Source organism: Streptomyces sp. CBMA123, assembly GCF_014596465.1.
GTDB lineage: Bacteria > Actinomycetota > Actinomycetes > Streptomycetales > Streptomycetaceae > Kitasatospora.
In genome coordinates this window covers 1-48789 of record NZ_MECK01000346.1, presented here as the reverse complement: position 1 = coordinate 48789, position 48789 = coordinate 1, and the positions used below count along the sequence as shown (strand labels likewise).

Sequence of the window (48789 nt, the reverse complement as noted above, 5' to 3'; positions counted from 1 at the left end):
CACCGACCGCCGCATCGTCCTGCACTGCGCCGGCGGCAGCCGCTCCTCCATCGCCGCCAGCCTCCTGCGCCACCACGGCCACCCGCACGCCTACGACCTCATCGGCGGCTACGGCGCGTGGGAGGCCACCCCGACGGCGTGACCGCACCCGGCTGGTCGTCGCTGTTGGCAAGCCCCTGCCGGGCAACCGGAACGACTGCAAGGCATGGGAGGAGCCCGGCGCGAAGGCCGCAGTTGGCCGGACGACGACGATCGCCGACGGCGGCTTTCCGGCACTGGTCTCGTGATCCCGCACCGCCGACCGCGCGGCGGCGAGCTCACCGACTGGCAGGCCGAGCACACGCCAGCCGTGCGGGCGCTGCGGGAGCGCACGGAGCGCGTCGCCGGCATCGCCCGGCGGGAAGCCCCCGGGACGATGCCCCGGTTCATCGAGAGCAGGATCGAGGCGACGGCGGGCGGCCTCCAGGGCGTCATCCCGTCCAACCACTCGGCGACGGGCTTCGTCCTCGACGGGACCCGCCCCCACGTCATCCGGCCCCGGTGGGCGAAGGCCCTGCGGTTCGAGATCGGCGCCCGCGTCGTCTTCGCCCGCCTCGTGCACCACCCGGGCACCCACGCGAACAACTTCCTCGGTCGGGCGCTACGCGAAGGCCGGTGACCTCCCCTCGGTGGTCAGGGAGATGGCGGAGAGAAGCCACGCGCGGTGAGCACGCCCGCGCCTGCTCTGGAACGGGACACGGAATGCTGCATTCCGGCCATGTGAAACCGAAGCGGCTCGGCGCCCGGTAGCCGTACGGGAGGCTGCCTGTGTCACGGCCCGTAACGTGCGGGCGTTGGTGACGTTTCGAGGGGAGACTGAAATGGCTGGTTGGCAGGATTACGTTGACGGCAGCCCGCTGGGAGCGGGCTCCCTGACAAGCTCGGCCATCATCGGCAGCTCCGACGGCGCGACCTTGGCGATCAGCAACGGCTGGAGCCTCAAGCCCGGAGAGGGCGCCGCTATTGTCAACCTCTACAAGGACCCCTCTCAGGTGTTCGCCAAGGGCGTCACCGTCAACGGCGTGAAGTACACGGGCGTCAAGGCTGACTCACGCTCGATCTACGCCACGAGTCGCGAGTTCGGCGTGGTCATCGTCCGGACCAACAAGACCATCATCATCGGCTACTACAACGGCAATAAGCAGCCCGGCCCCGCGGCGAAGGTCGTGGAGGACTTCGCCGACTACGTGATCAAAAACGGCTACTAGAGCAGCTGCGGGTGGGGCCGGCCGGTGCGCAGGTGGCCCCACCCGCGCCGGGTGGCCGTACCGGCGTACCCGGCCGACTCCGGATACTGCCAGGCCGCGTGAAGGTAGGCGGCTCACCGCCGCGTCGATGGCGTTCCGGCTACCCTTGCGCGCACGCGCTGACTGGTTGTGGGCCGGGTGCCGGTGCGGAGCCAGACCGGAGCCAGCCACGCGCCGAAGTTTCACGATCAACACCGAGCCCCACGTCGCCGAGATCGGCGACGTGGAACTCGCCTTCCTGCCCGAAGTCGAGACGCCTACCTGGCAGTTGGTGACCTTGCCGGTGGTGCCGGTGTACTGCCTCGACACACACGCGGAAGCGTCGCCGTCCTTGAGGAATCCGGTGTCGTCGATGATCAACGTCGTCGGCTTCAACTCGGTCTGCATCCTCCACGCCAGCCGGGCCCGCACATGCGCCGGATCCCACGGACTACTGGTCACGAGATGCGCGAGCGCCCTGCCGGTTGCCGTCCTCGCCCAGCCGGGCCGCCATCGGCTCCACCGACCTGCGCCCGCCGTCCAACAGCAGCCCACGCACATAGACCTGTCCCCAACGGCGCTGATCGTTGCGGGTAGACGCCTCGAACAGCTCCGCCGTGAACGCCTCCAGGTCCTCCCGGACCGGCCCGAAGGAGATTGCCTCATCGGCCTGACCGGCCCGGACTTGTCGGACGACCGGTCACGCGGCAGTGGGGCGTCCGCCCTTGTCCCCTGAATCAATCAGCCCCGAGCGAGCCGTCTCGGCTAGGGCCTGTTGCGAAGTCGATCTAGTTCGCTTGACGTCCTGGCGGTACCTAAGGTGGTCGGGAGATGGCCGCGGGGCTGGTTACGGGAGAGGGATCGTCATCGACCGGGTGGAAGTCAACGGTGCCGAAGCTGACAGCGAGGATCTGAAGGTGCTCGCGCGGGCCAGCTACTCGCACTTCTCGTCCATGCAGGTGCGGAGCCGAGCGGTTCGAGGACTGGATCTGCATCTGAAGCGGCTGGACGACAGTACGCGGGAGCTGTTCGGAACGGGCCTGGACGCCGATCGGGTGCGGTCCTGTGTGTGGCACGCGCTCCTTGATGCCCCGGAGGTGGTGACGGTTCGGGACCACTGGAAGTGTCGAACGAGCCAGGTCGTTCGACACGTCGATAGCCGGGCCCGGTTCACCTGACACGGGCGATCAGTTCGTCGATGACGTTGGCCAGCCAGTCGCGGCTGGGTGTGGCCGCAAGGCCGGTGAGGGCCTCGCGAGCTTCTGCGGCATGCCGGTGTGCCATGGCGCGTGCGGTGGACACCGCACCGGATCGGTCCACCACCTGGCTGATCTGATCCTGGGTACTGCCGGGGGGAAGCCGGCCGGTGAGCATCTGCTCGATCAGGGCACGATCGTCGTCGCGCACGGACTGGTGGGCGAGCAGGATCGGGAGCGTGGGGCGGCGGTTGCGCAGATCGCTGTCGGCGGGCTTGCCCATGGTGTCCCGGTGCCGTCCGTACGGCAGCAGGTCGTCCTGGATCTGGAAGGCGATGCCGAGTTCCTCGCCGTAGCGGGACAGCGCGTGGATCTCCCGGAGATCGCCTCCGCCGAGGATGGCGCCGACCTGGCAGGCTCCGCGGATCAACGCCGCCGTCTTGAGCCGGATCATGGTGAGGTACGCCTCCAGGGTGGCGGCGGCGTTCCCGGCCAGCGTCAGCTCGGCCGTGGCTCCGCGGGTCAGGTCGGCCCCCATGCCAGCGATGACCCGCAGGGCGGCCACGACCCGGCCGGCGGCGACACCTCGTTCCTCACATTCGGCCAGGGCCTGGAAGGCGGTGAAGATCAGCATGTCCCCGGTGAGGATCGCGTGGTCGATCCCGAACAGGTGCTGGACCGAAGGCGAACCGCGCCGCAGGTCGTCGCCGTCGATGATGTCGTCGTGCACCAGGCTGGCCACGTGGCTGTATTCCATGCCGAGGGCGGCCGGCATCACCTGTTCGGCCCGTCCGCCCACGGCGACCGCCGATTCCAGGCACAGCAGCGGGCGCACGAGCTTTCCCGCGGGAAGCAGTGCGTAGCGGCAGATCGCCTCCAGCGCCTCCCCACGGTTCTCCCAACGCCGTTCCAGCTCGGCCCGCAGCGCGTCAGGGTCGACCCGACAGCCCCGCAGGCCCTGGGCCGGCCGCCGCCGAGGAATCTCATCTTGGGCTAAGCGCTCCATCTGGTGTGGAAATACCATTCTACTTACGCCTCTGTCTCTCCTGATCCCGAGATGATGATCCCGGAAAAAGTCCGAAATGCAAGAAGGGGTGTTCGCGGCAAATAGTATGATCGTGGTTTTTCCGTGTGGCGTTCGCTGGTTTGGGCCGCTTAGAATCCTGTGGCGAATCGCTGAGTCCATGCCCAGTTATCCTGCTGCAGACGCGGAGGTCGGAAATGTCCGATCGTTCATCAATCGAAGTTCCGATTCCTGTGCTGTCTCGCCTGCTTCCTGCGCCGCGACCGTTTCCGGATGCCGAAGCCGTACGGTCGGCAGCGGACGGGTTCTGGTCCACTCCGGCGGCACGCCGCCTGCTGCCGGAGCCCGCGGCCTACGCCGACTACCGGGCGCAGCGGGCCCACGAGTTCACCTACTGGTCCTACCCCGCGCTCAAGCCGGACAGGCTGCCGCTGATCGTCGCGCTCAACGAGTTCGGGTTCTCCGTGGACAGCGTGTTCGATGACTCTGGCGCGGCAGGGTCGATCATCGGTGGTTCTGCCGACGGAGAGGCGCCAAATCTGGGCCTGTCGCGCTTTGTCGAGGTTTTCGAGGAGCTCATCCGGCAGGCCCGGCCGCTGCTGTCGGCGCGGCAGCAGGAACGGCTGGACGCGGCGGTGGTCACGACGTTTGAGTTTCTCATTCATGACCATGCCGACCTGAGTCAGCGGTCCAGCCGGGACATCTACCTGGAGCACCTCAATTCCGGCTGGATCTGGGTCGCCGAAATGGTCATCGAACTCGCGATCGGCGTCGATCTGTCGGACCATTTCGACGAGGACAGCCTGCTGACGCAGTATTACCACGCAGGTAGCTCGGCGGAGATCCTCGTCAACGAGATCTTCTCGCTCCGCAAGGAGCTCCACTGCGAGGGAGGGGTTCCCAACGTGGTTCCGGCCCTGGCCGCCGAACGCGGCATCAGCCTCGCCGACGCCGTTGCCGAGGTGGCCGAATGGGCGCTGGCCGAGGAGCAGCGCTGCTTCGAGCTCCGTGACCGGATTCTGGCGACTCCGGCCGGGGCCGATGACCAGGTGCGCGCGTTCATCACGGCGTTCGAATACTTCCTGGCCGGCAACCTGCACTGGAGCAGGCTCACTCCCCGCTATCACGGAAAAGGTTTCGAATACGACGGCACCACGGCGGGGACGATGGTGCTGCATCCCGACCGGACGGTCTACGTTCCCGCCGCGACGGCCGACGCCGTTGCGGAGCCGACGGCCGGGATGCCCGACCTGCCGCGTGACCGGGTCCCGGTACATGTCGCCGTGGTGATGGACGGCAACGGGCGGTGGGCCGAGCAGCGGGGGTTGGCCCGTTCCGAGGGCCACTGGACCTCCCAGGCCAGGATCTTCGAGACGGTGGACGGCGCCCTGGCGATGGGTGTGCGGTGGCTGACGCTCTTCGCCTTCTCCTCCGAGAACTGGCAGCGCTCCGAGGAGGAGGTCAGGCAGTTGCTCGACTGCTGCAGGGGCGGCGCCAACGGCATGCTCGGGGAGGTGCTCGAACGCGGCATCCGGTTCCGCTGGTGCGGCCTGCCGGACGGCATGCCCGACGACCTGATCGAATCCCTCCGCGAACTGGAGGCGGCGACCGCCTCCGGGACGGCGATCACCTGCACCCTGTGCTTCAACTACGGGGGCCGTGCCGACATCGTCCGAGCCGCGAGAAGCGCCATGCGCGAAGCCCAAGCCCGCCGGCTGGAGCCGGCGGACCTCGATGAAGCCACGCTGAGCCGGTACATGCTCGTCCCCGACATGCCGGATGTCGATCTGCTCATCCGCACCGGCGGCGAGCAGCGGCTGTCCAACTTCATGCTCTGGCAGAACGCCTACGCGGAGATCGTCTTCCTGCCCGACCTCTGGCCGGACGTCACCCGTCAACACCTCTGGGACGCCATCGCCACCTACGGACACCGCAAGCGCCGATTCGGAACAGCATCATGAAGTAGCTGTCATCGCGACAGCGCTGCTCGCGGGGCGATGCGAACACCACATTCCAGCTCAACGCCCCTCGCACCATTGACGACCCCTACCCCCACCACGCCGAGCTGCGCGAGACATCGCCGGTCCACCACGATCCCGAACTGGACCTGTGGGTCCTCAGCCGCTACGAGGACGTTGCCCTCGCCCTGCGCGACGTCCGCCGGTTCTCCTCCGCCCTCGGAACATGGTCCGACCTGACGGCCAACCCGTTCGCCTGATCCCGTACGACTCGGTCCGCCGTGTGTCGGCCGAGCCGGAGCGCAGCCGCAGTCGCCTCCTGTGCATCGAGGTCTCCCCCGAGAACTCCGACCAGGTAGAGGTCCTGGCCGTGCGCTGCGGGCGCAACGACGCGCTCGGCTTCGCGGAGGTGGTCAACCGCTCGCTCTCGGGCGCGGAGCCGCACGATGCGACACCACACAGTGCGACATCGTCCAGCGAGCTGAGTACGAAGGGCAAGGTGGTGTTCTGGTGCACGGTGGCCGTGCTGGCGGCGGCGTGGCTCGCCCAGTTCCTCAACCTGCTGTCCGCGCATCGCCTCGGCGCGGCCGTGGGCACCGTCATCGGTGTCGTCCTCTGGGTGGCGACCCTCCTCATGCTTGTCGCGGCAGATCCCTTCCTGGGCAGGGCCTGGCGGGTCTGGCGGCACGGCGTCCATTTCGAGGCCAGATTCGCGGGCATCCGGACCCAGCACAGCCGCCACTACAACAGCGCCAGCCATTTGTCCAGGTCCGTGACCACGACGGTGTACGCCTACGAGTTCACAGATCTGTACGGCCGAATCCGGCGACACGAGAGCTCCAGCACTCACGGGATGACCCATACGATGCTGGCGGTGTCGGGCAGGGAGGACGACGTCGACAGTGCACGGGGTACGTACCTGGGGCGGTGGGCGTGTTCGTGGTGTGCCTTCGCCGCGGGCTGGTTCGCCGTGCTGTGCATACCGTCAGAGCTTTTCCGCCGTACCCGCGATGGCCCGGGTGAGCCACTCGACCCAGAAGGTCTCCAGCTGGATGCTCGCCTGCAGCACGAGGTGCTGCAGGCGGTTCTCCGAGGCCGCCTGCTCCGCCGGGAAGTTCCGCTGCTCGACGGCCAGATGTGGTCGGCGGCGGTGTTGGCCGAGGCGTTGCCTGGCCGGAGCAGGCCGGCCAGGGCTTCGCCGGTGTTGTCGAGGAACACAGCAGCGGGTGGAAGCCGAAGCCGTGTTTGTAGGTCGGTGCGGCGTGTTCCTTCTCGGAGTGGCAGGTGGCGACGGTGGCCTCGATGTCGAGGACCAGGCCCGGTAGTTGATACCCGTCCGCGTGTGGGCGGGGATGCCGTTCAGAAGGCACTTTCGCGTTCCTGATCATGGTTCGGACACCGGCGCAAGTGAAACGCGCAGGCTGAAGACCCTGTCGCACGTGGTGATTCGTCAGCCGCTTGTGGCAGGTGATGACGGCAGCGCGGTCGCAGGCGGCCAGGTGGAGCAGATGGCCGCGCTCGTAGCGGCAGGCGATTCGGCGGTAGCCGGTGAGCCAGGCCACGGTGCCAGCCGAGGGTCTGGATGAACTCGATGCCCGGGCGGGCGACCCTGGGCAGGATCTGCTGTCGACGGAGCTACTTCCGCAGGCCAGGGTTGCTCTGCGTCACTGCCACCTCATGGGTGACGGCGTCCAGCACGTTGTACTCGGCATCGCCCGCCTCCACAGCCCGCTTCAGGCCGCATAGGCCGCGCTGCTGCTCTGCCTCACACTTTGTGCGCTGGGCAGGGTCCCCCCATGCTCAGCTCGGGGCAGCCGGGGACAGTGAGGGGCATGGCCTACCTCAGAATGCTCCAGCCCGTCGAGAAGGCGAACAATATTCCCTCGATTGGGTGACCTGCGCATAGTGAAGCCCGGACTTGGGCAGGACTGACGCGCCCAACTCCGGATCGCATGAAGGGAAATAGCTATGTTCGATCAGGTGCCCACTGGAATTCTTCCAATGTGTTTCGTATGCGGCGACAGCGACGAAGACGGACGGATCAGCAGGCTCGAATGGCTTGAGTTCTTCCAAATGGTAAGCGGCGGCCCCCTGGAGGCCGCAGAACGTCTGTTCGATTTTTACGATTCCGACAGGTCGGGCTTTCTCGAAGAGGCGGAAGTTCTTCCCCGACTGGGCAGCCAAGCAACGGCGTACGAGACTGTCACCCGCACGGTTTCCAGCCTCAAGGCCCCGTACCCCACCGAGCAAGTGAGGATCGTCAACACGCGCGGCGGCTACGGAGGCGGCTTCGAGTACACCGACGGGATCGTCCGCAAGGCATGGGCTGGCGACGATGGCTCCGATGTCTGGGGAGTCACGGTGTACCAGCCCATCTACAGGAAAGAGGTGATCGTCTACCCCAAGGGCTCGGACGTGGTCACCGAGCCCACCCGAACAGACTTCTCTGACGCCTCCTACAATAAGCGGCGCGAATGGGAACGCAGTCTTTGGACAAGCGCGAGCTAGTAGCCTCCCGTCCTGGTGCTGGGCTTGATTCGCTTTGACGGACCCCCCTGATCAGGGGGGTCCGTCAAAGCGAATCAAGCCCAGTGTGCCGAACGCGCTACCTTGCCGAGCCTGGTTCGGCGAAAACCGTTGGTGCAGCCGCGGCTGCGGTATCCCGGTCGAGCCAGCCTGAGATGGCGCGACGACAGTCGGACTGCTAGGCCATGGCCCAGATGTCCTCGAGCTGGTTGAGGATGTGGGTGAGGGTGTTGGCGAGGGCTTCTTCGAGTGTGTCGGGGGTGGGTGCGGCCGGGGTGCCGAGGGAGGTGGGGAAGGGGGCGGTGTTGTTGAAGGCGAGCATGAACTTCGCTGCTTGCTGGACGAGGCTGGGGGTGCCGGGACGGGTGCGGTCGATGACAGCGGTGAGGACGCGCTCGCACACAGCCGGGTCGAGCAGGCGGGTGCGGAAGATGCTCGGGTCGACCTTGAGGGCTGCGGGGCGGCCGGTGCCCGGGGCGATGGCCTGCTGGTAGGCAAGGTCGAGGTGCGGGTCACCGGGAGGGCGGCGTCGCCCGCGGTGATCCAGTGGTAGCCCTCGGCCTGGTCGGAAAGGGCACGGGCGGCCAGGCCGGCCGCGACGGTGTCCTGGGGGACGAAGTCGATCGTTGTGCCGGGAGCGCTGGGCAGGAAGGGCAGTTGGCCGGCGGTCGCGGCGCCGAGCAGGTGGTGAAAGGCCTGGGGACGGGCGATCACGCCGGTCCGTGAGTCGCCGATGACGGTGGACAGCCGGACGACGACGGCGGGCAGCCCGGACTCCCGGACGAGGGACTCGGTGCGGCCGTCGCATGTGACGGTGAGCGGGATCAGCTGCTCCGGCCGGTCTGCCGGGTGGGCGGCGCGCAGGTCGGCGGCGACCTCGACGGTCGCGGGGTGTGTGGTGAGCAGTCGGGCGATATGTTCCTTGGCCGCGATCAGGGCGAGGATGTCGTGCGGTCGGGTGCCGGCCGGGAGGGCGTAGAGGCCGGTGGTTGTGCCGGGCGGGGTGTCGAGCGACTCGACGGTGTCGCGGTGCAGCACCGTCGTGTCGCTGTCGGTTCGGGAGCACATCAGTTCCGGTACCGGTCGGCGGTCGCGCAGGTAGGCGCGGCGGCGCGGCGGCGGCGCGGCAGCGAGTGGGCCGGCCGGAACGAGGACGACGGTGAGCTCGAACGCGGCCAGGACCGCGGAGTCGGCGCACAGTTGGAGGTCGACGGAGACCAGCCGCGGGTTGTCTCGGTGCCGCCCCGCGAAGCGAGCCTCGGCCTGGACCTCGCCACGGGCGGGCAACGGGTCTAACAGGGTCAGGTTGCGGATTCGGTGCGGGAAGGCGATGGCGGCGGGATCGATTGTGGCGTCCCAGCGCCAGAGGCGGTCGTGCGGGACGACGTGCAGGGCGCCGTCCAGCAGGCCAGCCGGGAGGGCGCCCGGCGGTACGGAGCCGCGCTCGGCGAGCAGGGTCCCGGTGGCGCCCCGGGAGCCCAGGTGCCAGGACGTGAGGTACTGGAAGGCAGGGCCATGGAAGAGCGTCGCGTTCTCGTACGGGCAGGGCATGGCACAGGAGTCGGCCAAGGGGGCGAACCTGGCCGGGCGGACGGTGGGCGCGAAGTATGCGGTGGCGGTGGCGACTTGGGTGAACCGGGAGAGCGCCGGGTCCGGTGCCTCCCACCACTGTTCCAGGACGGCGGTCGGCCGCTCCGGCGGCCCTTGGCAGCTGAGCCGCAGCCGGGTGGGGCCGGGGACGGGAAGTCAGCGTCGGACCTGGACCTCGTCGAGGGAGCGCACCGTGCGGCCGCTGTGGCGGGCGAGAGCGTCGGTAAGGAGATCGGCCATCGACATCAGTGGCATGGTCGGCACCGTCCAGGACGGGCGGTGGTCGAGCAGCCAGCGGTCGGTGGCCGGATCGCACACCAGCTCGCGCGTCGTCCCGGACGCGCCGCCCCCGCCACGGGGAGCGGACAGTCGAGCGAGCAGGTCACCCTGCAGCCGGGGGAACTGGGTGTGCAGTGCCCCGACGCGCCTGTACCGGCCGTATCAGGTGTCCAGCAGGCTCTGACGACACGCCTGATGGGAACCCGGACGGTTCCGCTCATCAGCGACCGACTGGGCGACGGGCTTCCGCGATGACGTAGCCGAGCTTCTCGGTGTAGATGGTGATGCCCGTGGGGAGCAGCTGGTCCATCTGGGCGGTGAAGTCGGGGCCGTAGTGGGCGGCGAGGTGTTCGCGGTCGTCGGCGTAGCGGGATTCGATCCAGCGGATGTTCTGCCTGGTTTCGGCGGTGACATCGTGGATCCGGATGTCTTCGAAGCCGGCCTGGGCGAGGGCGTCGGCGTAGGTGTCGGCGGTCAGGAGGGAGGAGAAGGCGAAGCCCTGGGTGAGGAGGCCCCAGTCGGTGTCGGTGAGGGGGCCGGTCTGAACGAAGTCGGCGAGGACGAGTCGGCCTCCCGGTTTGAGGACGCGGCGGATCTCGCGCAGGACCTGGAGGCGGTCGGGGACGTGGAAGAGCATCTCGATGGCCCACGCGGCGTCGAAGGTCTCGGGCTCGCAGGGCAGGTCCATGGCGTCGGCGCGGATGAAGTCGAGCCGCCCGGACAGGCCGGCATCGCGGGCCTTCTGCGTTGCCCGGTCCACCTGGGTGGGACTGATGCTGACGCCGAGGACCCTGGCGCGGGTGCGCTCGGCGAGGCGCATGGCGGGGTGGCCGGTGCCGCAGCCGACGTCGAGGAGGTGATCGCCGTCCTTCAGGCGCAGGGTGTCGATCAGGCGGTCGGTGAGGCGGGCCTGGGCTTGGGGCATGGAGAGGTCCGGATCCTCCCAGAGTCCGAAGTGGATGTTCTCGCCGTAGAGGGTGTTGAAGAACGCTGCCATGTGGTCGTAGAAGTCTCCGACCGCCTCGCTGGTGGGGGCGGGCGTGGTGTTCGGATGCTCTGGCATGGGTGAGCCCTTCTTGGGTGGGATGGTCGGCCGGGCGGCTGTCGGGGTGTCAGCTCACCGGTTACGGGTGCGGTGCCGGGGTGAGGCGGCGGGTGAGGTGGCCGAGGGCGAGCAGGGTGAACACGTCGGCGAGCGCGGGGACGTGGAAGCCGAACGGTCGCGGCCCGATCGAGTCGGGGATGCTGCGCACCGACCCGTCGGGGCGTTGCTGGGTGAGGAGGTAGGCGGCGCCCCGGGCGGCGGGGGCCATGGTGGTGTGTCCGGTGAGGGTGATGAGCGCGTATGCGGTGCTGAGGGCGTCGCTCGGGTGGCCGTCCTGGTGGCCCCAACCGCCGTCCGGGTTCTGGGAGTCGAGGACCAGGCGGGTGGCTCTGCGGGCGATGAGGCGTGCGGCGCTGTCCGGTGGGCCCGGGCGGTGGGCGGCGGCGAGGGCGGCGCGGAAGACGGCGTGGTGGCGGCTGCTGCTCCAGTCGGGCGGGAACGATCCGTCGGGGTGTTGCTGGGTGGCGAGGTGGTCGAGGGCGGCGTCCAGGACGGCCTGGTGGGTTTCGCCCTGGGTGCTCAGGGCGTTGGCGGCGGCGGCCGTCATGCAGGCTTCCGAGGGGGCACCGGACGGGTAGGTGGGGAAGCCGCCGTCCGGTGCGCGCAGGGCGAGCAGTGCGTCGGCGGCGCGGCGGATGCTCGCACGGTGGGTGCCGGGACCGGTGAGGTGGAGTGCTTCGAGGGCGACGGAGGTGCAGTCCGCGTCGATGAGGTGGGCGCCTTCGGTGTAGGACCAGCCGCCGCCGGGGTGCTGGAGACCGGCCAGCCGTCGGGCGATGGCGTCGAGCGCGGCGCGCGGGGCGCCGGCGGTGTGCAGGCCGACGGCGGCGTTGGCGGTGATCCAGGTGTCCTCGTCGGCGATGAACGGCATTCCCCCGTCGGGGCGTTGGTGTCGCAGCGCGGTGCGGATGCCGTCGGCGACCAGGTCTTGCTGGCCGGGCAGCGGGGCGAGGGCATGCAGGACGGACAGGTGGATGAGGAGGTTGCCCTCCCACAGGGTGCCCGGGTGCTGGGTGGAGCGCAGCAGGGCGAGGTCGCTCGCGGGGGCGCTCTGCCGGTGCGCGTGGGCCAGGACGGTCTTGACGGCGGTCATCTGGACGCGGGCCCAACTGTGCAGGCCGTGCGGGGAGGTGGCGCAGGGAGCCGGTAACCGGGGGAGCGGGACGGCGCCGGTCATGACGAAGATCGCGTGCAGGAGGGCGTGTTTGCGTGCGCTGGTGAACTCCGGTGCGTGGGCGAGGAAGTCTGCGAGGTCCAACGGGATCGGCGAGGGATCCGGACCTCCCAGCGCGGCCCGGGCCAGCAGCCGGTCCAGCGGGCGGGGCGAATCGCGGTGCCCGGCGAGGTAGCCGGCGAGCCTGGCCCGTGCCATCGGTTCCAGGCCCGTGCGCTCCAGCAGGGCAGCGAGCAGCGCCGATTCCAGGACGCGGCTGCGGCACGGGGACCGTACTGCCCCGTCCGTCGCGATCCGCCCCTCGAGGTGGCGGCGCAGCCGGGTGGTGGCCGGTAGCAGATCGGCGGGGAAGGCGGCGTGCGGCCAGCGGGGCAGGCGCGCGGTGGTCGCGGCAGGTCTCATCCGAGTCGGCTCCGGCGCTCCGGATCGGGGGCGAAGCGGCCGGTGGTCTCCAGCCAGTGCAGGGTCGCGGTCAGGAACGTCTCCACCAGGTCCACGTACGCGCGCAGTTCGCGCAGCAGGGGCGGCGGCAGAGCGGACACCGTGCGCAGCTCGGCCGCGGTCGTACGGAACTCGGCCCGGCGTTTTTCGATCATCGCGGCCGCCCGGGCTCGGGCCTGGCCGGTGGTGCACCCGTGGTGGCGGGCGAGCAGGGACAGCAGGTTGTCCTGGCCTGCGGCCGTGTCCTGCCGCTGCGAGGCCAGGTCGTTGGCCCAACCGGCGACATCGGCCAACGCCAGGCGCAGCTCGCGCAGTTGGGCGTCCACGAGCGTGTCCTCCAGCAGGGCGGCGTGGCCGCTGCGTTCCAGCACGTTCAGCATCGGCAGCAGGGTGATCGTGCGCCGCCGTAGCGCGACGTATTGCGCCAGAGGCAACCGGTGCCCGGAGCGGCGTAGGGCGGTCTCCTCCTCGCAGGCGTCCAGGAAGTCCCCGTAGTCGGCGGCGAAACGTTTCCGCCAACGATCGGACATGCCCTCCGCCGTCGGCTCCCACAGCTCCGCCAACACCCTCGCCTGCGGCGCCTCCGCCTCGGACGGCCCGGCGGCCCGTGCGAGCACCTCGCGCAGCGGCGCGGTGAAGTGCTCCAGTTCCCCGGGTGCCGATCCCAGGCCTCGGCGGTCGATCTGGTCGTCCAGCCAGCAGATGAACACCGCCCAGCGGGCCGTCAGCTCCACATCCGCCGCATCGCCCCGGGGGAGGGCACCGCGGGCCAGGACGTCGACGCGCATCGCGGCCAGGCGGTGTTCGTCCCGGCTGTTCGATGCCAGGCCGTGCTTGCGCGCCCAGCGCAGTAGCGCGGCGGGCTCGAACACCCGCATGTCCGATGGTCTGTCAGGCATGGTTCAGATCTTGGCAGAGCATCATCAAGCGGGGAAGATGCCCTCCGATGCACCGCCATATGAGGCTCTACCGCGTTGCCGACCGCCGACTTACGGAGGGCCCGAATGGCTCGAACCTCGAACTGGGACAGTGCCGTTGTCATCGGCGGCGGCTATGCCGGGCTGCTCGCCGCCCGCGTCCTGTCCGGGCACTTCGGCCGCGTCACCGTGCTGGAGCAGGACACCTCGCCCGGCCCCGACGCTCGCCCCGGTGTCCCCCAGGCCCACCACCCGCACGCCCTGCTGGCCCGAGGCGCCGCACGGCTGGAGGAGCTCTTCCCCGGCCTGCGGGCCGAACTCCACGCCCAGGGGCGGCCCGTGATCGACTTCGGCGCGGGCACGAAGATCCTCTTCCCCACCGGCTGGACGCCCCGCAATCCCGTCGGGATCGAGGTGCAGCTCCTGCCCCGTACCGCTCTCGAACACGCCATTCGCGAGCGCGTCACGGCTCTGGACAACGTCGCCTTCCAGAACGGCCTGCGCGTCGAGCGACTGCTCCTCGATGCCGACCGCGACGCGGTCACGGTCGCCGCCCGTACCCGCGCCCCTGGCCATCCCAGTGCCGAAGAGCAGCTCTTCCACGCCGACCTGGTCGTGGACGCCACCGGCCGCGGCAGCCGACTCCCGCAGTGGCTCGCCGAGGCCGGGTTCGCTCGCCCCGCCACCCTCACGGTGGACGGCCAGGCCGCCTACGCCTCCCGCCTCTACACGCTCGAGCCCGACCCGGCACGCGACTGGTCCGCCTCCTACCAGCCCACCATCGCCCCGACCTCCCCCCGCGGGGGCGTAGCCGTCCGCATCGCCCCCGACCAGTGGCTGCTCGGCCTGATCGGCGCCGCGGGCCACACACCACCCGCCGACGAGGACGGCTTCCGCGCCTTCGCCGGCGGCCTGAGCAATCCCGACTTCGCGCGGATCATCGACCAGGGCACACCCGCCGGCCCCGTCCACCGCACCCGCACCACCGCCAACCGCTGGCACCGCTACGACCGCGTCCCCCACTGGCCCGGACGCCTCATCGCCCTGGGCGACTCCGTCTGCGCCTTCAACCCCGTGTACGGCCAGGGCATGACCGTCGCCGCCCTTCAGAGCGCCCTGCTCGACACCCTGCTCTCCCAACACACCCTGCGAGTGGACCTGGACCGCCTCGGGCCCACCTTCCAACGCGGCGCCGCCGCCCTCGTCCGCAACCCCTGGCTGCTGAACATCTCCACCGACCAGGGCTGGCAGGACACCGGCATGCCCCTGACCAGCCGCATCGCCACCGGCTTCCTCGGCGCCCTCACCGCGCGACTCCCGCACCACCCGGGCCTGTACCTGCGCTTCGTCCGCACCATGCAGATGCTCGACTCACCTGCGAGCCTCTCCTCACCCCGTGCCCTCGCCCAACTCGCCTCCATCCCCTCGACCCGACGCCACCTCGCCCGCTCCACCTGCCCGGGAGCGACCGGCTGAGCCTGGGGCTCGGGGTCGCAGGTCTTGGACGTGTTCGTGCGCGCGTTGTTCCAGCGGTCGGCGTAGGAGCCTGCCGACGGCGTTGCGTGGCAGTTGGTTGACGGGGATGAAGTGGCTTGGGCGTTTGTAGCCGGCCAGTTCGCGGATGTAGGTCGGGATCAGCTGGAGTTCGTCGAAGTCGGTGGGTTCGGCGGGCTGGAGGAAGGCTACGGGGGTCTGGCCCGTGGTGGTGTGGGGTGCGGGGACGACGGCTGCGTCGGTGACCCAGGGGACGGTGTGCAGGATGTGCTCGATCTCGGCGGGGTAGACGTTCTGGGTGCCGCCCAGGATGAGTTCGGAGCGGCGGTCGACGATCCACGGGTAGCCGGCCGGGTCCAGGTAGCCGAGGTCGGCGGTGGTGAGCCAGCCGTCGGTGACGGTCTGCGCGCTGGCGTGGGGGTTGTTCCAGTACACCTGCATGAGGCCGTGGCTGTGCGCGTGGATGGTGCCGATCTCATGCGGCGGCGCGGCGGTGCCGTCGCGGGAGGCGACGCGTGCCGTGACGCCGGCTTTCAGGGTCAGTAGCTGCCGATTTTGGGCAAGCAGAGGTCGAATTATTGCTGAAAGACATCAATGGATCACGAAGTGTGATGTGATCGGCTCCTGTCAGGTTGGCCGGTCTGGCGGTGATCGATGCCTGCTGCTCGGCGTCCGGTGGTGTGTGTCATGGCCTGGCCCTGTCCGTCGGGTCGGTGCTGTCGTAAGCGTGACCTGTGTCGGCAACGAGGGGATGTCTTATGTCGGTGTCCGTTGCGGATCTGCTTGACAGCTTTCCGGCGCAGGGCGAGGACTTCGTTCTGCGCCTGGACCTCTTCGAACTCCCTGAGCTGTACGAGCTGTTGGGAACCGGCAAGGAGCTGGTGCTCAAGGAGGCCGAGGTCCTGCGGGACCAGCTGACCGTGGCCGGCCAGGCGGTGCTGCTGCAGGGCGAGCGGATGGCGCGGCTGACGCTGAGGTTCGTCGCGGACGCGGCGAACGCGTTCGTGACCGGGGTGACGGCGAGGGTGGACGCGGCCCTGGAGCTGATCGAGCTCGCCACCGCGTGGGCGGTGGACCTCGCCGAGGCCCCGCTGGCGTTCCTGGGCGAGCTGAGGGAGCTGGCGGCGCACTACGAGCTGACGGTGGGCAGCGTGGCGATCACCGCGCAGACCGAGCGGCTGCGGCTGGTCTTCGCCACGCCGAAGGCCGGCTCGGGCCTGACGGCGATGATCGGCATCAGGGGCAGCGACGCCTACCTGTCCCGACTGCCGTACATCGGCGGGGAGATCCCGCGGGGTGACGAGGTAGGTGTGCGCGGCGTCGAACTGGTCGCGGTCGGCCCGGGCGGGGTGGACGCGGACCAGGGCGCGGCCTTGAACACGGCGGTGGCCGCCGCGGTCGGCGGGGAGCCGAACTGGCCGCTGATGCCGGACCAGGACCTGGCGGCGGGCCTGTGGGTGGGCGCGTCCTTCGCGCTCCCCGACCAGGACCCGCGGGTCTGTTTGACCGAACTGAAATCCCCCACCAGCGTGCACTTGCGGTTCCCCCAGGTGTCCCTCGGGCATTGGCACCTCTCCGCTTTCCAGATGACCTGGTCGCGAAGCGGCGATGGCGTCATCATCTACTGCGACCTCGGGATCGACCTGGGCTGGCTGGCGTTGACTCTCCCCTCCGTGGGCTTCATGTTCGGGCTGCCACCGGTGGGCGACCTGCCGCTAACGGCGCAACTGCCGACCCTGTCGCTGCGCCTGGGCGGGCGCGAGCTGCGCTTCAGGGTCTCGCCCGGCCCGGGCCTCCCGGACTGGCCCGGTCTCCCCGGTCTGCCCGGCCCCGGCGTGCTGACCGGGTGGTGGTCGGGCCAGCCCAGCCTCGCGCTGCCGGACCTGGCGGAGCTGTTCGGCCTGACGCTGCCGCCGTTGCCGGAGGTGTTCACGCCGGAACTGCCCTCGCTGGGGCTGCGGTTCGACGTCAGGAGCGGCGAGTTCGCGCTCACCGGGCTGTCCTCGTGGCTGCGAGGGGTCTTCGCCGCGCTGCCGGCCGGGCCGGACTGGAGCGTGGCCTGGGGCAAGGTCGCGCTGCTCGGACTGGGTGACCTCACCGCGAAGCTCGGCGACCTGCCCTTCATCGGCGGCCTGATCGGCGATCTGATCCCCGACCTCGACTTCGGCCTCAATGGCATCACCCTGGCCTCGATCGGCCCCGGTGGGCTGACCCCGCCACAGATCGGCAGGCTGAATGACTGGCTCCGCTCACTGCCGGACACGTTGGGCTCCTGGTGGCCGAAGCTGCCCGAGGGCGCGGGCCCCGCCGGTGCCGCTCTCGCACTGGACTGGCGCCTGCCGGGCCTGCCGTCGCTGGACTGGGCCATCCCGTGGCCGCCGCCCGCCGGTGTGCCCGGTGTCTCCTGGAAGGACCTGCCGCAGCTGAACCTTGGGCCGCTGGGCCTGCCGAGGATCGGTCTGACCTGGCCCGGTCCGGGGGAGCCCGGCGGTGGCGGAGGCTCCGGCAGCTGGCTGCGCCTGGTCTTCGACGCCGACTTCGACCTCGGCGGCATCACCATCGGCCTGCCAGGGCTCGGCTTCGACGTCGACTTCACCGGCCCCGCGATCCGGCCCCGGTTTCCGAGCGTCTCGCTGCGCCTGCCTGGCGGCGTGGACCTGGTCCTCGCCGTTCCGCAGGTCCCGGGGCCGCCATGGCCGTTCGCCCTCACGGCTGTGTGGGAGGACGAGGAGGGCGTCTCCGCCGCGGACCTGGCCGCGGCGCTGGGCCTGGACCTGTCCGGCCTGCCGCCCATGCTGGTACCGCAGCTGTTCCAGGCCGCGGTCCACTACGACTTCCGCACCAGCGTGCTGCTGGTCACCGCGGTTACCCGGCGGCTGGGCTGGGTGCTGGCCAGCGAGCCGGTCACCGGCACCACGACGCGCCGCTACGCGGTGGCGGTACGCGGCCGGGTCAGCGCGAAGGCGTCCGACCTGCCGCTGGTGGGCGAGTCGATCACACCGGACCACGACGTCGCGCTGACCGGCATCGCGCTCGCCTACGCCTCGGCGCCGTGGCCGGTGGACCGGGTCGAGGCGGTGAACACCGTCCTCGGTGAGATCGACACCGCGGATCCGCAGCGGCTGCCGCGCCTGCCGGACGAGGCACTGGTGCGTGGCGCGCTGGCCTGGGCCGATCTGACGGCCGACGGCCAGACGCTGCCGCCGCTGATCGTGCGGCTGCCCGACACCGTAGGCCTGGCCCTCCCCTCAGGGGCGCCGGTTGACGTGGCGTCAGGCGGCGCAGTCGTCCTGGGGCGCGAGCGCGGTGAGGCCGCTCGGGAGCTGGACCTGCGCCTCGGGCCGGTACACCTCCGCCAGGTGAGTCTCGGTTACTCGCGCGGACGCCTGTTCCTGGCCTTCGACGCGACCCTCACGCTCGGCCCGGTGGCGCTGGACCCGATCGGACTGGGCCTGGCCGTGGACCAGGAATTCACCGTCATCCCGGTGCTGTCCGGCGCGGGGGTGCGGGTCGCGGTGCCGCCGCTGAAGGTCAGCGGCGTGCTGGAGGTGCGCCAGGACCCCGCGTACGAGGTGTACATCGCGGGCCTGGCGGCGGTGGAGATCGGCTTCTTCGCGATGCAGGCGGCCGGCAGCTACGCCCGCAGCGTCGACGGCTGGTCCTCGCTGTTCCTCTTCGGTGAACTCACCGGTGGCGAACAGGGGCTGTTCGGGCCGCCGCCGTTCCGGGTGATCGGCATCTCGCTCGGCTTCGGCGTCAACAGCACCGTCCGCACCCCGACCATCGACCAGGTCGGCGAGTTCCCGCTGGTGAACCGGCTGGACGGCAGCGGCAGCGGCGACACGCCCGCGCAGGTGCTGGAGAAGCTCGCCGGCCCGGGCGGCTGGATCACCCCGCGGGAGGGCCAGTACTGGGGCGCGGGCGGGATCGAGTTCAGCTCGTTCGAGTTCCTGCGCTCCCGGGCGCTGCTGCTGGTGGAGGGCGGCGAGTCCTGGAAGGTGCTGCTGATCGGCCGTACCACCATCGACCTGCCGCGCAACAAGGCCGCGAAGAAGCCGATCGCCCGGCTCGTCATCGACCTGGCCATCGGCTACCACCACGACCAGGGCCTGTTCTCGATGGATGCGGTGATCGCGCCCGGCTCCTACGTCATCGACCCGGCGGCCGAACTCACCGGCGGCCTGTCGCTCTACATCTGGGGTCAGGACCGCACCGCGGCCGGCGGCGGCAAGGGCTTCGTGTTCACCCTCGGCGGCTACCACCCCCGCTTCAAGCGGCCCGCTTACTACCCCGACCCGCCCCGGGTGGGCTGGCGGTGGGCGATCGGCCCGGTGGCGATCCGCGGGCAGGTGTACGCGGCGCTGACCGACGGCGCGTTCATGGCCGGCGGCGAGCTGGCCGCGACCTACGACAAGGGGCACGGCATCCAGCTGCAGGCGTGGTTCACCGCCTGGCTGGATGCACTGGTGCAGTGGAAGCCGTTCTACTTCGACCTGTCGATGGGCCTGAACATCGGGGTCGCGGCCACCGTCAAGGTGCTCTTCATCCGGGTCCGGATCTCCCTGGAGGTCGGGGTGGCACTGGACCTGTGGGGGCCGCCGATCGGCGGCCGGGCCAGGATCAAGGTCTGGTTCATCAGCTTCACCGTCGAGTTCGGCACCGGCCGCGACGGAGTACCCGCGATCGACTGGGCGGAGTTCAGCGTCCAACTGCCCGCCCCGCTCTCCATCGCGCCACTGCGCGGGCTGCTGGTCGACGTCGACCCCGAGGAGAGCGCGCTCCGCTCCGCCACGGGGGAGCCGCTGCTCGTCTCCATGGACGGCTTCGCCGTCCGCACCGAGGCCGCGGTCCCCGCCAGCCGCATCATCCTCAACGGCGACACCTTCGCGGGCGCGGCCGCGGACACCATCGACATCCGGCCGATGGGCCCCAAGGGACAGGGCGTGGTCTCCGAGCACCACATCACCCTGACGCGGCTCGAGGGCCCCTACACCCCCACCGGGTGGACGGTCGCCGTGTACTGGCAGGACATGCCCAAGGCGATGTGGGGCGCGCCACTGGGCGAGCCCGGCGACGTGCTGGACGGCGACGGGCTGCTCAGCGGCTGCCTGGCCGGCCTCACGTTCGAGATCCCGAAGCCCGAACTGGCCCCGGCGGTGGGCTGGGTCGACGCCGAGGCACTGGACGTCGACGGGCTGCCGGACGCGCCGATCGCGCGGCTGGGCTCGGCGCCGGAAGGCCCGCCGTCGACCGTGGGCGACGGCAGTATCGCCGCCATCGTCGACCCGGCCACCGGGATCGCCGCCGCCACCACCGCAACCCGACGTGCCTCGGTGCACGCCGCCCTGGCCGGCCTCGGGCTGGCCCCGGGCACGGACGATCCGCTGACCCGCTACGCGGACCTCGCCCAGACCGTGTTCACCAGCGCGCCCATGACCACCACAGCCGAGAGGTGAACCGACGTTGAGCGGCACCGAAGACCTCCGCGTCGCCTTCCACGACTACCGCCGCCCGCTGGCCACCGCCGGCGTCTACACCCTCACGGCGGAGCACCGCCTGACCAAGGACGGCGCCCGCGTTGACACGCCCGCCATTCCCACCGCCACACAGCAGTTCGAGATCCGCGCGGCGCGCTTCGTCCTCGACCCCTCGTCCGTGCACGCCCACTACCCGGCCGACGGAGCAAGCGGCGACTTCAGCCGCACCCTGCCGCACATCACTCTGGACCGCTCCATCCTGCCCTGGGAGCGCCTGCTGAAGGCCCGGGCCGTGCCCGAGCAGGCCCCGTGGCTGACGCTGATGGTGTTCCGCGCGGGTGAACTGCCCGACGACCCGGAGGGCCTGGGCCAGAGCACCAGCCGCACGATCGCCGAGCTGCGCCGCCCGGGAGCTGGCATCCTCGGGCCGGACCTCAGCGACACCGGCATCACCCCCGGGATCGAGGCGAGCCGCTGCCGGAGCATCGACGTCCCGGCCGAGCTGTTCACCGCGCTGGTGCCACGCGAGGAGGAACTCCACTACCTCGCCCACGTCCGCGACGTCTCCACCCGACCGCAACGACGCGACGACGGAGAGATCCTGACCGAGGGCCAGTACGCCGTCCTGGCCGCCAACCGCTTCCCCCGGCTGCCCGGCACCTACACCGCGCACCTGGTCTCCCTGGAGGGCTTCAACGACCGCCTCGACCCCGGCCAACTCCCCACCGGCACCAGGGCGGTGCGGCTGTGCGTGCTGCATTCGTGGACGTTCACCAGCGACCCGGCCGGCACCCGCGACGCCGCAGCCCTGCTCGGCGACCTCGTGGCACCCGCCCGCACCGACCGTGAGAACCTGACTCTGCGCCTGCGCCCGAACGGCAACGTGGCAGCACGCTCCACACCGGACGCCGAGCAGTACGCACGCCGCCGCCTGCACCTGGGCTACACCCCGCTGCCGTACCGGCTGCTGTCGGGCGAGACCACCTACGGCTGGTACCGGGGCCCGTTCGTACCCGTCATCGCCGCCGAGACCCGGGACTTCGCCCGCGACACGCCGAAGACCACCGCCGACCACGCGCTGATCTACGAGCCGGAGCACGGCCTCTTCGACGTCTCCTATGCCGCCGCGTGGACGCTGGGTCGCGCCCTGGCCCTGAGCGACCCGGACTACAGCGAGGAGATCACCCGAGCGCGCCGCGAACTGGCCAACACGGCTGCGACATTGATGACCCTGGCCGCCGATCCGGTGCTCGCCGCCGCCGACCCCGGCGACCTGGACGGGCGCAGCCTCGGGCAACTCGCCGCCCCCACCTTCGCCGTCGACCTGCTGTCCGCGCTCGCCGGCCCGCTCGTCCCGGCCGACCAGGCCCCCGCCGCCGGCCGCGGCCGCCGTACCCGGTTCACCCAGCGGGCCGCCCGTGCCGCGCTCACCGCCGAGCCTCGGAGGGCGGCCCTGCAGGCCACCGCCGAACGGCACACCCGCGCCCTTCCGGCCTGGCTGGACGAGCTGACACTGCTGCGCCGGGTGCCGTTCAACTACCTGGTACCGCACCCCGCGATGCTTCCCCCCGAGTCGATCCGGCTGTTCCGCATCGACGAGAACTGGATCGAGGCACTGCTCGCCGGAGCCCGCGACATCGGCGTCCACACCTCCCTGGACCGACTCGTCGACACCGCGCTCACCGCCGCCGTGGAGAGCCGCCGAACCCGCACCCGAACCGGGCAAGCACACCGGGCCGGGCTGCTGATCCGCTCCGAACTCGTAGAAGCCTGGCCGGTGTTCGACATCCTCGCCACCGCCGCCGGAGCGACCGTCACCGAACTGCGCCGCGACCACCCCGCCCCCGACACCCTGCTGCTGCTCCTGGACGCCCTGCCCGACGAGATCGTCATCCGCGAGCCCGGCCAGGGCATCCACTTCGGCATCGACAGCACCAGCACCACCGGCGACAACAGCGCCATCAACCTGCGAGACCACCGCCCCGGCGACAACCTCGGCTACCCGCTGCGCCGCGACTACCCCGCAGGCGGCGGCCTGCTCACCCGCCACCTGCGGCCACGCGCGGGGGACGACGCCCCGGACGTCCTGGCCCTGCGCGGCGACCGGGGCCTGGTGCCCGCCCTCGCCGCCGCCCTCGACCCCGCCCTCGGCGACCTCGCGCCGGGGGAGTTCGCCCTGCAACTCGTCAACGCCCCCGTCGAGCAGCGCCTGACCCTCGACGCGACGCCCGGCCAGGAGAGCGCCCGATGACCGACACCGACCTGATCGTCCCCGTGGAGGTCCACGCCCTGCTGGCCACCCGCGCCGTGGGCGAGTTCGACGACTTCCGTCGCTGGAGCCCGCGCTACCCGTGGACCTTCTCCAAGGAGCACCGCAGCAACGCCGAACCGCCGATCCAGTACTCCGAGGGCAACCCCGGCGAGGGTATCCACGTGCAGTGGCAGCTGCCCGAGGCCCTGGCCACCGGCGTGATCGACCCGGCCACCGGTGTCAGCGCCTTCCCCCTGGTCCCCAACCGCTGGCTCGTGGTGCGCTACGCCGAGGTGCGCGGCACGATGAAGGCCGCCGGGTTCCTGGTGCACAGCGACTACTTGCAGATGCCTGGCGAGGAGCCCGCGGTGGCGTTCACGCCGTTCGTCGACCCTGAGGCGACACGTGAGGCGCCGCGCCACTGCTACATCGGCCGCGTGCACCCCTTGAGCGACGGGCCCTGGCGGGAACCGGCCGACCGGCCGCTGTTCCTGACCGCCATCGGCAGCGGCCTGCCCGCCTTCGCCGCCTTCGCGCCGTACCACGAGAACGTCTTCCTCTTCCACGACACCCTCGCCGACCTCAAGGAAAACGAGAGCTACCCACCGCCCTGCACCGTCAGCTACTGCGTGATCGGCTGGTACAGCAAGGACAGCGCCGACATCCTCACAACCGCACGCGACATCACGGGCCTGCTGCCCCCCGACGCCGACCCCGACAACGCGGCCGACGTGCTGCGGGCCCTGGGCTGGGCCGCCCCCGCCGGCCTGCCCGACACGATCACCCGCACCCGCTGCGTCGGCACCGCCCTCGGTGTCCCCTGGAACCGCGAGGGCGGACACCCGGACTCCGACCGCCCCAAGACCCAGGACGTCAAGGTCGCGATCGGGCACAGCACCGCCGACGCCGTCGCGGCGCTCGTCGACCACCAGGCCTCGGGCACCCTGCTCGCCGACCAGGTCCGCGCGCTGTTCCACGGCAACCCCGACCAGCTCGACGGCCCCGACTGGCAGAACTCCCTCGACGAGATCACCCGCCGCGCCTGGTTCAGCGGCCACGAGGGCGGCGCCACCTGGCAGGTCGTCAACCGGCCCAGCGACACGTCGGACACCCAGGCCCCACCGCCCGAACAACCGGACTGGATCACCGCCCTCAACAGGGCCCAGAACGACTACGACCAGGCCCGCAACCAGCTCGCCGCCGCACAGTGGCGGCTGTGGTCGCTCTGGTGGCTGGCCAACCTGCCGGAGAAGCGCCGCCCGCTCGACTACAGCTTCGACGAGCGGGCCTGGGAGCAGAAGACCGTCGAAGCCCGCGCGCGCGTGACAGCGCTGGACACGGAGGTCACCCGGCTGAGCCGCCTGGTCCCGCACGGCCTCACCCCCGAGGAGACCCAGGCAGCGATCGACCGCTACGCCGAGACCAAACGGCTGCCCGAGGAGCTGGAGCTCAAGCGCACACCCCGGCAGGGCTACCACCGCCCCACCGACCCCGCCCTCGCCCTGACCGGCACAGGAACCACCCAGCCGCTCGCCCGCGACGAGGACGACCCGCTGCCCTGCCGCCTACCCTCACGCCTCCTCACCAAGGTGAAGATCAACGGCACCCTGGTGCCCGCACCCGCCAACCCGCTGCTGCCCGCCAACACGCCCGAACTGCCGGGCGTCATCAAGTCCGTGATCGCCGAGTTCGCCCTGCTTGACCAGGCCGTGCGCACCCCGGCCACCGGCGGCACCGGCACCGCGCTGCACGCCGTCGTCGCCGACCCCGCCGGCCACACCGAAGGCCCCTGGCCCGAATACACCCGCGTGTGGCGCCAGCCCTGGCTCCCCCTCTACCTCCAGTGGGAGATCAAGCACTGCGCCACCCCCTACCAGAGCCAGGACACCACCCCCCACTGGGAGTTCGGCCGCGGCCGGGACGGCGACCCCGACCCTGACCGCTACCGCTACCGCTGGAAGGGCACCGGCGCGGCGCCCGGCAACGGCGACGGCGGACGGCGCTGGAACGCCTTCGGCGGACGCGCCTTCCTCACCCCCGCCACCCGGTACGTGCTGCGCGAACAGACCCGCCGGCTCGCCGAGCACGCCCCGCCACAACTCGCCGGCCGACTGCGCGCCATGCGTGCGGAACTCGACGGCATCGATGTGCTCTCCCAGGCCCTGGACGGCTTCCACGACTGGCTCATCCAGCTGGACGGGGCCGCGCAGGCCGTCACCGACCACGCCGTCCTGCCCCTGGCGGGCGAGACCAACCACGTCCCCGACGGCGCCGAGGGCCACGGCGCCGAGCGCTTCCAGCCCGTTCGGGCAGGCCAGTTCCACTTCATCGAGCTGATCGTCATCGACCGCTTCGGACGCGTGTGCTCCCTGGTGCAGCCAACCCAGAGCCAGCCCATCCAGTTCCAGCCGATGCGCGCACCCAGCGTCCTGCCCGACCAGGACCTGTTCCCGAACCCGCCCGGCCCGCAGCGCTTCGTTCAGCTGCCGCCCCGCCTCATCCAGCCGGCCCGGGTCCGCCTGGACACCGTCGCGCTGCGCGACGACCAGCCGCCCGCAGGGCTGTCCGAATTCGGTGATGCCGCACAACTCCCCGGCGCTGAAGCGCCGTTGGTCGGCTGGCTGCTGGCCAACCACCTCGACCGGACGCTGCTGGCCTACGGCCCAGACGGGGAACCGCTGGGCGAACTGCGTGTCGTACGCGACGCCCGGAACACCCGCACCACGGCCTGGAACGCGCTCCCGCACGCCCCCTACCGCCACCCGGGCGACGCCGACTTCGCCGCCGCCTACCCGCACCTCGCCGCCTTCGCCCGGAGCCTGCTCAGCCACACCCCCGAGGCCTTCGAAGCACTGGCCGAGACGATCGACACCGCGCTCGACCACATCCTCGAACCCGCGCCCGACGAGGACCGCTCCCCGGTCCGGCTGATCGGCCGCCCCCTCGCCCTCATCCGCACCCGGCTCAGCCTGGACCTGATGGGGGAGCCGCTGACCGACCCGAGCTGGCGGCAGATCCTCAGCCCACCGCCGGCGAGCTACCCCGACTACCGCTGGACCGTGCGCCTGGGCGACCCCGACCGGCTCTCCGACGGCCTCATCGGCTACTTCGCCGCCGACGACCACGACCAGCCCACCCGCTACCACCGCTTCCACGCCGTCGACCCGAACGGCCCGGCCAACACCTACATCACACCGATCGACGCGGGCACCCACCTCACCCTGCCCGCCCGTCCTGCCAACCGCCCCGCCACCCACCACCTCACCCTGCTCGCCTGCCCCCACACCGCCGTCCACGCCACCACCGACATCCTCCCCGTCGCCTCGGTCTCCGTGGACGCCGACACCACACACCGGGCCCTCGCCCGCATCCGCGCCTCCTTCCGCCTCAACCCGCTGCTCGCCCCGGACCGCTTCGGCCCGCCGACAGCCACCGCCTCCCTCAAAGCCACCCCCGGCAACCCGGCCTCGGCCATGACGGACGGCGACCCGACCACCCGCTACGAGAGCGACGATGCGCCGACGGCCGGCGACTGGGTCCGGCTCGACCTGCACACCGAACGGCAGGTGGAGGCCATCGCGATCCTGCTCGGCCGCCCGGACGGCACCGGCACTCCCGTAGCCACCGAACTGGAGGCCTGCGGAGATGACGGCGAGGAGTGGACGGCGCTGCACGGCTACGCCCAGGTGAGCGAGATCCACTACGTGCCCCAGACGCCACTCACCGCCCGGTTCCTGCGCCTGCGTCACACCGCGGCCGCCGCCGGGCCCTGCGCCGTCCGCGAGTTCAGCGTGCAGGCCCAACCACCGGACAAGTCCCTCGTCATGCCCCGCCCCGCAGCCTGGCACGGCGACTGGACCTGGGCCGAACCGCTCCCCGTGGACGGCACCGCCCCCGGCCAGCCGGTGCCCGACTGGGACGAGCACCTCATCCACAACGCCGACCACCTCTCCCACCCCGACGCGCCGCTGCCCGTCGCCCGCTCGGGCTACCTACAACTCCAGCCGGCCGCCGTCGTCCTGCCGACCCAGGAAGGGACCGCACCGTGACCAGCCCCGACTCCGCCCTCCTGCTGCCCTACCGCCTGGAGCTCACCCCGGCAACGGCGCAGCAGCCGGGCGAGATGGCCCTCAACCGCGTGCGCCTCACCATCGGCGACGATCCGCAGGGCCGCACCAGCTGGCCGGTGCAGTGCACCCGGATCGCCGTCAGCCTCCCGCACGCCGACCCCGCCGCGGCGCGAAGCGGCGAACCCGTGGTCTACCGCGCCCGGCTCGACCTCGAACGCGGCCCGGGCCGCGGGCGACAGTGGCTGGTCGAAACCACCACCACCGACCCAGCCGCCACCACCCTCACCCTCACGCCCGCCGAGCCCGCCCACTTCGACGGCAACTGGACCCTCGCCCTCACCCTCGACATCAGCACCCGGCCCGGCACCCGGAGCCACATCACCGAGGACACCGCCCCCGGCGACGGCAGCCCGCAGCGCCGCACGGGCAACACCACCTCAACCACCCAGGAGGCATAGAACCGTGACCACCCCCAAGCCCCCCATGCTGCTCCCACCAACCCTGGTGGAGAACCCGAGCCCGCTCCACGTCTCCACCTTCGCCAAGCCGGAGTACGCCGATCTGACGTTCACCTACGGCAGGGTCAAGTCCGGTGGCAGCTGGCCAGTGCACTGCAAGTCGTTCACGGTCAGCATCCCCACGGGCCGTCAGGCCTCCGCCCTGACCAGCGAACCGAGCCTGATCCACTATAAGTTGACCGTTCCCGCAGGCAGGCTGCCGTGGGCTGTCGAGGCCGACACCCGGGACCCCAACCAGGTCGTCTTCACCTGCTCGCCGCCGCCGGGCGAGCCCGCCGCGTTCGACGGAACCTGGAGCGTCGAGCTGAAGCTGTGGGGCATCGAGGTCAACGGTGGCGCCGGGGCGGTCGAAATCCTCTGGGAGGAGTCCACCTCCGCCACCGGACCGGAGGGCCCGTACCAGGAGCGCAGCGGGAAGGGCACGGTCAACAAGCGCGACGACTCGTTCTACCTGCACAGCTTCCGCCCGGACTCCGTCGCCATCAAGCGCGGCAACAAGCCCACGCTCAAGTGGGAGGGCACCCCTCACGCGGCGTACACCATGTACTACCGCAAGCCGGACGGCACCCAGGGATCGGCCACGGCCAAGGACGGCAGCTGGCAGTGCCCGGTGGATCTGGTGGACGACTCCTGCTTCATCCTCGAAGCGAAAATGGGCAATGAAGTCCGCTACCTCACCACCTACATCAAGATCAACGCCCCCGACATCGCCGTCACCAGCATGGCAGCCGAAGGTAACGTCACTGTCGACCCCGGGAATAATGGGTATATCTGGCTGAAGACGGGCCGCCTTGATATCAAGGACACTGCTGGCCTCAACGTCTATGGCGGTGCAAAATTCGACGCTGCCCTCGCCGCGAACGGCGATGTCACAGTTGCTTCAAGTAAGACGCTCACCGTGAAAACCATCAAGTCGCCCGCAGATAAGCTCACGATTGAAAGCGGCATCGTTGACATCGCGGGCGGTGCCGCCGTCAGTGGCTCCCTCGCTGCCAACAGTGCCCTCAGTGTCAACGGCGCGTTCACCGCCAATCAAGGAACAACTTCCGTATGGGGATGGCACGGACTGGACGCGCCCAGCGACGGTTATCCCAAGGTCGCTACGGCGCCTACTGACGGGATCCTCGATGTGAGGACCAATTCGGGCACCCTTCAGATCGGCATCACGAGACCCGGCAATTCAGGTCGCACTTTCGTCGTGGTCGCCGGAAATCACGAGTCGTTTTCCGTTCCGAAGGGATGGAAGGTGGAGTTGAGGTGGTCCGGCTCGAAAGGGACTGCTTTCGTCGACTGGTATGGCTTTGGTGGACAGCGCCTACCGCTTCCCTCATGAGGAGCAATGGGAGTCGGTGACGCGGTTGGGGGCGGGTCTTCGGTCGCGCATTGTCAGATGGTGCGTACCGGCAGCCGCATCCGGGGCCGCAGGCCGCGCGGCAGGCCGCTGAGCAGAACTGTCGGGAACGCCTGATTCGAACCGGACTCGCTGCCCGCCCGGCTGGCGGCCCAGCACTGCTATCTGATGGCGCAGGGCCGCGCCGTCGCCCGCGCCTCGGGCAACGGAAGCCTCCCTGCCGCCTTCCCCGACGCTGATGGCGCTCTCTGAATTTGGCTCTGACCGGAGTTCCGTGAAATCCCAGGTCAGCAGCATGCATGCAGGATCGCTTCCTTGCGGGATAACCTGCGCGTGACTCTCGGTGACCGGTTCCAGGTCGTGCGGGTGCTTGGAGACGGTCGCACCGAGCCGGTGGACGCACTGGTGCGGGTTGAGCCTGGGCTCGACGGCGGCGGCTGCGGGCGCGGACGCCGGCGCGGCGGCGGCGTTGGCCGGTGAGGTGGTGCTGCGGGCGAGGGCGGCGCGGGTGCGCAGGGCGTCGCGGCGGTACTCGGGCGGTTCGGGCAGCGGGGTGGAGCGCTTCTCCAGCCACTCATCGGCGGCGGCGTGGTCCGGGAAAGCTCCCTCGCGCACCGTGTAGATCCACTGATCGGGCTGAAGCGTCTCGATGAACAGGCGGACGGGCAGCTCCTTGGCCTCGCTGTCGACGGCGATGCTCCAGCCCTCGGTCTCGGCCCCGTCGATGACCTGGTAGTCGGCGACCTCCAGGCGCTCGCCCGAGCGCCGGATGCGGTCCTCGACCCGGACGGACAGCTCGTCGGCGGGGTTGGGGCCGCCGAGGACCGGTGCGAGCGTGTCCGGCGGGCAGCCGCGGTTGACGAGCCAGTTCTGCGCGAACGCGAAGGTGACGTGCCGTTCCCGGTGCATGCTGAACACGCCTCGGCTGCTGTCGCGGTCGACGTCGAAGGAGACGATGTTGGCCTTGTTGGGGTAGCCCCAGGTCGCCGTCTTGTCGAAGGCGATGATGAAGCTGCGCTCGCCTTCGCGCACCAGGGGCGGGTGGAGCCGATCTCCTGGCCGTAGACGGGTAGCAGGAGGTGGGTGACCCAGGCCGAGAGCTCGGCCAGTTCAGCGGCGTACTGGGCGCCGCCCATGGCGAGGATGAACAGCGGTGGGGCGGTGGCGGGTTCGGCCCCGGTTCCCGGGTCCGGCTGCGTGGGGCCGGCCCCGGTCTCGTCATCGGGTTCGGAGCCGAGGCGGTCGAGGATGACGCCGTGCTGGCGGACCTCAGCCATGGTGCGGGTCAGGGCGCTGACGAGGTCGTCGAGGTCCTCGTCGGCGATTCGGATCGGCTCGGGCTCGGAGGAGCCCGGCGGCGGGACGGACTCGGAGATGGCACATCCAGGGGATTCGGACGGACGGGGAGGGCGAGGTCGGAAGGCGTTCTTCGGGTCATGGCGGGGCGCCGTTGAAGCGCGGTGGTGAGGGACAGAATCCGCAGGAAAGACGGTTTGGTCAGGCCGCCGACTCGTGCTAGGCGCAGGCCAGTTGGGCGCCGCGGTCCTGGATCAGGCGCAGGCGCAGGCGCAGGCCCAGGGCGACGGCGTCGGCGAGGGTGCCGGTGAGCGGGTGGCCGGCGGCGGCGAGCTTGGCGGGGTGGTGCAGCCCGCCGGTGTGCAGCACCGCGTACGCGCCGTTGGCGTGCGCGTCGTCCGCGTCGTCGACGGCGTCGCCCACCAGCAGCACCCGGTGCGCCTGCCCGGTGAGGCCGAGGGCTTCGAGGTGCGCGGCGAGCGGGGCGGCCTTGGTGCCGCCGGAGGGCCCGGTGCGGCCCTCGAACCGGGTGAAGAAGTGCCCGATGCCGGCCTGCTCGACCTCGCGCACGAGGGTGTCGTGCGGGCACAGCGACAGCAGCGACTGTGTGTGGCCGGCCTCGCGCAAGGCGGCCATCAGTTCGGCGGCGCCCCCGCGCACCCGCACCGGCTGGGCGCGCAGGTGTTCCAGGAAGGCGTTGTCGCTGGTGATCCATTCCTGCTCGGTGATGGTGCGGCCGAGCAGGCGGGCGTAGAAGTTCGGGATCGGCACGGTGTGCTTGGCCCGGTAGGTCTCCTGGTCGACCGCCTCGCCGCCGAGGGCGGGCAGGGTCGCGTTCAGCGCGTCGACGTGGTCGTCCTTGACCGTTCCGTTCCAGTCCCACACAACGTGCAGGCGGGCGGAGGGAGTTGCGGCGGCGAAGAGGGCGGTGTTCACGGTGGTGTCCTTCGAGATGAGCGTGGCGGTCAGGAGGAGAGGAGGTCGTTGAAGCGGCGCAGCAGCCACAGCGCGAAGACGGCCCCGGCGAGAGGGACGGCGGCTACGAGCAGCGGGCCGGCCGGGTCGGCGAGCGAGGCCAGGGCGGTGCCGGCGGCCTGGCCGACGCCGATGCAGGCGATCAGCCAGGCGAACGCCTCGGTCGATTCGCCCTCCGGGGCGAGTCGGTCGACGGTGAGGAACGCGGCGGTCAGCAGCGGCGCGAGGAAGGTGCCGGGCAGTACGGCGCCCAGGACGGCGACGGCGGGCGCGGGGTCGGGCAACAGCGGCAGCCATCCGGCCGCGAAGCCGATCGAGGCGGCGACCAGATGCCGGGAGGGGGCGCCGGGCCAGGCGTGGCGGCCGTAGGCGAGGCCGCCGAGCATGCTGCCCACGGACAGCGCGGCCGGCATCACCCCGGCCAGCCACCCGGCGTGGTGGCGCTCGGCGGCGGACAGTGCCGAGACGTTGACGGCGCCGAGCGCGACACCGGTGCCGATCAGCGCGGCGAACAGCACCCGAAGTCCCGGAACCCGCAGTGGACCTGCCCAGTGCATGGCCTCGGTGAACTCCGCAGGTCGCCAGGTACGGGAGGGCTGGGCTGTGACGTTGTGGCCGGTGCTGCTGCCGGACGCCGGGCGCCAGCGCAGCGCGCTCTCACTGGACAGCAGCACCCAGGGCCTGGTGTTCGTCGCAGGACCCCTGCTGGCCGCCGGCTTCGCGGGCACGGCAGCAGCAGGAACGCCGTGCTCGCCGTGGCCGTGGCGGCGACGAGGACCCGGGTCTGGCCGTGGCGGTCGACCAGGCGACCGAGCAGCGGCTGCCCGAGCGCGGAGGCCAGGCCGTACAGGCCGCCGCAGGCCGCCCAGGGCGAGCGGCCCGTGCTCGGCGCGCGCCAGCAGCAGGATCGCGATCGGCGCCATGCCGGTGGGAAGGCGGCCGATCGGGGTGCCGCCGAGCAGGCGGGCGACGTGCGGCGCACCCAGGACAGCGCGGTAACTGCTGCTGTCTTGAGCCGGGCCGCGGTCGGTGGTGGTGCTCAAGGAGAAGGTCCTTCGGTCGTACGGCCGGCGGCGCGCGGGCGCGCCGGACCGGGGCATGCGCAGGGCATGACAGCCCCTCGATTCGGTGCGGCTGCGGGGAGAAGAGTCCACGGATTCCGGGACTTGGTACGGCCGGGAAAAGCAGGTAGAAGCCCCCTCAAGCGGTACGGCAGTGCGGGAACGGAGGGGCCAGCAACTCCAACGCCCGCTTCGCCAATTGGGGTACGACGCCGTTGCCGAGGGCGGTGAGCTGGGCGGGTCGGCCGAGGCCTGGGGTGGCGTCACCCAGCCCGGCGGAAGCCCTTGCCTCCATTCGACGAACTCCGCGCGCAGCTTGCCGCCCTCGTTGGTGGCCGCCGGAGCCGGGCGGGTAAGCATCGGAGTGGTTCTCGGTGCACTGCTTCCAGGATCGGTCACGAAGGGGCGGCTGTGCTGGTACGTGAACTTCGAGGAGCCGTGCCGGCGCCGCGCCGGTGTCGGCATCGACACACTCGACCTGTGCCTGGACCGGGTCGTCGCCCCCGACCTGCCTTCGTCTCTGCTGGGCGCCGGAGCGGGTTCCGACATTATGTGAGGTGATGTCAAAAGCTCTATGCAGCAGTACCGTTGTGTTGCAGTGGGACGGCGACGGGTATCACTCGGCCGGAGCGGTGAAGGCCGACAATGGGAACGTTCTGCATCGGGGGAGGAACGTGGACGCGGCATGGACCGGTCTTGCTGAGGCGATCCAGCAGTTGCGCGCTGAACTGGACGCGGCAACGGCCGAGGGCGACGGGAAGCGGCTCCGGTTCGAGCTGGGCCAGATCGAGCTGGAGTTCCAGGTGGAGCTCAAGCGGACCGGATCGGCAGACGGGGGCCTGCGGTGGGGCATCGTGTCGGCCGGGGCGAGGGGCGAGCTGGCCCACGGTTTGGGCCAGCGGATCAAGCTCGTCTTACAGCCGACCGACACCACGACCGGGCGGGCCGCAGAGGTCGCCTCCCAGTGGACCGATCCCGAACTCGGGTGACACGCCGAAGAGTCGGGGGCTTGCCACATGGACCGCTGCCGGGTCGTCGAGGTGCTGTCCGAACAGTCCCGGGGAAGCGGATACTTGGTCGCCGACCGGCTGGTGTTGACCGCCGCCCACGTCCTGAGGTCGGGTGAGGTTTTCACGGCCGAGCCCCGGGTGCAGGCCCTGGACGGTGAAGGCCCGGTACGGGCCCGGACGCGATGGATCCGCTACGACGGGCCGGAGGAGGGCGTCGACGCAGCGCTGCTGGAGATCGTCGACCCGCGGTGGGTGCCCCCGCCGGGTTCGGTTCCGGTCGCGTGGGCACGGATCTCGGACGTCGAGCCCGGCCACCGGGTGCAGGTCGGCGGGTTCCCCGACGCGATGGCGGGCCGCCGGCGGGACGTCGACCAGGTGCTCGGGACGGTGAACCCGCTGAGCGGGGTGCGCTCCGGACGGCTCCAGCTCACCATGGCGTCCGCGCCGGTCCGGGCGCGGGACGGACGTTCGGGGTGGGCGGGCGTCTCGGGCGGGCCGGTCTGCACGCTGGCGCGGGACGGCGTCCCGTCAGCCCTGCTCGCAGTGGTTGTGGTGGATCCGCTGCGCTACTCGGACCGGCTGGCCGCGGTCCCGGTCGACGCCGTCCTGGCGGATGCCACCGTGGCCGAAATCCTTCGCCGACATGGCCTGGCCGACATCAACGTGTCATCTTATTCGGGTACTGACCATTCGCCAGTCATCCGATCGACACGGGCGGCAGCCATGAGAACCCTTCCCCGAGACCTCTCCGTCTTCGTCGGCCGGGACCGCGAACTCGCCCGGCTGAGCAACGCTGTCATCGGGGCGAGCGGAGCCGGGCGGGTCATAGACATCCACGCCATCGGCGGCATGCCAGGCGTCGGAAAGACTGCGCTCGCCGTCCACCTCGGCCACCGGCTGGCCGACCGGTTCCCGGACGGGCAGCTGTTCCTGCCCCTACACGGCCACACCCCCGGCCAGTCCCCGGTGGATCCGGCCGACGCGCTGGTCGCTCTGCTGTCGGCCAGCGGCGTGTCGCCCGAGCAGATCCCCGGAGGCCACGACCGGCAGACCACGATCGACGCCCGGGTCGTCCTGTGGCGGGACCGGATGGCGTCGAAGCGCGTGCTGCTCATCCTCGACGACGCGGTCGACCATCGTCAGGTCGAGCCGCTGCTACCCAACGCGGCCGAGTCCCTGGTGCTGATCACCAGCCGGCGCCGGCTCTCGACGCTGCCGGACACGGTGGTGCTGTCCCTCGAGACCCTGGACGAGGCGACGGCTGTCGAGATGCTCTGCGGGCGGTCCGGACGGACGGCCGAGGGTACGGAGGCCGCTGCCGCGGCGGCCGTCGTCGAGCACTGCGGTCGGCTGCCGCTGGCGGTCGGGCTGGTCGCGGGCCGCCTGCGCAACCATCCCACCTGGTCCTTCGCCCACCTCGCCGCCGACCTGGGGCGGGCCAGGCGACGACTTTCCCGGCTGCGCGCTGGCAACGTGGCCGTCGCGGCGGCCTTCGCACTCTCCTACCGGGACCTGCCGGAGGACCGTCAGACTCTCTTCCGCCGGCTCAGCCTGAACCCGGGCACAGAGTGCGACGCCGAGATCGCCGCCGCACTGCACGGCACGGACCCCGACTATGCGGCCGACGAGCTGGAGTACCTGTACGACGATCACATGCTCATCGAGTCCGCGCCCGGCCGCTATCGGATGCACGACCTCGTCCGGGAGTATGCGGGCCTGCTCACCGACGAGGACGAACCAGCCGACCGGGACGCGGCACGGGAGCGGCTCTTCGCATTCCTGGAGGAGCGTACCGTGGCCGCAGGTGCCGCGGTCGCGCCCGGAGCGGCGCCCGGAGCGGCGCCCGGAGCGGCGCCTGGCGCGGATGCCGCCCGAGCGGCCCGGGACTGGTTGGACACCGAGATCACGAACCTGCTGGCATGCGCCCGGTACTGCGCCGACCACGGCCACCCCGGGCGCGTCGTCGTGCTGGCCCGTGCACTCAGCGGATTCCTGCGGTTCGTCGGGCCCTGGGACCAGGCCGTCGCCCTGCATTCCGCAGCGGCAGAGTGCGCCCGGGAGTCGGCACAGCCCACCCTGCAGATCGAGGCGCTCACCAACCTTGCCCTGGTGCGACGCCTGGCCGGCGACTACCGCGGTGCGGCGGACGACCTGCGTGCCGCCATGGCCGTCGCCCAGGCTGTCGGGGACCGCCGACTCGAAGCGCGGGTGCTGAACGACCTCGGCGCGGTCTATGGCCAGACCGGCGACTATCCGGCCACGATCGCAGCCCACGGCGAGGCCGTGCCGATCTTCCGCGAGAACGGAGACCGCGCGGGCGAGGCCAGCGCCCTCAACTACCTCGGCGTGGCACACCGCCTGGTCGGCCGCTACGACGAGGCCAAAACGGAACTCGCCCGCTCCGCCGAACTCTTCCACGACCTCGGAGACCGACGGGGCGAGGCCGTCGCCCTCGCGAACCTCGGGATCGTCCACCGCCAGACCGGCCACTACGACTCCGGGACCAGCCTCGTCGAACAGGCCCTCACACTCTCCCGGGGGATTCGCGACCGCCGCGGCAGCATCTACATCATCCACGCGCTCGGCGTGCTGCGGTTGCTGACCGGGCGGCCGGACGAGGCGTGCGACCTACAGAGCGAGGCACTCCAGATATCGCGTGAGCTGGGGGACCGCCGCGGCCAGGTCTACAGCCTCAACTACCTGGGGGCGGTGCACCGGTCCGTGGGCGATCCGGCCGCCGCAGCCCTGGCGCACCAGGAGGCGTTGGAGCTGGCCCGGGAGCTGGGCGACCGGCGGGCCCAGTCGCACGCGCTGCGCCACCTGAGCGCGGCCCACCGGCTCCAAGGCAACCTCTTCCCAGCCAGCACCGCAGCGGAGGGCTCCCTGCTCATCGCGGAGGAACTGGGCGACGGGCGGGGTCAGGCGAACACGCTCCGGACCCGGGCCGAGGTCCGTCTGGCCTCGGGCGAGCGCGAGCTCGCGGCCCGCGACCTCGACGACGCGCTCGACCTGGCGCGGGCCATCGGCGACCGGCACGGCGAAGCGCAGGCCCTTAATGCCCGGGGCAGACTGCGACGTCCGTCGCACGCGTCGGCCGCGCTGGCCGACCACGAGTCGGCACTGGTACTGGCCCGCGAACTGGGAAACCCGTGCCAGACCGGCGCGGGCCTGCTCGGCGCCGGCCGGTGCGAGCGCGACCTCGGGCGGGTCGACGCGGCCGAGAGATACCTGCGCGAGGCATTGGCGGTGTACGAGAGCCTCGGCTTACGGGAAGCACTGTCCGTCGCTGCCGAACTCGCAGACCTGCGGGCCTGAACGGGCTGCGGATCGCGGAGGGGCCGGGTTCGGTCTCGGCGTGCCAGGCGACGGTGCCGCCGAAGGCGGCCAGCACCCCAGGTCGAGGCCGCCGTACCTGCTGCACAGGCTCCCGATCAGCGGGCCGGGACGGGCGGACAGGGGCGTCTGCGTCATCGCAGACGCCGGTCGGTGTAGGCGGCGGCTGTAGGGGGTGCAGGCGCCGGGCCGCCCAGGTCAGCCGGGACAGGCACGGGGGCGTTGGCCGATCGGCTCGGCGCGGCTTGCTGGCGAACGTCGTTGGGCGGTCGGGTGCATGTCAGCGGACCCGGACGTACAGGGTCTCCGGTTTGCGGGTGCGGCCTGGTGGCGCAGGGTCGGTGGCGAGGTGAGGAGGGCGGCGAGGTCGTCGAGGGCGGCGGAATGGTTGTGGGTGAGTTGACCGGCGAGTTGGCGCAGTGCGGCGGCCGGGGTGACCAGGGTGGTCTGGGCGTCGAGGAGGTCGAGGTAGACCCTCATGCCATCGGTGGGCAGGTGGACCGGGCGGGTCCGGGCGATCTTGTGGCCGGTGGTGATGAGCGCGGAGGAGGCCATGGTGATCGCGTGTGCGATGACGGGAGCGAGCAGGGCGTCGCTGAGTACGGCGCGGTGGTGGATGCGGCCCGTTCGGGTTCCAGCGTGCCGGTTCAGCGGGAGCGGGCTGTGGTTCGCTGGGGCGCTGCGGCGGCGGGTGGGGCGGTCCTCGGGACAGTGCCGGCGTACCCGGGCCTCAGGGTCCGAGCGTCCTGCCGGGTCGGCCTTCTCTGCTGCGGGGGAGGGGAGTTGGTTGGCCGTGTGCCAGCGGGCGCGTACCTCGTCGAGCGGGTCGAGGGCGTGCAGGGCCTGGCCGATGAGACGGCCGGGCGCCATGGCCGAGCCCTCGGCGAGTGTTTTGATCGCGGCGGCGGCTCCGGCGGCGGTGCGGACGACGGAGGCGCGGATGACCTGGTCGCCCAGCCACTCGGCCGAACCCGCTCCGGGGCCGCCGAAGAGAGCGTCGAGCTGTTCGCGCGAGAGCGTGCCATCGGCCAGCAGACCGCGCCGCTGGACCTCCCACAGGGCGGTCACCTCGTCGATCGGCTCGCCCCGGTGGTGGAGGGCGCCGAGGCAGCGGTAGACCTGGCCGTGGCCGGCGTCGGCGAAGTCGCCGGGCCGCAGCCAGTCGTAGACCTCGGCCATCGCCGCCGGCTGGCTGACGAGAGCGGCCAGGAGGAACCGCTCGTCCTCGGCCTCCTCGGGCGCGACCGGTGAGGGAGGAGCGGTCGGGCCCGTTGCGGGCGGCGGGATGGGCGCTCGGCGCCCCAGCGCCGGGCGAGGTTGCCGAGCACGCCGGTGAGGACGTCGGCGTGGTGCAGGACGCCCTCGACCTCTTGTGCTTCGGCGTCGATCCGGGCGACGTGCTCCAGGCGGACGGCGTGCTCCAGCACCGTGCGGTGGATGGATCCTTCGAGGACCATCCGGCCGTACACCGGGGCGTTCTGCGGGCGCTCGCCGTCGGCGACGAGCCGGGGGCGCGTCCCGCCGCTCTCTCCGAGTACGACGGTTACGGCGTGGTCCTTCATCAGCCGACGCACAGCACGAAGATCGACTCGCTTCTTCCGGGGCTGCCACACGGTGCCGGCGTCATCCAACAGCTGCACGGGCGCTTCGAGCTGGTCCGGGTTCATGGAGAAGGGCTGCATGGTGAGAATATTCGGCACCGCGACGGGTGAGGTCATCCTGGTTTTCACGGAACTCCGGTCAGAGCCCTGATCAGCGGTCTGCCAATGCCTCCAGGACCCGGTGACAGCACCTTTTCGATCATGATCGACTGGGGCAAAAAGTCATGCCGGGCCCGGAGGCTGGGAGCCCCATTGCGGGGCCACGAAAAAGGTAACGGGCAGTGCAGACGACGAACAAGAGCTGATACCCCTGAGCGTCCCAGAGATCCGCCGCCTGATGGGCCACCTGGTCAAGCCCCGCCACCGCAACAACGAGCACCATCTGCGCTGTTCACGCTTCCGACGCCGCTGCCAAGCCCGAGCATGCCGGTCCCACTACAAACGCCGAGGCCACAACCTCCAGATGCGGTTGCAGTATTAGGGCACGGTCGAACTTTCCACCGATGCGGATGGTGCTGTGGTCGGTGTGCAGTGCCGATGAAAGGCCACGAAGGAGTAGAGTCCGGCAGCCACCGTGGAGACCCCGCCAACTAGGAAGATGAGGTCGATTCTGCCGAAGTCCAGGCCCGCCCAGTGCCCATGGAACCCGTCCAGCAGCGTGCCCGCGATCACGCCTGACAGGGCGGCGGAGATCAGCGAAGCGAGTTGGGAGATCGGGTCGAAGACCGCCATGATCCGGCCCAGATGGTCGCGCGGCGTCTCCTGAAGGATCAGCGGGGAGCTGACCGTGTTCAGTGCGCCGAGTGCCAGGCCGAAGAGGACTGAGACAACCAAGGCAGCCGGGATGTTGGTGGTCCGTGAGTAGCCGATCAGCAGGAAGCCGAAGAGCAGCAGGCCGCTTCTAAAGACCCGGGTGTGCCCGGCTCGGTCGCCCAGACGTCCGCTGAGCAGGGCACCACCGATGGTCCCGGCGCCGAACACGGCCTGGAGCGAGCCGTACCAACTCGGCGAGGCGTGCAGGTTTTCCGGGACGAAGTACACCTCCAGCGTGTTCAGTGCCCCCGTCCCCACAGTGGTGAACACGGCTGCGGTCAGAATGGCCCGGAGTGTGCGGCTGCCCGCCAACAGCCGTGCTGCTCACAGGAATCCGTGTCGCGTTGGGAGCCTTCCCTGTTGTGTCGTCCCGTCGCTTTCCGTGTGGCGTTGCGGGGCGGTGTAGCGGATCTCTCGGATCGCCAGGTACGACGCCAGGAATGACAGCGCGTCAAGGGCGAGCATCCAGCGCCCCCCGAGAGTGAACACGAGCGGCGCGGCCGCCATCGGCCCGATGATCGTGGCCAGTGCCGCGGCGGTCTGGGTGTAGCTGAACGCACGGCCGTGCTGCTCGGGAGGAACCACATTGCTGATCGCGACGAACCGCGACAGGCGGAAGAACGGGTCCGCCGTATAGATCAGCGCCTCGGCGGCGCTGATTCACAGCAGCAGTGGCAGAGGCGAAAGGTATCGGGAGGGCAGGAACGCCAGCAAGGTCACCAGGCCGGTGAGGACAGCCCGGAAGAGTTCGGAGCGCAGCATGGTCTGCCGTTTGTCCCACCGGTCGACCAGGGTGCCAGCGACGGGTGTGACGACGATGGGAACGATGGACACGGCCACCATCAGCGCAGCGGTAACGCTTGGCGCATACGGCTTGTCGCGCAGGACGTCGGTGGTTGCCCACAGCAGCACGGCGGTGCCGCAGGCATAGTCGCCGACCAGCGAGAGGGCTTGTCCGAATCAGAGGAGCGTAAAGTTCTTGTTGATCAACATGGCGCGGGGGTGAGACCGTTCATCTCGGCGACGAGATCGAAGCGTTCTTGGAGTGTGAACTTGTACGGCGGGCACGGCGTATTGCCCTCGCGCCATTGTTTGGGACAGGCGCCGCCGCAGATCGGGAAGAAGTAGCAGGCATGACACGCTGTCTCGCCTGCGGCGACCGCGTCGTGCCAGTCGTCGAAGGGGCCGAGCGGGCGTGGCGCATGCACAGGAAGTGTCTCGATCGAGCCGAGCCCGCCGGCTGCCTCTTGTTGTGGCACTAGGGGGTATTCCGAGCAGGAGAACATCGCCCCACTGCTGCTGTGGATCTCCACGGACTGCGAGACGGCAGCGCACAGCACGCGCTCCGGTTCTGTCGGCAGCGCCACGAAATGCAGTCCGAGTCCGTGCATGCGGCGCATCCACTCGACTTCTCGCTGTCCGTAGTAACGCCGGTCGAGCTCTATACGCGATACATCGTTACCCCAGGAGTACACCGGAGCGAGGTTGAAGAAGACCCGGTTGTCGGCGAATCCAAGAGTTGCCATGGTGTCCAGGTATTCGGCCACCCAATCCGCATTGGCCACATCGATGTTGGAGCGGAGAACGAAGGTCACATCGGCGAGGGTGTCGTCTTGCAGGGCCTCGAGCAGGACGCGCGTGATCCGATCGAACGACTTGCGCCCGCTGCGCAGCGGCCGGTGAGCGTCATGGATGCGAGCCGGGCCGTCCAAGGTGATGTCGTATTTGGCCACGTGGCATTCCTGTCGCAGGACTCGCAGCTTGTCGAGCGTGAGGAGCGTGCCGTTGGTGACCATGCCCGAGACGTATCCAACGCCTCTGTCGTGTGCTGCCGCGGTGAAGCGGGCGCTCAGATCCAGGATCATCGGGTAGCCGATCATCGGTTCCGCTCCGAACCAGCTCACCGTCACAGTGCGGGTTGTCTTCCTCCCGATCCCCGCCAGCACGCGGCGGGCGACGGCATCCCTGTGACTCCCGGAGAGCCGACCACGAGTGTGCTGCTGGCCGCAGTAAGAGCAGCCCATGTTGCAGTAGGTCGTGGGCAACAGCACATAGCGCAGGTCGCTGAGGCTGGCAGTGGCCGCACGCTGGCGGTCCAGAACGGTGTCCAGTTCCCCCCGGCCATCCGTGACGACTGCTTCGATCTCACGGAGCCCATCGAGCAATTCGGGGGCGATTCCCTCGAGCGTTCCCCGGGCCAGCCGTCTGCCCGCCTCCTCGGGCACAGCGACCATCGAGCCGGTACGCGTCGCATACACCATGCGCACGCGCTGGTGGCCGGCATGGAGATAGGCCCGGTCGCTGACCCTGACGTAGTCGCTCACCCGCTCCTGCGGGGTGGGTGAAACGAGATCGGTAAGCTCGGTGTCGTTTGCAGGCATGGCTGACATGGATCTCCCCGCCGACTTGTGTGCCGTGTGACGGCCCCGCACGGTGCGAAGGGTGAAGGGCCGTCACACGGCAGGCTGAACCGATGGACGAACTAGCAACCGGCCCCGCAGACACCGTTCCTGCTCGGCTGTTTTGGAGGTATCGGGCCGACTGTGGGGGTGGCCGTCGACATCTTGAGCATGGGATTCCTCTCTCTTCGACTCGTTTGAGAACAGGTCTAACTGACCCCGAACGAGCTCCACCGAGCCGCAGATGACCGGCGTCGTCGAGCTATCGGGCCACACCATGGTTGCGAAGCCACGTCCTGTGCGCCAGCTGTTCGGTGCTGGGCCTAATAGTCGCGAAACCACCCTAGACGGTCGTGCTCATGGCGCTATCGTGATGTTCTGGACTCATCGGGACCACGGAGGGCAACGATGCTTGAACTCCACTTTGGTGTAGCCGACATAGCAAACATCCGGTTCCGTATCTCGCCCATGGACCATGTGCTCGGCGGCGTCGCACGGGCGGCGCACCACTGCGCCGGTGCCTCGGTCAACCGTGACCTGTGGTGGCGCCAGGAGAAGCGGCATGTGCCTCTCCGGGCTGCACCGGTGTTCGAGCTGGTCAACGCCAGTTTCAAAGGCGTTCCGGACTTCCTAAAGGAGGCCGCCAGCCAGCGGCTCACCGACGAACTCGACACCATCCTCGCCGTTCCCGACCCCGCCTTCTACGAAAACCTCGCCTTCTACGACCAGGAACTGGAACTACCCAGAATCGTCGCAGAGTTACGCGATGGCGGCACCCGAGAGCTCCGGCGATTCACTGACGGCGTCTGGGCGCTGTTCCGGACCTGCATCGCCCCGCACTGGCCTGACATCCAGCGTCACCTGCAGGCCGACATCGCGCATCGCGCGCGGACTGCGGCCGAAGCCGGGGTCGGCGCCATGCTGAACGAGCTGCATCCGCAGCTTGCCTGGCACGAAGAGGGCATCCTCCGGTACGCCGAACCCGAATGGGACGGCACCTTCTGGCTAGGCGGACGCGGGCTCGAACTACGCCCCAACTTCTTCCTCCAGAGCGGAGTCATGGCCATTCCTGCCGAGCACCGTCCGACTGCGCTGAGTTACCCGATCAGCGCGCGGCCGTCGGGATACACCTCAACCCGGCAGACGGACGGGCTCGCCTCGTTGATTGGCTCTGCCCGGGCCCGAGCCCTGCGCGCGATCGGCCAAGGCTCCTGCACCACCCGGCAGTTGGCCGGACGCCTCTGCATCACTTCCCCATCCGCCTCCTCCCATGCCACCGCCCTACGCACAGCAGGCGCGATCACCACCGAGCGTGAAGGACGACAAGTTCGCCATACTCTCACCTCACTTGGCCGTGACCTGCTGTACAGCAACCCTGTGGTACACCACGCGATCGCCGAGGAGAGACAGTAGATAGAGCGGCTCCGGCTCAGTCCCGGTCTCGTGGTGCCGACGGGCTGGGCCTCTGGCGACTCCCGGACGGATGTGTGTGGGGTGGGGGCCATGATGCGTGTCACGCCACCACATCCGTCCGGCCACGCTCCATACCGGAGCCGGTACCGGAAGGCGACATCGGGCGGGCTCGTGTTGGCCACGGTCCGCAAGTACGCGCATGCGGTCGCTGTCGAGGACCTGTTGTGTCCACCGCGGCAGAAGTGGAACATGTTGCAGCCCTGGGCCAAGTACCTCAACATGCGCTGGCAGGAGGGCTGCACCGACAGCGGACGGCTGTTCCGTGAGATCCAGCAACGCGGCTATCGGGGCAGCAGCCGCAGCGTCCGTCGCTGGCTCGAACCCCTGCGATCCTCCGAGGCCCCGACGCCCAAGAGGTCCGAGGCGCCCACCGTCAGGCAAGTAGTCGGCTGGCTCACCCGCCACCCCGACAACCTCACCTCCGGCCAGCAGCTCCGCCTCAAGCGCATCCTGACTGTTTGCCCCGAACTCGCGGATCTCCGCAGGCATATCGGGGACTTCACCAGGATGATGAAGAACCTCGACGGCCACCTCCTGCCACGCTGGATCAAGGCAGCCAAGGGCAGCGAACTGGCACCCTGCACAGCTTCGCCAGCAACCTCAACAAGGACTTCGACGCCGTGACCGCCGGCCTGACCCCTACTCCAGCGACATGGTTGAAGGGCATGTAGAGCGGGTCAAATTTCTCAAACGCCAGTGGTACGGGCGAGCCAACTTCGACCTCCTCTGGCGGCACGTGTTGCTCGGCCCGTAGCGGTCACGCTCGGTCATCCCGAAATTTTGATCAGAGCCTGACAAGCGATTCTGGTCCACTTCTTGTGGCCCGGTGACGGTGCGTCACTCCTGGCTGGAAGGATGGCGTTCGTGTAACTGCAGCATGCTCTGGTCGGCGTTCTCGCACCTGACGACAGTCGCGGTGGAACGGGTGGTGGTCGACGAGCGGGTGGTGACGTTCATGGCGCGGGCCGTGGTGCCGAAGGCGCCCTGCCCCGGGTCCGGCACGCTCTCCCGGCGCGTTCACGGCAGCTACCGGCGGCGCCTGGCCGACCTGGCGGTGGCCGATCGCACCGTTGCGATCGATCTGCGGGTGCGGCGATTCCTCTGCTCCGCCGCTGATTGCCGCCGCCGCACCTTCGTCGAGCAGATAGACGACCTCACCGAGCGCTACGTGCGCCGTACTCCGGCCCTGCGCAGGGCACTGGAGCGGATCGCGCTGGCGCTGACCGGCCGCCCGGCAGCCCGACTGGCTGCACACCTGTCCGTCCCGGCAAGTCCGAACTCCCTGATCAGGCTGCTGCGCAGGCTCCCCGAGAAGCAGACCACCCCGGCGCCGCGCGTGCTGGGGGTGGACGACTTCGCCCTGAAGAAGGGGCACGTCTACGGGACCATCCTGCTGGACATGGAGACCGGCGAGCGCGTGGACGTGCTCCCCGACCGCACCGCGGAGACGTTCACGGCCTGGTTGCGCGAGCATTCAGGAGCCGAGATCGTGTGCCGGGACCGCGCCAGCGCCTACGCCGAGGCCGTCCGCAGCGCCTGCCCCGACGCGACGCAGGTCGCAGACGATTTCACTTGTGGAAGAACCTGTGCGAGGCCGTCGAGAAGTGCGTCGCCGCGCACGGCTGCCTGGCTGACGGCAGCAGAGACCGGCTCGACCAGCTGGAGGCTCAGCAGCCCGCCGTCGAAGATCCGGTAGCGGACCAGCTCGATCGGCCACTGCCGACCCAGGTCACCAATGGCAACCCGGTCGTGGTGCGAGAACCCGGCCGCGATGCACAGCGCCCGGGGAGCACGCCAGTTGATGGACTCGGTCGCCTCGGACCCCAGCTTCTCCCTGGCGAGAGCCTCGAAATCGTGGTGGCTGCTCCTCAACCAGGTGAGGTAGGAGATGGCCTGCGAGACGACTCCGCTGTCGTTGCCCTTCTTGAACTCGATCACGACCGGCACGCCGTTCTCGTCCAGGCCGAGCGAGTCCACCCGGCCCCGGTGCCACGGACCGGTCGGGTATTCCGACGCCAGGAACCGGATGCCGAGCATCGCCTCCATGCTCGCCTCCACCCGGCGCTGCAACTGCACCTCCAGCGCCACCGTCGAGCTGCGCAGCTCCACGTCCTGGCCGTCCGCCCCGAGCCGGAACACCTTGAGATCGCTCGCCCAGCCCCCTTCGCACGATCGTACGAAGGAGCCAATCGAAAACAGAACCCCCGTATTCCGGATCTGATGCGTCATTGGTGGGCCACGTCGAGCACCGCCGAGCCGACGGCACCGAATACCCGACTGGGCCGCTGGTGTGGTCGGCAGAAGCCGATGTCAGGTGAGCACATCGACGTTGGCCTCGGTCTCACACCTCGCTGGTCGGGGAGGTCGGGAAGAAACCGGGCCGGCCTCCGCCAGGGCCCGTGAACCGGTACGTCGTGGCGGAGGAGAGCACGTTGCTCGGTGGGTCGCCGTTCTCGATGACGATGGCCTGGCCGGGGAAGGTCAGCATGTCCTGGTAGAAGTGGTCGACGACGTTCGACGTAATGTCGACGTCCTCTCCGACCGGTTCGCGGTAGGTGACCACAGGGGAGTCGAGGACAACGAAGCCGGGGTGGGGCAGGCCGCCGTTGAGGCAGTACCGCGCGAGAGCGGTGGTGAACGCCGAGTGCAGCACCGAGCGCACACCCTGGCCCCGTCCGGCCCGGGGCCGACTGCCGGCCCGGACTTCCATGCCGTATTGGTCGTACTCGGCGAACTCGACCGAGGGAACCGACCAGGCGTCCAGCGTCCGCCTCAGGACATCGTCGAACCTGGAGAGTACGCGGACCGGGATGTGGCTGGCGGGCCGTTGAGAACGGACCGCACCCGCGCCGTCGAGCTTGTACCGTCGATCCTCCAGCTCCTCGATGCGGGCGTGGAGTTCGAGCTCGCGTTCGGCGGTTGAGCGGGCCGCAAGGAGGTCGTCCATGTGGGTTCGCAAGGGCGCGAGGCGTTCCTCGGCCTCTGAGATGTCGGCGTCGAGTTCTCTGGCCCGCAGGAGCAGGACGCCCCTTCGCCCGACCAACTCGTCCAGCTGGGTTCGCAGGTCGGCGATGGTCGGGAGGAGGTCCGCGAGGAGCGAGCTGGTCTTGAGGGCTTCGGCTTCGACGGCCGTGTGCAGTTGGGTCGTCTCCTGTTCTCCGTGGCCGTGGTGCTGGTGTTCGGGTTCGGCGCCGCAGAAGACACACGTGCCGACGCGGAAGTAGCCGAGGATGCCGCCCGCTTCGCCGACCATCGCGAGCCGGTCGAGGTCGGAGCGGTACTGCTGTTCCAGCAGCCCGAACCGGGTGAGCAGGTCGTGGACCTCCGCCAGGCGGGACTCGACGACGGCGAGCTCCTGTGCGGCATTCATACGGTCGGAGACCGCGCCGACATGGCGGTCGGTGATCACCCGCAGGGAGCGAGACTGGCCGTCGATGGTGGCCTGGATCCGCGTCAGCCGTTCGCGCAGTTGGGAGGCGTTCTCCCGAGTCGTCAGCTTGGCGGAGAGTTCCACGACGATCTGGTCGAGGAGCCCGATCTGGCCCTTGTGGACCCGGCGCTGATCGGCGTTCGGCCCGGTCTCGACGATCGGGTCGTCCTCGCCGGTCAGCAGGTACTTCATCACCGAGGCGGCAGCGGTCTTGCCGGAAGCCGCACTGGACCGCAGGACGGGAGAGAGCGGGTCGCCCATACGGGTCTCGGTCACCAGGGACAGGTGGACGAGGTCGGTCAGGGACAGGCCGCGGGTTCCGCCGGCGTCGTTCTTGCGAATCCGGGCGTCGGCATAACCGAGTTCCGCGAGGAGTATGGCGGAAAGGCTGCGAGAGCTGCCCGCTCGATGGACCGCGGTCAGTTCCCGGTCGGATCGCCGGGTGACCAGGTCGCGTAGGTCCTCGTAGTGGACGTGGACGGTGCCGGCGCCTGGTCGCCGGACCAGGGTGATCGGCGCCCCGTCGGGCATGTGTAGCCCGAGGAGGATCTGACTGTAGCCCTCGGCTTCGGGGATGAGCGGGAGCCGCGCACCGCCGAGCATGTACTCGATGGACTCGACGATGAAGGACTTGCCGGTGTCGGAAGCGCCGTAGATGACGGTGAGCTCGGGGCCGAAGGCCACGCGGGCGGTGGGCTTTCCGGAGCCCGCGTAGGTGAGGTGGGTCAGTCGCAGGTCAGCCACGGGGGACCTCGGGGGGTAGGGGCGTCTCGGCCGGGCGGTTGAGCAGCGCACGGATGGCGTCCCGTACGTCGGCGCCGGGCGCGTACTGGTGGACGGCCCATTCGGCGCGCTCGCGCAGACGCTCGACGTAGGGGGCTTCGAGGAGTTCGACGAACGCGGGCCCCCGCTCCGTCGCGCGGTAGACGAGGCCGTCGTCCGCGGGCTCCAGCCGGGCCAGCTCGGCGCGGATCAGAACGAGCAGCGCCTTCTCCAACAGGCCTCGCTTCATGCCCAGTTCGCCGGTCCGGGCGGGAAGGTCGGGGTGGAGGCTTGGTGGGCCGTCGAACTCGCCGCTGTGCAGCAGCGCGTAGTCGAGGAGAGTGATCTGGGCCAGGTCGAGTGGTTCGGGATGGCTCTCGGAGAGCAGGACCAGCGCGCGCATCCCGACTTCGAGCGGGCTGTTCAGCGGGTTCACGCGGCACCTCCGCGGCACCAGATCAAGCGGTCGGCGTTGGCCAGGTGATGGCAGACCCCTTTGCGGTCCAACGGCCGCACGAACTCGGTGAGGATCGTCTTGGTGAGTTCGACGTTCCCGGAGGCGGTCAAGACTGCCTGCACGCGGTCGTACCCGAACTCGAACCTGCCGGCCGCGACCTCGACCACGATGTCGTAGACGTCGTCGAGGACCGCTTCGAAGTGGTCGCCGGCGGTCGCGTCGCGGGCGAACAGGCGCAGCGATTCCGCGGCGTAGAAGGCCTCGCGCTGTCGGCGCAGGTGATCGCGTGCCTCGTCGTGCTCGGCGATGCGCTCCAGGCTGTCGGCCTGCTCGCCCCAGAGTTCTCCGTAGGCGCGCACCAACTGCTGGATGTAGCGGGCCTCCTCCGGGGCGTGGGCATCGGGCGGGAGCATCCTCTGCGGACGTGGGGCCAGCGGTTGTGGGAAGCGCACCGCCCAGTGCGGCGTGGTCTGGTGCAGCGACAGCATCTCGTCCATGTCGATGGTGGTGAACATGGAGAATTCCGTGGCCTCGGCGAGTTCGCGGAGTTCGTGCTGCCTCTCAGGGGTGAGCGAGGTGATGACGGGATCGCGAGTGGACGCCAGCTCCTTGAGGAACTCGGCCTTGGACTCGGTCTTCTTGGACAACCGTCGGACGAGGCGGGGGCCGATGATCGGCGCGGCGAAGATGTACTGCTGGGGCATGGTGAAGTGGCCGCTCACTACCGATGCGAACATCTTGCGCATCTCGGGAGCGGCCTTCGACCAGGTCAAGGCCTCCCCGTAGTGCTTGCACTGGTAGTTGTGCCAGGTGCCCTCAAGGCCATTCGGGGTCAGGTATCCGGCGACATCGACCCCGTGATCCCCCGAGCCGCCGTGCCGCTGCACTGCCACGTACTTCGTTTCCAGAGCGGAGACCCACTCCTTGACGAACTCCTCGAACTCGTCAGGATCGTACGAGAAGACGATCTTCTTCGGAGACGGTACGGCGTGAGTTCTCAGCCAGGGACCGACGAGGGTGGGTGGTGGTGGAGTACCGCTGCTTGCCTCGGTGTCAACGCCATCAGACACAGTTCCCCAGCCCCCGAGTACCGCACGTTGGTGATCAGCTGATCACTCGGGGTCAAGTGATACCACTGTCACCCCGACCGAGAGAAGAGTGCGAACCAGGTCCGACCGACCATGACTGCTCCAGGGGTAGCCAGGGATCCACCGGGAGTGGCGACAGTACGGCCGTGCCCTGTAGAGGCGTTTGCGAGTCAGATGGGACTCAAGGCAGTCCTCTGGCGTGAGATTACACCCCTGGTCTTCCCCGCCCACGGCGCCGGCTCCGCCTGCGGCAAGAACCTCTCCACCGACCGCCAGTCCACCATCGGCCGCGAGCGCGCCACCAACTACGCCTGCGCCCCGATGGACCAGCCGACCTTCGTCGCCCTGGTCACCGACGGCCAGCCCACCGCCCCCGGCTACTTCGGCTACGACGCCGACCTCAACCGCCGCGAGCGCGGACTCTTCGACCCGGCCGCCGTCCGCGCCCTGGCCGC

General features: G+C 70.0%; 39 protein-coding genes and 5 pseudogenes. 21 read left to right on the top strand and 23 right to left on the bottom strand.

Annotated elements, in window-relative coordinates; genetic code table 11:
• The first annotated feature begins 13 nt into the window (after positions 1–13).
• The 3 genes and pseudogenes from BG452_RS30130 to BG452_RS30115 all read left to right on the top strand — a co-directional run bounded on the left by BG452_RS30130 (position 14) and on the right by BG452_RS30115 (position 1247).
• Positions 14–142, top strand: coding sequence for a rhodanese-like domain-containing protein (locus BG452_RS30130; protein ID WP_411293045.1), 129 nt, complete (start codon positions 14–16; stop codon positions 140–142).
• A gap of 4 nt (positions 143–146) precedes the next feature.
• Positions 147–382 (top strand): annotated as a pseudogene (locus BG452_RS30125) (IS5/IS1182 family transposase); the annotation flags it as partial.
• Positions 383–860: 478 nt separating this feature from the next.
• Positions 861–1247: a profilin gene (locus BG452_RS30115; protein ID WP_188307514.1), complete on the top strand. Its 387-nt coding sequence runs from the start codon at positions 861–863 to the stop codon at positions 1245–1247.
• A 291-nt stretch (positions 1248–1538) separates the two neighbouring features.
• Here the strand turns inward: BG452_RS30115 and BG452_RS47305 are convergent.
• Both BG452_RS47305 and BG452_RS47300 read right to left on the bottom strand, forming a co-directional pair.
• Positions 1539–1697: pseudogene (locus tag BG452_RS47305) on the bottom strand (transposase); the annotation flags it as partial.
• 19 nt (positions 1698–1716) lie between these two features.
• A complete protein-coding gene (locus BG452_RS47300) occupies positions 1717–1824 on the bottom strand; it encodes a hypothetical protein (RefSeq protein WP_317621290.1) in 108 nt (35 codons plus the stop codon).
• Between the two features lie 316 nt (positions 1825–2140).
• On the opposite strand from BG452_RS47300, the gene BG452_RS30105 reads away from it, so the two are divergent.
• A complete protein-coding gene (locus tag BG452_RS30105; protein WP_188307513.1) occupies positions 2141–2443 on the top strand; it encodes a hypothetical protein in 303 nt (100 codons plus the stop codon).
• Here the strand turns inward: BG452_RS30105 and BG452_RS30100 are convergent.
• Positions 2436–3485: a polyprenyl synthetase family protein gene (locus BG452_RS30100; protein WP_188307512.1), complete on the bottom strand. Its 1050-nt coding sequence runs from the start codon at positions 3483–3485 to the stop codon at positions 2436–2438. The genes BG452_RS30105 and BG452_RS30100 overlap by 8 nt on opposite strands.
• A gap of 197 nt (positions 3486–3682) precedes the next feature.
• Here BG452_RS30100 and uppS point away from each other — a divergent pair, with 197 nt between their 5' ends.
• Entirely contained in the window at positions 3683–5446 is a 1764-nt protein-coding gene (gene uppS / locus BG452_RS46135; protein WP_223242925.1) for a polyprenyl diphosphate synthase, read from the top strand.
• A gap of 982 nt (positions 5447–6428) precedes the next feature.
• Here the strand turns inward: uppS and BG452_RS48215 are convergent.
• On the bottom strand, positions 6429–6578 hold the full coding sequence (locus BG452_RS48215; protein ID WP_188307517.1) for a hypothetical protein: 150 nt from the start codon (positions 6576–6578) through the stop codon (positions 6429–6431).
• Positions 6578–6759 (bottom strand): annotated as a pseudogene (locus BG452_RS30085) (transposase); the annotation flags it as partial. The pseudogene BG452_RS30085 and the gene BG452_RS48215, both read right to left, overlap by 1 nt.
• A 652-nt stretch (positions 6760–7411) precedes the next feature.
• Here BG452_RS30085 and BG452_RS30080 point away from each other — a divergent pair.
• Entirely contained in the window at positions 7412–7951 is a 540-nt protein-coding gene (locus BG452_RS30080; RefSeq protein WP_188307511.1) for an EF-hand domain-containing protein, read from the top strand.
• A 196-nt stretch (positions 7952–8147) separates the two neighbouring features.
• Here the strand turns inward: BG452_RS30080 and BG452_RS47295 are convergent, their stop codons facing one another.
• Together BG452_RS47295 and BG452_RS48210 are read right to left on the bottom strand one after the other, a co-directional pair.
• Complete coding sequence (locus BG452_RS47295; RefSeq protein WP_262986065.1) at positions 8148–8372, bottom strand: hypothetical protein; 225 nt, start codon at positions 8370–8372, stop codon at positions 8148–8150.
• Between the two features lie 200 nt (positions 8373–8572).
• A pseudogene (locus BG452_RS48210) lies at positions 8573–8794 on the bottom strand (SDR family oxidoreductase); the annotation flags it as partial.
• A gap of 24 nt (positions 8795–8818) precedes the next feature.
• Between BG452_RS48210 and BG452_RS47290 the strand changes: the two are divergent.
• The gene (locus tag BG452_RS47290) at positions 8819–9265 is read left to right on the top strand and encodes a hypothetical protein (protein ID WP_262986064.1); all 447 of its coding nucleotides are present in this window, start codon (positions 8819–8821) and stop codon (positions 9263–9265) included.
• A 450-nt stretch (positions 9266–9715) separates the two neighbouring features.
• Here BG452_RS47290 and BG452_RS30070 read toward each other — a convergent pair whose 3' ends face one another.
• The 4 genes from BG452_RS30070 to BG452_RS30055 all read right to left on the bottom strand — a co-directional run bounded on the left by BG452_RS30070 (position 9716) and on the right by BG452_RS30055 (position 13457).
• Complete coding sequence (locus tag BG452_RS30070; protein WP_188307509.1) at positions 9716–9877, bottom strand: hypothetical protein; 162 nt, start codon at positions 9875–9877, stop codon at positions 9716–9718.
• Positions 9878–10058: 181 nt separating this feature from the next.
• Positions 10059–10901: an SAM-dependent methyltransferase gene (locus tag BG452_RS30065; protein WP_188307508.1), complete on the bottom strand. Its 843-nt coding sequence runs from the start codon at positions 10899–10901 to the stop codon at positions 10059–10061.
• A 61-nt stretch (positions 10902–10962) separates the two neighbouring features.
• Entirely contained in the window at positions 10963–12519 is a 1557-nt protein-coding gene (locus BG452_RS30060; RefSeq protein WP_188307507.1) for a prenyltransferase/squalene oxidase repeat-containing protein, read from the bottom strand.
• Entirely contained in the window at positions 12516–13457 is a 942-nt protein-coding gene (locus BG452_RS30055) for a terpene synthase family protein (protein WP_188307506.1), read from the bottom strand. Before BG452_RS30055 ends, BG452_RS30060 begins: the two co-directional genes overlap by 4 nt.
• 105 nt (positions 13458–13562) lie before the next feature.
• Between BG452_RS30055 and BG452_RS30050 the strand changes: the two genes are divergently transcribed.
• Complete coding sequence (locus BG452_RS30050; protein ID WP_188307505.1) at positions 13563–14951, top strand: FAD-dependent oxidoreductase; 1389 nt, start codon at positions 13563–13565, stop codon at positions 14949–14951.
• Here the strand turns inward: BG452_RS30050 and BG452_RS30045 are convergent.
• Entirely contained in the window at positions 14865–15410 is a 546-nt protein-coding gene (locus tag BG452_RS30045; protein ID WP_188307504.1) for an AMP-binding enzyme, read from the bottom strand. The genes BG452_RS30050 and BG452_RS30045 overlap by 87 nt on opposite strands.
• A gap of 323 nt (positions 15411–15733) precedes the next feature.
• On the opposite strand from BG452_RS30045, the gene BG452_RS30040 reads away from it, so the two are divergent.
• The 5 genes from BG452_RS30040 to BG452_RS30020 are packed head-to-tail and all read left to right on the top strand — an operon-like array spanning position 15734 to position 28618.
• A complete protein-coding gene (locus BG452_RS30040; RefSeq protein WP_188307503.1) occupies positions 15734–20425 on the top strand; it encodes a DUF6603 domain-containing protein in 4692 nt (1563 codons plus the stop codon).
• Positions 20426–20432: 7 nt separating this feature from the next.
• On the top strand, positions 20433–22697 hold the full coding sequence (locus BG452_RS30035; protein WP_188307502.1) for a hypothetical protein: 2265 nt from the start codon (positions 20433–20435) through the stop codon (positions 22695–22697).
• Positions 22694–26746 carry a discoidin domain-containing protein gene (locus tag BG452_RS30030; RefSeq protein ID WP_188307501.1) on the top strand — a complete coding sequence of 1351 codons (4053 nt, stop codon included), beginning with the start codon at positions 22694–22696 and terminating at the stop codon, positions 26744–26746. The genes BG452_RS30035 and BG452_RS30030 overlap by 4 nt, the downstream gene beginning before the upstream one ends.
• On the top strand, positions 26743–27225 hold the full coding sequence (locus BG452_RS30025) for a hypothetical protein (RefSeq protein ID WP_188307500.1): 483 nt from the start codon (positions 26743–26745) through the stop codon (positions 27223–27225). Before BG452_RS30030 ends, BG452_RS30025 begins: the two co-directional genes overlap by 4 nt.
• A 4-nt stretch (positions 27226–27229) precedes the next feature.
• Positions 27230–28618: a hypothetical protein gene (locus tag BG452_RS30020; protein WP_188307499.1), complete on the top strand. Its 1389-nt coding sequence runs from the start codon at positions 27230–27232 to the stop codon at positions 28616–28618.
• Here BG452_RS30020 and BG452_RS30015 read toward each other — a convergent pair.
• From BG452_RS30015 to BG452_RS46120, 3 genes are all read right to left on the bottom strand, one after another.
• Positions 28613–29668, bottom strand: a complete 1056-nt coding sequence (locus tag BG452_RS30015; RefSeq protein WP_188307498.1) for a hypothetical protein — start codon at positions 29666–29668, stop codon at positions 28613–28615. The two genes, BG452_RS30020 and BG452_RS30015, sit on opposite strands and share 6 nt — an antisense overlap.
• Positions 29669–30151: 483 nt before the next feature.
• On the bottom strand, positions 30152–30868 hold the full coding sequence (locus tag BG452_RS46125) for an HAD family hydrolase (RefSeq protein WP_317621289.1): 717 nt from the start codon (positions 30866–30868) through the stop codon (positions 30152–30154).
• 29 nt (positions 30869–30897) lie between these two features.
• Entirely contained in the window at positions 30898–31950 is a 1053-nt protein-coding gene (locus BG452_RS46120) for a hypothetical protein (RefSeq protein ID WP_223242924.1), read from the bottom strand.
• A 217-nt stretch (positions 31951–32167) separates the two neighbouring features.
• Between BG452_RS46120 and BG452_RS30005 the strand changes: the two genes are divergently transcribed.
• The 3 genes from BG452_RS30005 (at position 32168) to BG452_RS29995 (ending at position 36293) form a co-directional block, all read left to right on the top strand.
• Entirely contained in the window at positions 32168–32524 is a 357-nt protein-coding gene (locus BG452_RS30005) for a DUF402 domain-containing protein (protein ID WP_188307496.1), read from the top strand.
• A gap of 118 nt (positions 32525–32642) precedes the next feature.
• Positions 32643–32957, top strand: a complete 315-nt coding sequence (locus tag BG452_RS30000) for a trypco2 family protein (protein ID WP_188307495.1) — start codon at positions 32643–32645, stop codon at positions 32955–32957.
• A 27-nt stretch (positions 32958–32984) separates the two neighbouring features.
• Positions 32985–36293, top strand: coding sequence for a tetratricopeptide repeat protein (locus tag BG452_RS29995; RefSeq protein WP_188307494.1), 3309 nt, complete (start codon positions 32985–32987; stop codon positions 36291–36293).
• A 216-nt stretch (positions 36294–36509) separates the two neighbouring features.
• Here BG452_RS29995 and BG452_RS29990 read toward each other — a convergent pair whose 3' ends face one another.
• On the bottom strand, positions 36510–37520 hold the full coding sequence (locus tag BG452_RS29990; protein ID WP_262986066.1) for a DnaB-like helicase N-terminal domain-containing protein: 1011 nt from the start codon (positions 37518–37520) through the stop codon (positions 36510–36512).
• 137 nt (positions 37521–37657) lie between these two features.
• Between BG452_RS29990 and BG452_RS46115 the strand changes: the two genes are divergently transcribed.
• The gene (locus tag BG452_RS46115) at positions 37658–38023 is read left to right on the top strand and encodes a hypothetical protein (protein ID WP_223242933.1); all 366 of its coding nucleotides are present in this window, start codon (positions 37658–37660) and stop codon (positions 38021–38023) included.
• Positions 38024–38389: 366 nt separating this feature from the next.
• On the opposite strand, the gene BG452_RS29985 is transcribed toward BG452_RS46115, so the two are convergent.
• The 4 genes from BG452_RS29985 to BG452_RS29970 form a co-directional block, all read right to left on the bottom strand.
• A complete protein-coding gene (locus tag BG452_RS29985; protein ID WP_188307493.1) occupies positions 38390–39037 on the bottom strand; it encodes an MFS transporter in 648 nt (215 codons plus the stop codon).
• Between the two features lie 12 nt (positions 39038–39049).
• Positions 39050–39310, bottom strand: a complete 261-nt coding sequence (locus BG452_RS29980) for a hypothetical protein (RefSeq protein WP_188307492.1) — start codon at positions 39308–39310, stop codon at positions 39050–39052.
• Between the two features lie 75 nt (positions 39311–39385).
• Positions 39386–39637: a hypothetical protein gene (locus tag BG452_RS29975; protein WP_188307491.1), complete on the bottom strand. Its 252-nt coding sequence runs from the start codon at positions 39635–39637 to the stop codon at positions 39386–39388.
• 74 nt (positions 39638–39711) lie between these two features.
• Positions 39712–41106: a radical SAM/SPASM domain-containing protein gene (locus BG452_RS29970; RefSeq protein WP_188307490.1), complete on the bottom strand. Its 1395-nt coding sequence runs from the start codon at positions 41104–41106 to the stop codon at positions 39712–39714.
• 426 nt (positions 41107–41532) lie between these two features.
• Between BG452_RS29970 and BG452_RS29965 the strand changes: the two genes are divergently transcribed.
• The 3 genes from BG452_RS29965 to BG452_RS29955 all read left to right on the top strand — a co-directional run bounded on the left by BG452_RS29965 (position 41533) and on the right by BG452_RS29955 (position 44293).
• The gene (locus tag BG452_RS29965; protein WP_188307489.1) at positions 41533–42537 is read left to right on the top strand and encodes an ArsR/SmtB family transcription factor; all 1005 of its coding nucleotides are present in this window, start codon (positions 41533–41535) and stop codon (positions 42535–42537) included.
• Positions 42538–42786: 249 nt separating this feature from the next.
• Complete coding sequence (locus BG452_RS29960; RefSeq protein WP_188307488.1) at positions 42787–43221, top strand: hypothetical protein; 435 nt, start codon at positions 42787–42789, stop codon at positions 43219–43221.
• 253 nt (positions 43222–43474) lie between these two features.
• Positions 43475–44293 (top strand): ISL3 family transposase, encoded by an 819-nt coding sequence (locus BG452_RS29955; protein WP_188307487.1) that lies wholly within the window; start codon positions 43475–43477, stop codon positions 44291–44293.
• A gap of 645 nt (positions 44294–44938) precedes the next feature.
• Here the strand turns inward: BG452_RS29955 and BG452_RS29945 are convergent.
• Genes BG452_RS29945 through BG452_RS29935 form a run of 3 tightly spaced genes read right to left on the bottom strand, consistent with a single transcriptional unit; the run spans position 44939 to position 48214 of the window.
• Positions 44939–46771 carry a hypothetical protein gene (locus tag BG452_RS29945; protein ID WP_188307486.1) on the bottom strand — a complete coding sequence of 611 codons (1833 nt, stop codon included), beginning with the start codon at positions 46769–46771 and terminating at the stop codon, positions 44939–44941.
• A complete protein-coding gene (locus tag BG452_RS29940) occupies positions 46764–47225 on the bottom strand; it encodes an ABC-three component system middle component 2 (protein WP_188307485.1) in 462 nt (153 codons plus the stop codon). The genes BG452_RS29945 and BG452_RS29940 overlap by 8 nt, the downstream gene beginning before the upstream one ends.
• Positions 47222–48214, bottom strand: coding sequence for an ABC-three component system protein (locus BG452_RS29935; protein WP_317621291.1), 993 nt, complete (start codon positions 48212–48214; stop codon positions 47222–47224). The genes BG452_RS29940 and BG452_RS29935 overlap by 4 nt, the downstream gene beginning before the upstream one ends.
• 294 nt (positions 48215–48508) lie before the next feature.
• Between BG452_RS29935 and BG452_RS29930 the strand changes: the two are divergent.
• Positions 48509–48789, top strand: a pseudogene (locus BG452_RS29930) (hypothetical protein); the annotation flags it as partial.

Bases quoted from the DNA above. Each gene is read 5' to 3' on its own strand.
- BG452_RS30065 (WP_188307508.1), bottom strand. From the start codon at position 10,901: ATGCCAGAGCATCCGAACACCACGCCCGCCCCCACCAGCGAGGCGGTC.
- BG452_RS30050 (WP_188307505.1), top strand. From the start codon at position 13,563: ATGGCTCGAACCTCGAACTGGGACAGTGCCGTTGTCATCGGCGGCGGC.
- BG452_RS29995 (WP_188307494.1), top strand. From the start codon at position 32,985: ATGGACCGCTGCCGGGTCGTCGAGGTGCTGTCCGAACAGTCCCGGGGA.
- BG452_RS29965 (WP_188307489.1), top strand. From the start codon at position 41,533: ATGCTTGAACTCCACTTTGGTGTAGCCGACATAGCAAACATCCGGTTC.
- BG452_RS29955 (WP_188307487.1), top strand. From the start codon at position 43,475: ATGCTCTGGTCGGCGTTCTCGCACCTGACGACAGTCGCGGTGGAACGG.
- uppS (WP_223242925.1), top strand. From the start codon at position 3,683: ATGTCCGATCGTTCATCAATCGAAGTTCCGATTCCTGTGCTGTCTCGC.
- BG452_RS29960 (WP_188307488.1), top strand. From the start codon at position 42,787: ATGTTGCAGCCCTGGGCCAAGTACCTCAACATGCGCTGGCAGGAGGGC.
- BG452_RS30115 (WP_188307514.1), top strand. From the start codon at position 861: ATGGCTGGTTGGCAGGATTACGTTGACGGCAGCCCGCTGGGAGCGGGC.
- BG452_RS30045 (WP_188307504.1), bottom strand. From the start codon at position 15,410: ATGCAGGTGTACTGGAACAACCCCCACGCCAGCGCGCAGACCGTCACC.
- BG452_RS30060 (WP_188307507.1), bottom strand. From the start codon at position 12,519: ATGAGACCTGCCGCGACCACCGCGCGCCTGCCCCGCTGGCCGCACGCC.
- BG452_RS29970 (WP_188307490.1), bottom strand. From the start codon at position 41,106: ATGCCTGCAAACGACACCGAGCTTACCGATCTCGTTTCACCCACCCCG.
- BG452_RS30080 (WP_188307511.1), top strand. From the start codon at position 7,412: ATGTTCGATCAGGTGCCCACTGGAATTCTTCCAATGTGTTTCGTATGC.
- BG452_RS30055 (WP_188307506.1), bottom strand. From the start codon at position 13,457: ATGCCTGACAGACCATCGGACATGCGGGTGTTCGAGCCCGCCGCGCTA.
- BG452_RS30030 (WP_188307501.1), top strand. From the start codon at position 22,694: ATGACCGACACCGACCTGATCGTCCCCGTGGAGGTCCACGCCCTGCTG.
- BG452_RS30100 (WP_188307512.1), bottom strand. From the start codon at position 3,485: ATGGTATTTCCACACCAGATGGAGCGCTTAGCCCAAGATGAGATTCCT.